This is a genomic window from Parabacteroides sp. AF18-52 (assembly GCF_003479145.1).
Classification (GTDB): Bacteria; Bacteroidota; Bacteroidia; order Bacteroidales; family Tannerellaceae; genus Parabacteroides; species Parabacteroides faecis.
This window is the reverse complement of the sequence record NZ_QUGR01000010.1, coordinates 57,672-115,342: the sequence shown is the minus strand read 5'-3', so window position 1 is coordinate 115,342 and position 57,671 is coordinate 57,672. Positions and strand designations below refer to the sequence as shown.

The window sequence follows — 57,671 nt, the reverse complement described above, 5'->3', positions numbered from 1 at the left end:
GCAACCGGTCAGTAAACTTACGCGTGCTTCTTCTATTCTTGATCAGTGTTGCAAAACTATCCATTTTTATCTTACTTTTGTACTATTAATTAATCATCTTCATCCAATAGGGAAGATATTTCTGAACAGGACAAAGATAAAGATTTTTTACACGCTGAATATACGCTTCCTTCATTTTTCGCGTTAGTAAAGCTATAACATTATTTATTATGAAGATTCGTGCGATAGCTGCACTGCTATTTATATTGGTTTCAATCAGTGCTTTTGGACAAAAGCATGTCAAAATAACGGGATATGTACGGGATGCCGACGGTAGTCCGCTCGAACTGGTACTCGTCCAGATAAAAAATACCCTGAACGGGGCTATGACAAATGAAAAGGGTTACTACTCGATCACAACCTCTCCGGGTGATTCCGTTGCGGTCATATTCTCATGCCTGGGTTACAATAAAGCGGAACGCATCCTGCCCAGCCTGCAACAGGATATGCGCCTGAATGTACAGATGAACTATACCAGTATCGACCTGGGGGAAGTTGTTGCCGTAGGTACCCGTTACCAGACCAGCACCCTTCAAACCATGAATGCAGACCGTGTCAAGCTACTCCCCGACCCTGCCGGAGGTAGTATCGAAAGTCTGGTGGTTACCTTCGCCGGGGTATCGTCCAGTAATGAATTAAGCTCTCAATATTCAGTTCGCGGCGGTAGTTACGATGAAAATATAGTTTATGTAAACGGCCTGGAAGTGTTCCGTCCGTTGCTGATCCGCTCCGGGCAACAAGAAGGTTTGAGTTTTATCAATCCGGACCTGACCGAAGCCGTAAACTTTGCCGCCGGAGGATTCGAGGCACGATACGGCGATAAAATGAGTTCCGTTCTCGACATTACCTATAAAAAGCCCAAGTTGTTCGAGGGCTCGGCATCCGCCAGTTTACTGGGAGCCAATGCTTATGTCGGGAGTGCAGTCGGAAAATTCACACAGATCACCGGTATTCGCTATAAGACCGGACGCTCACTACTGAAAACGATGGATACGGATGCGGAATACCAGCCGGACTTCGTCGACCTGCAATCGTATATGACTTATCAGCTGGCTCCGAAATGGGAAGTGAACTTCCTCGGAAACCTGGCATCCAACACATTCAAATTTACGCCTAATAAGCGGGAGACCAATTTCGGTACGGTGGAAAACGCCCAACGCTTTGAAGTATATTTCCCCAACAGCCGCGAACGGGATAAATTCCAGACTTTATTCGGGGCACTGACCCTGAAACATAACCCGAACGAGAAAACAGAACTGGGTCTCCAGGCTTCCGCTTTTTCCAGCAAAGAGATAGAAACGTATGACATCACCGGCGAATACTGGCTGGGCAATGCAACAACAGAAAACAATAGCGGACAAGAAGCTCTTGAGGTAGCCCGTTATCACGAACATGCCCGCAACCGCCTGAGTTCTACTATTATGAATGTAGGCCATTACGGTAGCAGCAAGATCAGGAACAACACGATCCAATGGGGAGCGACCGTGCAGATGGAAAAAATAAACGACCGTATCAGCGAATGGGAAAAACGTGACTCGGCCGGATATTCGCTGCCTCAAACGGGAGATGGCGTCAATGTGATCTCCAACCTTTATTCGAACAATGATTTATCCAGTACACGTGTATCGGGATACATCCAGGATGTTTTCAAATTCCGTACCAAACAAGGAATGTTTACCCTTATCGGAGGTATCCGCGGAAGTTATTGGAGCTATAATAAAGAATTCATTTTCAGTCCGCGTGTATCCCTGGGATTCATTCCAAATTTCGACCAGAGACTGACATTCCGCGCAGCAACGGGTATCTATTACCAATCGCCGTTCTATAAGGAACTACGAACCACCGTACAGGACGCAGCAGGCAACGATGTCATCGAACTGAACAAAGATATCAAATCGCAACGCTCCATCCATTTCATTCTGGGCGGCGACTATACCTTCAAGGCCGGTGACCGTAACTTCAAGGTCAGCACCGATCTCTATTATAAAAAACTGGATGACCTCATCCCCTATACCGTCGACAACGTAAAGATCCGTTACTACGGTGAAAACTGCGCTAAAGGACATGCAATGGGTATCGATGTCAAATTCTTCGGAGAGTTTGTTCCGGGAACCGATTCATGGATCAGCTTCTCACTGATGAAAGCCGAACAAACGATCCGCGACAAAGTGACCGTTCCGATGCCTAACAGCCAGGGCTATAACGTGTCCTTATTCTTCCAGGATTATTTTCCGGGATACAAACGTGTAAAACTGAATCTGAAGGGCGTTATCTCCGGCGGACTTCCTTTTATTGCACCTCGCACAAAATACGAAGACGTCAAAAGTACATTCCGTACCCCGGCCTACAAACGTGTCGATCTGGGCTTCTCCTATCAGTTGGCCGGAGGCACCGATGCGATCATGGACCGTGGCTTCTTCCGCCACCTGAAAAACATCTGGATCGGGCTTGATGTGTTCAACTTATTTGACATAAAAAATGTTAGTTCCTACTACTGGATCACCAACATCGACAACCAGCAGTACGCAGTACCTAACTACCTGACAGGCCGACAACTCAACGCTCGGCTGATAGTCGATTTTTAGTCTGAAACCAACATTATTCAGGTTCTTTTGAACATATCATTTTCCTGTGGATAATAATTAATGAAATATTTCTTGATTCTTTAAAAAGAATGTACCTTTGCCATCAGAACAAAAAGCATTTATCAATTAATAAATTATTATTGACATGGAAATTACACATATTGAACATCTGGGCATTGCAGTGAAAAGTATCGAAGCTTGTCTGCCGTATTACGAAGAAATTTTAGGCATGAAATGCTATAACATCGAAGAAGTAGCTGACCAGAAAGTGAAAACTGCTTTCTTTAAAGTAGGCCAGACCAAAATTGAATTACTTGAACCGACCAGCGAAGACAGTACTATTGCTAAATTTATCGAAAAGAAAGGCGAAGGTATCCATCACATCGCATTTGCTGTACCTGACGTACAGGCAGCATTGAATGAAGTCGAAGAAAAAGGCGTTAAGCTGATCGACAAAGCTCCCCGTGGTGGTGCAGAAGGCTTGAACATCGCATTCCTTCACCCGAAATCAACTTGCAGCGTATTGACAGAACTTTGCATGCCGGGCAATAAATAATTCAGTTGACAGTTGACAAGTGACAGTTAACAGGTTGAATAACCTGAAAAAACTGTCAACTGTCAACTGTCACTTGTCAACTAAATTAGTTCATTTCTAACAACAAATCAGAAATACAATGAGTAACCAACTTGAAAAAGTAAAAGAGCTTATCGCTCTTCGCGAACAAGCCCGTTTAGGTGGTGGAGAAAAAAGAATCGAATCTCAGCACAAGAAAGGCAAGTACACAGCACGCGAACGTATCGCCATGTTGCTTGATGAAGGTAGTTTCGAAGAGTTTGATATGTTCGTTCAGCACCGTTGTACTAACTTCGGTATTGAAAAAACAAAATTCCTGGGTGATGGTATCGTAACCGGATATGGTACGATCGACGGACGTCTGGTCTACATCTTCGCACAGGACTTCACCGTATTCGGCGGAGCTTTGTCAGAATCACTGGCCATGAAGATTTGTAAAGTTATGGATCAGGCCATGAAGATGGGTGCCCCTGTCATCGGCTTGAACGACTCAGGTGGAGCACGTATCCAGGAAGGTGTTAATGCCCTGGCAGGATATGCAGAAATCTTCCAGCGTAATATCCTCGCATCCGGTGTTGTTCCCCAGATCTCAGGTATCTTCGGCCCGTGTGCAGGTGGTGCTGTTTATTCTCCGGCACTGACCGACTTTAACATCATGACACGCGGTACCAGCTACATGTTCCTGACTGGTCCGAAAGTAGTAAAAACCGTTACCGGTGAAGACGTAACCCAGGAAGAACTGGGTGGCGCAAGCGTTCACACAACAAAATCAGGTGTTGCCCACTTTGCAGTCGACACTGAAGAAGACGGTCTGCAACTGATCCGCAAATTGCTCAGTTTCCTTCCGCAGAACAACCTGGAAGAAACTCCGCTGATCGAATGTACAGACCCGATCGACCGTTTGGATGACGTATTGAACGACATCATTCCTGACAATGCAAACCAGTCATACGACATGTACGAAGTGATCGGAACAATCGTCGACAATAGCGAGTTCCTGGAAGTACATGCCGATTATGCTAAAAATATCATCGTTGGTTTCGCCCGTTTCAACGGCCAGTCTGTTGGTATCGTAGCTAACCAGCCGAAAGTAATGGCAGGCTGCCTCGACAGCAACGCTTCACGTAAAGCAGGCCGTTTCGTTCGTTTCTGCGACGCATTCAACATTCCTCTGGTAACATTGGTAGACGTTCCAGGATTCCTTCCGGGAACAGGCCAGGAATACAATGGTGTAATCCTTCACGGTGCCAAATTGCTTTACGCTTACGGCGAAGCCACTGTGCCTAAAATCACAGTCACCCTGCGTAAATCTTACGGTGGAGCTTACTGTGTGATGAGTTCTAAACACCTTCGTGGCGATATGAACTACGCATGGCCTACTGCTGAAATCGCTGTTATGGGACCGAGCGGAGCTGTAGAAGTAATCTTCGCTAAAGAAGTAGCTGCATCGGAAGATCCTGCAAAAGCAACCGCAGAAAAAGAAGCAGAATACAAGAAAGCATTTGCAAATCCATACAATGCCGCTCAGTACGGTTATATCGACGATGTGATCGAACCGCGTAACACTCGTTTCCGTATTATTCGTGCATTACAACAATTGCAGACTAAGAAGTTAAGCAATCCTGCTAAGAAACATGACAATCTGCCTCTATAATTCTTAAAACAGGAAATGAATATGATTAACAAAAAAATTGGAGTATTGCTGCTGTTCGTTCTGCTCGTTTCATTCGGAGCAAAAGCGCAGCGTGCAACCTCCATGCGAATAAATGAAGTGCTGGTCATCAACGACGACAACTTCGTTGACGACTATGGCAAACGCCACCCCTGGCTGGAGTTATTCAATACCTCTGCCGGTTCGGTAAACATAGCCGGTTGCTTCCTGACTGATGACAAGAACAACCCTAAAAAATATCCAATCCCCAAAGGGGATGTAAAAACGCTCATACAACCCCATCAGCATACATTGTTCTGGGTAGATGGAGAACCTGATCGTGGTACTTTCCATGTGAATTTCACTTTCGATCCGACAAAAGAAAACTACATTGCACTTTATGATGCCGATGGTAAAACTCTGATTGATGAAGTAACGATTCCTGCTTCACAAAAGCCGGATATCAGCTACGGTAGAATAATTGATGGTCAGGACAAATGGGCACAGTTAACAAAAGTGACTCCCGACACAAACAACCTGACGTTAGATTCTAACGAAAAGATTGAAAACTTCAAACGAAATGACTCGCTCGGTATCGGTATGACTATCACCGCAATGGTGGTTGTATTCCTGGGGTTGCTTCTTCTTTATCTCATCTTCAAACAGGTAGGTAAAGCAGCTATCGCTGCCAGCAAACGTAATGCACAGAAAGCCGGAGTACCAGCCAGTGCCAGTGCACCTGACGAGGTATCAGGAGAAGTCTTTGCAGCTATCGCTACGGCTCTGTATGAAATGAGCGATGACAACCATGACATCGAACATACAGTACTTACGATCCGCAAGGTTCGCCGTGCATATTCTCCATGGAGTTCAAAGATCTATAGCTTACGTGAAACTCCCAGAAAGTGATTATCTCTAAAAACAAACAAGAATGAAAAGTTTTAAATATACCATCAACGGTAACGTATATAAAGTACATATCAATTCAGTGGTTGACGACATCGCTGAAGTAGAAGTAAACGGTACTCCCTATAATGTAAAGATGGAGAAACCAGCAAAGAAACAAATGGTTACTCTGAAACGTCCGGCACAGGCTCCGACAACTCCTTCAGGCGAATCGGTTATTACACGTCCGGCCGCATCTACCACACAGGGAGCTGTTAAAACTCCGCTGCCCGGTGTTATCTTACAGATCAAATGCAATGTAGGCGACACAGTAAAAAGAGGACAAACACTTCTTATCCTTGAGGCCATGAAGATGGAAAATAACATCAACGCAGACCGCGACGGTAAAGTTATTGAAATTAAAGTAAATAAAGGAGATTCTGTACTGGAAGGTGCCGATCTCGTCGTAATCGGATAAGAGTATGCAAGAGAGTTTTATGTCATTCCTGGGTGAGAACCTACAGCTGTTCCTCACCTACACAGGGGTATATAATGCAACTCCCGGTCATATCGTCATGATATTGGTAGGTTTGCTCTTTATATTCCTTGCGATTAAATATGAATTTGAACCCATGCTGCTGATCCCTATCGGATTCGGTATTCTGATCGGTAATATTCCTTTTAAAGATGCAGGATTACAGGTAGGTATCTACGAACAAGGGTCTGTGCTCAACATCCTCTATCAGGGGGTGACCTCCGGATGGTATCCGCCATTGATCTTCCTCGGTATCGGGGCCATGACCGACTTCTCTGCTTTGATATCCAATCCTAAGTTGATGTTGATCGGTGCTGCTGCCCAGTTCGGTATCTTTGGTGCTTACATCATCGCTCTTCAGATGGGATTCGAACCGAACCAGGCTGGTGCTATCGGTATTATCGGTGGTGCCGACGGCCCTACGGCTATCTTCCTGTCTTCTAAACTAGCTCCGAACCTGATGGGTGCCATTGCGGTGTCGGCCTACTCCTATATGGCGTTGGTGCCTATTATCCAGCCGCCGTTCATGAGACTGCTCACGACAAAGAAAGAACGTCTGATCCGTATGAAACCGCCGAGAGCCGTTTCTTCCACAGAAAAGATCATCTTCCCGATCGTTGGTCTGTTACTGACTTGCTTCCTGGTTCCTTCCGGTCTGCCTTTGCTGGGTATGTTGTTCTTCGGAAACCTGTTGAAAGAAAGTGGCGTGACACGTCGTCTGGCAGAGACTGCCCGCGGTCCGCTGATCGATACAATCACGATCCTGTTAGGTATTACGGTAGGTGCTTCTACACAGGCAACTCAGTTCCTGACTCTGAACTCTGTTAAGATTTTCGGTCTGGGTGCTTTGTCATTCGTAATCGCGACCTGTGCCGGTGTATTGTTCGTGAAGTTCTTCAACCTGTTCCTGAAACAAGGTAACAAGATCAATCCGCTTATCGGTAACGCCGGTGTATCCGCCGTTCCTGACTCTGCACGTATCTCTCAGATCGTAGGTTTGGAATACGACCCGACCAACTATCTGTTGATGCACGCTATGGGTCCGAACGTAGCAGGTGTAATCGGTTCTGCTGTAGCAGCCGGTATCCTGTTAGGATTCTTGGGATAAGATTTAATCCGGGTATTCAATAAATACCTATAAACAAATAAAGGATGGCATGTGAAATGGATATTAAACTCCATTTTGCATGCCATCTCTGTGTTAATAGCAGTTCACTTACATACTTTATTCAACTACCATCGGGCTTACTACCGGATCTGCCACTTCTTCCACTGTCGTTCCGACGAATAACCATATCATCAGAAGAACAATTGCTACAACTATCCCGATGATCAACCATACATTTTTCTTTTTCATACTTTTGCAAGTCTAATTCTTAATATATGACCATTAAACAACAGAAATCCGGATTTGGTTTAAAAATCATTATCTCTTCTTTTATTGTCTGTGTAGTTTTGGATATATGCAAAATATACTGTCATACTATCATATTCGCGAATAACCAACTGATTACAAAACACTTAATGCCATGATAGTTAAAACAAATAACTATCATGGCATCTATCATACTATCATACACAATTCGCACAAACAACTAACAATCAAGAGCATAGTTCTTCCACATAATAGCAATTCCCCCGTGTCGTCCGCTTATTAGGTACGCTATTTCGCTTCAAAAGCTTACCAAAATTGAGTATCATCTTCTTTGTGATAACAAAACCGGGCTGTTTCTCTGCAATTATATCCAATATCTCCGACGCCAGTAAAGGCTTTATCCCTTCCGTATCGTCCGGGATACTGAAATAACGTAAGAATAACTGTTCTTCTGCCGGTAATTGCTGGAAACGCCGGTTGTTCTCAACAATTGCCGCCTCCTCCTCATGTGTAAACCAGAAACGCTCCCCACGGCGCAACATCTCTTTCGCTTCGGCATAAAGCTGTTCATAATCGACCGGCTGGATATAGTCGATCAATCCTTCTACCTCCACACAGACAAAACGACGGCTTCCGGTCGGATCGGTCAACAAATCGAAATTATTACTGGTAGCAATAAAGGTGGCATAACGCCGCAAGCTACGCATCGTACTCTGGTAAGGCAGCCGCGCATTGACCGCAGCCTTTTGCAATACATGCTTCAGGAAACTCTGGTGTGACGGTTTTACCGAATCGAATTCGTCGATATTGATCAACGCATACCGGTGCAAAGCCAGTTCCGCCTCTTTCTTGTTGCCGAAATCGATGCTGTCGGTATAAAAAGGACGGAGCGGCGGAGGTAACAAATGCAGGCAATAGGTCGACTTGCCACACCCCTGGTCACCGACTAACAACGGCGTCGTACTGTTCCCATGATCCTTATCCAGTTGCATCCAATGGGCAACCATACTCAGGAACCAACGGTAAAAACAATCGCTCCACGACGGATTACTATTAGGAACCCTGTCGGCCATCGCACGGATATGCGGTTTCCCATCCCAAGCCGGGAGATTCGCCAGATACGACCCGATCGGATGGAATAGAGGGATCTGGTCGGAATTCACATACCGGTCTATATCTTTATCCCATACATTCAATCCTTCCTTCTGTGCTTCCAGACAAATACTGTTACGGACTTTCAGTGTATAAGGACGATACACAAACTGTATGACTGAACGGTCGAGATATTCCACTCCCCCGCTCATCTCATTCATACGGAAGAAATAACGCCTCGACATAAATTCATCCAGTTGCATTACCATCGAAAGACATTCCGGCAAAGGCAACTTATTTCCCATCGCCTTTTTCAACAAATAAACGGAACGGAATACCTGTCGTACCAACAACGCATGCGGCTCCAAAGCCTCATAACGCAAGGTCCATCCCACCGCTTCTTCCTCCGGGATACCCAGACGGCAACAATTTTGCGCCATCTCGGTAAACAAGGCATGCAGATCGTTGCTGTTACTCCCAGCAAACTTACGGACCGCCTCTACCAGCACGACACTAAACAACGTGGCTATCTGCGTATTACGTTCTACTCCGGGTAGCAGACGTTCGACCGGATCGGCCGGCATATCCTGAATCACACGCAGTTCGCTCTCACCCGGCATTTGCAACGGCTGTTCCAACCGGATAGGTACTGCCGCAGGGTTATAGTACAGTCCGGTATCATAACTGACACGCGTCCCCCGCATCAGCAAGGGTTCTTTCAAGGTGATCATACTGCTCAACTGCGGCTGAAAATGTCTGACCGCCAATTGATAGGCCGCCGCATGGAACATTCCGGCTTTTTCCTTGTTATGCGGCAGCTTACCGTCGGGCAATGTGAACGGTACGACAATCTTCACTGACTTACCGCTCAGTCCGATAAAAGCCAGCAAAGTCTGAGGCATGGCGGCAGCTTCCTCACGTATCGAAGCCGCCTCTTCAGGAGACGACAAACCGTTTATCTCCAACAAGACACATCCGTTATAATTTTTCATCCGTACCTTCCCATCTTTCCTCAGGAACGTTGCGCCCCAAACGATAACAGGTAATTTCCGTACCCCTTCATTGGCACGCCCCGGCAAGAAAAAATGCAGGCTATTACGCACATTAGCGACTTGTACACCCATATTCTCAGAGCGTAACATCTCCACCACAGGCTCCAGGCTACGTATCTGTAACATAAGCTGGTCTTTCTTATAACGATATTGGCTTACTTTCATTCGAACGGGTATCTTTCAAATTTAAAAAACTTCATTTCCTTACGTAGCCGCGTGCCCATCCTGAAACAAACTCGCTTCGCTTTTACCTGATGGGGAGTACAATCCTTCGCTTTCTCATAACCTTCACTCCCTGCCGAGAGATACAGATCGCCCATATCTTTCAGTTCGACTGAATAACCATCTTTCAAACGTTCAAGAATAATGTCACTCATCTCGCAGACGGCAGCAAGCACATCTCCCCGCGTCAATGAACAACGGTCGGCAATCTCTTCTGCCAACTGCTCGGTAGTGACCCGCCCCGTCGTAACGGGAACTCCATAAAACAGCTTCTTTTCTATCGGACCTGTCTTATCCGATTTCGTGCGAACAACATAGAAATGTGCCATAAACAGGTATTTTAGTTTAATAATAATACTGGAAAACTTCATCAGGACGGGCATTTCACCCCATTTTACACCCGGATCTGAACGATGCTGACACCCGGGTCTCAGGGGTATCGACACCCGGGTGTCAGCAACTTCTTATACTTACAAATATAAGAAAAATATTATATATAAGCAATGTTTTTCAATAGTTTATCTAATTTTATTCAGTCTATTTACAGCACTTTAAACTACGGTTTTATGTTCCGGGATATAATTATCATGTATGATAGTTCATGATAGTTGAATGATAGTTCTTTTCCACAACTATCACAATATAACAAACTAATAGTCTGCTATTTATATTAGAAAATGATAGTATGATAGTTATTTTTAAAATAATGTACGTAGTTAGAGAAAGAAAGACACGAACTTAGCAGGCACTTACAATTCATCGAAGTGCCTGAATGATTTCCTGAAAATGGGATGTGGTTAACCGGGGAGTTTATCCTAATACCTTATTTTTAGCGATCGTCGCCTGGAACTCTTTCAGATAGAACGGTTCGAAATAAGCGACATCTTCAAATTGACCTTCTGCGAAAGCTTTTTCCGACAGAGGGATCATATTGACTGCCAGCGGGTGGATATCATCCATAAATACGGCGTTCGGAGATGCGATCACCTCACGGCATTTGGCAGCGCCATTACCGAAAAAGCAAACCTTACCTTTTTCCAGATAAGAAGCATACGTATCGGCATCCACAATATCGGCCGAAGTAGTACGGACCTCTTTCAGGTCAGCATCATAAATAGCGGCATACACTTCCATGCGGCGGGCATCCAGCATGGCACAATAGAAAGCATCTTTTTCAGCATGCTGCTGTTTCAAAGCGGCAACTGTCAAAACTTCAAGGGTAGGAATACCGATCAGAGGGATACCGTATCCGAAGCATAATCCTTTGGCTACCGAAACACCGATACGCAATCCGGTATATGAACCTGGACCGCTACTCACGGCAACAGCCTCCAGCTTCAAACCTTTATCTTTCACTACCGCAATGGCTTCTTCCACGTAAACGCCCAACAATGCTGCATGTGAAGGACCTTCAAACGAACTTTTCTCAAAAAGCACCTCACCGTTGGCAGACAAAGCTACGGAACATACAGAGGTAGATGTTTCAATATTTAAAATGCAAGACATAATAGTTGACAGTTGACAGTTGACAAGTGACAGATATTTTTCAAAACTACTTTATCAGTTATCAACCGAATTAATTGGTCGCAAAAGTACAAAAACGTCGCTGTAACAACACGAAAAAAACGAACTTTTTCTCTATCCTGACGAAGAATTGTCAACTGTCAACCGTCAACTGTCAACTGAATACCCTATCTTTGCACAAATTTTTAGCACAATGATACAATCAATGACTGGATTCGGTAAGGTTACTGCCGAACTTCCTTCAAAAAAGGTAACCGTAGAAATAAAAGCGCTTAACAGCAAACAACTGGATTTATCGACCCGTATTCCGTCCATTTATAAGGATAAAGAGATGCAGATTCGTAGTCAATTGCTTCAGTCGCTTGAACGGGGTAAAGTCGATTTCAGCATTTATATTGAATACATTGGAAAAGATACTCCTACTCAGATCAACCTGACAGCTTTCGAAAGCTATTACAGTCAGATCAAGGATATTGCTGAAAAATTGAACATAGGATTGCCCGCAGACTGGTTTCAAACTTTGCTGAAAATGCCGGATGTGATCAAATCGGAAATCGTAGAGGTAGACGAAAGTGAATGGGAAGTAGTTTTCAATGCAGTAAAAGAGGCCATCAAGCATCTTTGCGACTTCCGTATCCAGGAAGGCGCCATGCTTCAGAAACTGTTTGAAGAAAAGATCGGCAACATAGCCCGCCTGCTCACCGAAGTAGAAGAATACGAAGGTGAACGCATCGAAAAGATCAAAACACGTATCATGGATAACCTCGAAAAGGTGGCCAATCAGGATTACGATAAGAATCGTTTCGAACAGGAAATGATCTATTACATCGAGAAACTGGATGTAAACGAAGAAAAGAACCGTCTCGACAATCACCTGAAATATTTCATCAGCACGATGAAGGACGGACACGGCCAGGGTAAGAAACTCGGTTTCATCGCCCAGGAAATGGGACGCGAAATCAATACGCTCGGCTCGAAAAGTAACCATGCGGAAATGCAAAAGATCGTCGTTCAGATGAAAGACGAACTGGAACAGATCAAAGAACAGGTATTAAACGTTTTATAATATGGCTGGTAAACTCATTATATTCTCTGCTCCGTCAGGCTCAGGTAAATCAACCATTATCAACTATCTGCTGAAGCAGAACCTGAACCTGCATTTTTCCATCTCGGCAACAAGCCGTGCGCCGCGTGGAACAGAAAAGAACGGTGTGGAATATTACTTCCTGACTCCCGACGAATTTCGTGCCCATATCGCAGCTGGTGATTTTCTGGAATATGAGGAAGTGTATACCGACAAGTACTACGGGACACTGAAAAGTGAAGTAGAACGTATCCTGAATGAAGGTAATAATGTGATATTCGACGTCGATGTGGTAGGCGGCTGTAACATCAAGAAGTTTTATGGCGACCGTGCTTTGTCGGTTTTCATTCAGCCCCCCAGCATAAATCATCTGCGTAAACGTCTGGAAGGCCGCGGAACAGATGCACCGGAAGTGATCGACAACCGTATTGCAAAAGCGGAGTTTGAATTGGGGTTCATTCCTCATTTCGATGTTTGTATTATGAACGACGATCTCGAAACAGCACAAACGGAAACGTTCGAAGTAATTAAAAATTTCCTTGCTAAATAAATGAACAATAACGGACAATTACCACGTAAGTGGGGATATATCTTTGGCATAACCGCTCTTGCAGCATTGGGAACCTGCATCGCCGGACTTATTTATAAAGAATATATCATAGCCTTCGCCACCGGACTTGTATTCGGTGTGCAAGTCTTTAATTTTATCAAGTGGAAAAGACAGCGATAAAGGAAATAAAAAAACTGAATACCGGAATCTTCTCCGGTTCGTTCAACCCGGTTCACATCGGCCATCTGGCTTTGGCTAACTGGCTGTGTGAATTTGCCGGCTTGGATGAAGTCTGGTTCGTCATCACTCCCCACAATCCGCTGAAAGACCGTAGCAACCTGATGGACGACCGGCTTCGATATGAATTGGTTGAGGCTTCCATTGCCGGATATCCTAAATTCAAGGCTAGTGATTTCGAGTTTTCTCTCCCCCAGCCTACTTACACCATCGACACGCTACGTGCACTTGAAAAAACATATCCCGACCGTCAGTTCCATTTCATCATGGGTGCCGATAACTGGGCTTTCATAAAACGGTGGAAAGAGTCTGACCAGCTGATCTCTAACTATCCAATCCTTGTCTATCCGCGTAAAGGATACGAGATACAGATCCCGTCCGATATTCCCTCCATCCGCAAAGTGGATGCTCCTTTAATGGAGATCTCCTCTACGTTCATCCGCGAATCATTGAAAGCCGGGAAGGATGTGCGTTTCTTTCTGCCGGAAGCGATACGAAACCATAAGTGCTTTTCTAATATATAATTAAGCAAACTACCACCCACATTTAGCCGATAAGTGAGAAAAGTTTTGTACTTTTGCGCCGTATTATACAAAATAATAGCGTAATGAATCTATTAGAACTGAGTGAACAGGAAATCATAAGACGCAATAGCATGGAGCAATTGCGCCAAATGGGGATAGAACCTTATCCCGCTGCCGAGTACGTAACAAACGCATATTCCAATGAAATAAAGGCATCCTTTAAAGACGATGCAGAACCTCGTCCCGTAAGTATTGCCGGACGTATCATGAGCCGCCGTATCATGGGAAAGGCTTCTTTCATGGAGTTGCAGGATTCTGAAGGCAGAATACAGGTTTATATCTCCCGCGATGATATTTGTCCGGACGAAAACAAAGATTTATATAACGTCGTTTTCAAAAAGTTGCTCGACATCGGAGATATTGTCGGAATCAAAGGCTTTGTATTCCGTACACAGATGGGTGAAATCTCCGTACATGCACAAGAGATAACAGTCTTGTCCAAATCACTCAGACCTCTGCCGGTCGTTAAGTACAAAGACGGTGTGGCTTATGACGGATTCAACGATCCTGAACTACGTTACCGTCAGCGTTATGTCGACCTGATCGTAAACGATGGCGTAAAAGATATTTTCCTGAAACGAGCAAAAGTGATCAAAACGATGCGCGCCGTACTCGACGAAGCCGGATATACGGAAGTAGAAACTCCGATCCTGCAATCTATCGCCGGTGGAGCAAGTGCACGTCCGTTTATCACGCATCATAACTCATTAGATATCGACCTCTATCTGCGTATCGCTACCGAACTGTATCTGAAAAGACTGATCGTCGGCGGTTTCGAAGGTGTTTATGAAATAGGCAAGAACTTCCGTAACGAAGGTATGGACCGGACACATAATCCGGAGTTTACCTGCGTGGAACTGTATGTCCAGTATAAGGATTATAACTGGATGATGAGCTTCACGGAACAATTGCTGGAAAAAATCTGTATGGCAGTCAACGGTACATGCGAAACTGTAGTCGACGGCAAGACCATCAGCTTTAAAGCACCTTTCCGCCGTTTGCCTATTCTGGAAGCAATCCAGGAAAAGACAGGCTATGACCTGAACGGCAAAAGCGAAGATGAAATCCGTTCAATTTGTAAAGAGTTGAAGATGGAGATCGACGATACGATGGGTAAAGGTAAGCTGATCGATGAAATCTTCGGAGAATTCTGCGAAGGCACATTCATCCAGCCGACTTTCATTATCGACTATCCGGTCGAAATGAGTCCGCTTACCAAAATGCACCGCAGCAAACCGGGATTGACCGAACGTTTCGAATTGATGGTGAACGGTAAAGAATTGGCGAATGCTTATAGCGAGCTGAACGACCCGATCGACCAGGAAGAACGCTTCAAAGACCAATTGCAATTAAGTGAAAAAGGCGATGATGAAGCGATGTTCATCGACCAGGACTTTTTACGTGCATTGCAATTCGGTATGCCGCCTACATCCGGTATCGGTATCGGTATCGACCGCTTGGTTATGTTAATGACAGGCCAGACAACGATCCAGGAAGTTTTATTCTTCCCACAGATGCGTCCGGAAAAAACAGTTAAGAAAGACGCTGCTGATAAATATGTAGCATTAGGAATCGATGAAGCTTGGGTTCCGGCATTACAAAAAGCCGGATACGTAACTGTTGACACTCTGAAAGAGTTAAATCCTAACAAGTTACGTCAGGAGCTTTGTGAAATGAACAAGAAGTATAAGCTGGAACTGCAAAATCCTGCGGCTGAAGAAGTTGAAGCCTGGATTGCTAATGCGGCCAAATAAAAGGGAATGCCATGAAATTACCCGGTAAAATTGCAATAATGGGAGGTGGTAGCTGGGCTACCGCCTTAGCCAAGATTGTTCTTTCTACACAGGATAGTATTAACTGGTATATGCGTCGGCAGGACCAGGTTGACGACTTTATAAAAACCGGACATAACCCCAGTTATTTGTCGGCTGTAAAGTTCGATACAGATAAAATAAACTTTTATACAGATATAAACGAGGTTGTCAAAGATTCCGATACACTGATCTTTGCAACCCCTTCTCCTTTCCTGAAACAGCATCTGATGAAAGTCACCACTCCGTTGAATGACAAATTCATCATCTCTGCCATCAAGGGAATCGTCCCGGACGAGAATATGTTGATTGCAGATTATTTCACGGAATATTACAATGTTCCGACGGAAAATATTGCTGTAATAGGCGGTCCGTGTCATGCAGAAGAAATCGCACTCGAACGGCTTTCCTACATCACATTGGCCTGCTCCAATATAGAGAATGCCCGGGCTGTCGCACACGTATTTCAGAATCCGTACTTAAACAACTATTGCTGCAAAGATGTTAGAGGAATAGAATATGCTTCTGTTCTAAAGAACGTATATGCAATCGTTGCCGGTATTTGTCACGGGATGAAATATGGCGATAATTTCCTGGCTGTATTTATTTGCAATGCGATCGAAGAAATGCGCAATTTCCTGAATTCCGTGCACAGCCTGGAACGCGACGTGACCGATTCTGTTTATCTGGGAGACCTGTTGGTAACAGCTTATTCCCGTTTCAGCCGTAACCGTACATTCGGCACCATGATCGGAAAGGGATATTCAGTGAAGATCGCCCAACTGGAAATGGAAATGATCGCCGAAGGATATTACGGAACCAAGTGTATTCATGAAATAAATGAAAAATATAAGGTAAACATGCCGATCCTGGATGCCTTATACGATATTTTATATGAAAGAAAATCGCCGACTACCGTCATACGGCAGTTGACAGAAACATTTAAATAGGTATGAAAAACATCAGTATTAACATCGACAAAGCACTGGGCACTGTTACAAAAGAACAGATCTATGCACAGGAAGCTAAGGCAAACGAATGTATTGCCACTTTACATAATGGGAACGGAGCCGGTAACGACTTTTTAGGCTGGTTAAACCTCCCCTCTTCTATCACGGATGCAGAATTGACAGACATCGAGAACACAGCCAATGTGCTTCGTTCAAAATGTGAAGTTGTTGTTGCTATCGGTATCGGCGGAAGTTACCTCGGAACAAAGGCGGTTGTTGAAGCATTGAACAATAGCTTCGATTGGTTGCAATCTGATCGTAAGAACCCGGTTATCCTGTATGCCGGACAAAATATTGGTGAAGATTACCTGTATGAACTGTGTGAGATCCTGAAGGGAAAACAGTTCGGTCTGATCAACATCTCCAAATCTGGTACGACAACAGAACCTGCTCTTGCATTCCGCATGTTGAAAAAACAACTGGAAGATGCTGTCGGTAAAGAAGAAGCTAAACATCGTATCGTTGCTATTACTGATGCTAAAAGAGGTGCTCTGCGTACTTTAGCAGATCAGGAAGGTTATAAGACATTCATTATCCCTGATAATGTGGGCGGACGTTTCTCTGTACTGACTCCGGTCGGTTTGTTGCCTATCGCCGTCGCTGGTATCAGTATCCGTGACTTAGTTGCCGGTGCTGTATCTATGGAAAAAGCGACTGGAATGAACGTTCCTTTCAATGAAAATATTTCTGCAATCTACGCTGCTACACGTAACGAATTATATAAGAGTGGCAAGAAGATCGAAATCCTGGCAAACTTCCATCCGAAATTGCATTACATCGCTGAATGGTGGAAACAGTTATACGGCGAAAGCGAAGGTAAAGACGGTAAAGGTATTTTCCCTGCTTCTGTCGACCTGACAACCGACCTGCACTCTATGGGGCAATGGATACAGGATGGCGAACGTACGATCTTCGAAACTGTTATCTCTGTTGAAACTCCTTCTCATAAGGTAGAAGTTCCGACTGACGAAGCAAATCTGGACGGATTGAACTTCCTTGCCGGAAAACGAGTGGACGAAGTAAATAAAATGGCAGAACTGGGTACTCAACTGGCACATGTCGACGGTGGTGTTCCTAACATCAAGATCACTATGCCGGAAGTAAATGCGTATTATATCGGCCAGTTGTTCTATTTCTTCGAAAAAGGTTGTGGCATCAGCGGTTATATACTGGGAGTCAACCCATTCGACCAGCCGGGCGTTGAAGCTTACAAAAAGAACATGTTCGCGTTGCTGAACAAGCCGGGATATGAAAAAGATAGCGAAGAGATCCGCAAAAAACTGTAATAGATAGTTATAAGTTAAATAAAAGGTGAAAGTCGGAGTTACGATACTTCCTACTTTCACCTTATTATCTTAACATTTAAAAACTCAGCCTATTAGCGGACAGTTCACTAAATATCTTTTTTATTTTATACCACTCAGTGCTTCTTTTGTAAATTGGGAATCTTTGACCGGATAATTGGACACAAATTGAAGTATTTCAGTCTTTACAAGAAATCCATTATCTAATTCTGTTTGCGTCATGGATGGTAGCATATAATCTCCAAATTGGCGATAAGCAATGACTTTCTCCATCGCAAGACTCTTCTCTACTTTCGTGCTTAGTATCCCTATCTTCCTAAATTCACCTACACTACTTTTGGCTACTATTAATCCTGTATTCTTGTCAATACAGCTTTTGACATTATTACTAAACACCAACTCAAAACAGGACTTTCCATCTACTACCAAATCACCGTATAATGTACAAGTATAACCTTTACAAGTGAAATCCTTTATTATATCTATTCCTCCTATTATTTCTTTGATTCTATAATTATCAAGCGGTTTAGCTTTTTTCTTCCCTTCTTTAAGCCAACCAATACCATTACTTACAACAGAAGAAGATGATACTTCCAAGTTTTTCAATGCTACAACTAACGTAACATCTGCTTTTGTGTAAACACTTGAAGACATAATATCCACTATACGAGTAATATGAGTGACTGATACCGTCTTACCTTTTTTGTTTATTGTTGTTGCCTTCGTTTCTATCAGGTAACTTCGAGGTGGATTCGCAGCCATCTTATCCAAACCTGTCGACTTTAAGTGCCATTGTATAACCTGTTCGGCTGTAGTGAAATTCTCCGGATTATCGAATACAAGTTCGGCCTCATTTGCCAACTCTGCTTCTTGCTCTTTTTCTATCGCCTCTTTCATTTCCTGAGTCAACTCCGGCATTTGAGCAGTCATTCCTAGTTTTAATTTTTTGATCGCATCCTCTGGGTAAATAGTTGCAACAGAATAGTCATTATTAACCTCTATTATTTCCAAGTCGGCAATAATACTTCCTTCTTTTTTTATTTTCTTTTTGGTGACCGGATGGATTATATATCCGGCGTCTGAATATACAGAAAGAACATCGCCTACTACAACTTTAGGAGAAGTAACATCCAAATAGACTTTATTATCTTCAATGCTGATAATATACCCTTGAATAACTTGTTGAGCTTTTGCCATTACAATAAAAATGGCTAAGAGCATCAGAATAATTGTTTTTCTCATCCTTTTTATAACATTAAAATATTAATCGAATCCCTAACCCATTTCCACTTGTTGTAAAATCCAGATGCCAGTCAGCAGTTTTCTCCTGAGATCTATTATAGTCTTTCACTATATTCTTTATTGATCGATTGGATGAAATACAACATAAAGTTAAACCTGTTATCCCTACTAAAACGCATCCTCCAATAACACAACCGACCGTTGTCCCTTCAGTATCTGACAATCCAGCCACAGCACCCGCTACAGCTCCACCTGCAATACCTACAGTTAAAATTCCAAATCCCCAGGCTTTTGTTTTTTTAGCACTTTTATATCTAAAAAATAGATCCTGACGATCTGTAAAAAGCATCTGTATGCCATCTTTGTCCAAAGCCTCTGTTCCCAGATACAGCTTAGAACCACGAGATGCCAGATTTTGACCATAATTACCAAAACCACCAGCACTACCAACGACCTTTTTATCTATATCTCCACTAAAAAACTGATCCAGATTACGCCCAATTATCAAAAAGGCTTTCTGGATAGCCTTCCCTGTTATTGTTTGTTTGAATCCATCTGCCCCTCCATTGATTTCGGCTCCTCCTAATGCACCATATTCTAGAGCCAATTGAGCTTTACCTTGTGCTTTTCCAGTCCCACTTGTCATAAAAAGGACTTCTCCTGTTTGTAAATCCACTACACGTGTACTTATGTTTACAGCAGCTTTCAAGTTACCCATTTGCATATTTGAGGCATATTGGGCACCAACATTCTTACCAGTTGCCATCCCTATAGCTCCCATAACAGAAGCCAAAGGTATTCCCGTACGAATATTCACAACATCAGGCTTTTGCATCGTAACCTGGATTATATAACGTGCTCCTACAATCTTCCCCCTTTGAATTGCAGTCGAAGGATCAATTGCATTACCCGCAAGATCCACTTCGTCCAATTGCGCATTCAAAACACTACGATCCAATAATCGAACTTTATTATTCATTAATAATTGCTCCATTAAGACATCAGCAACATAACCTCCAAAATGACCAGAATTGACAACATCATTTATTTCTGCCGGTGCAATAACAACAGCTATCCTATCATCATTTTCCATACTCGTATTACTATTCGCAGGATTTTTTTTGTAGGCCGACATATCTGAGTTTGAAGAAACAGATAATGTAACAGGGGAACTATTATCGATTTTCTTTGTTGCCTTTTCTATTAGCTGTACTACCTGACCTGCTTTTATTTTATTAAGAGAAGACGGATCATGTGCTAGAGCTATTGAATAATCAGCATATATACTACTGATCACCATTTTACAAATTAGTTCATCTGCTTTTTTGACTCTTTGCTTAGTAACAGGATGAGTCATATAACCTCCGGCTACATAAACGCCTAATTCATCACCTACACTTATTACCGGAGAAGTCAGGTCTACATAAATCTTTTCTCCTTCAATATTAATAATATATCCTTTGTTTTTTTGGGCACAGATGAAAGTGCAATTAAACAATAAGACTAACAATAAATAAAAATATACTCTTTTCATATCTTTCTGAATTATAATAAATTTGACTACTAAAGGAAGAACTACTATCTCATAAAATAATATCAAAAGTCAGATTTGGTCGGGATACTCAGAGAATTTATATCAGGGCCATTCTATACAGTCATCATATACCAATTTATTCTATTTCCAAACAGAATAAAGAATAGAGTTCTGTTAAAGCTTGAGTTTCTATACCCTTGTAAGCACTCCCCAATTCTGATGGGATAAACTTACCGTTACTCTTAGCAAAAAACATACAAAGACATTTAACTTTCCTGTTTGCTAAATAAATTACATTTAATGTGAAATCATCTTCTCTTTCGATCAATTTGTTAGGTATGAGTTTTCCTGTGATATTGCACATTTTCAGTTCTTCTGATGCCATATTACTAAATTTTGAATGAGTTCGATTAGAACTCATTCTTTTTTTGCAGCCTTTAGTAATCTTGATATACAAAAAAATCAATTTAGGTCTCCCCCTTGGAATAAAAATCATCGTTTGACAGTTATTTTTAAGTCAAACAGGGTATTTATTTAGATTTATTCATTAGTTTTACGGCAACATTAACAGAGTTCTAATCGAACTCTGTTCAAAATTAAAAGCCGTTAATATACGCCTTTCGCGATATATCAACGGCTATTTTATAGTACGACTTAACTAGCCTACCAAATCCGATACTATTAAACGGAAATAAATTAAATTTATCAAATACTATATTTTTTACATTCTATACCGTATTCCAGCCATTGCAGTCCCCATATGACCGAAACCGACTTCGACAAATCCGGCTATCTGCCGTCCCAGTTCAATACCGATCGGGGAAACCTGATACATAAAGAATGCTTTCACCTTTGTTTCTTCATCCGGACGATTCTCTTCGTTGATAAAAGAGGCTTTGGCCGTAGCAATAGCGACACCTGCATTCAAACGTGAATATAACGTGACAAAGTTGTAGTTATACCAATTATACTTAAAAGAAGGACAGATGGAGTGGAAAGAACTTACGAAGTCTCCGACAATCTTTTCATTCGCAATAATACGCTTGTCGCTATTTGTATAAGAATATACCAATCCAATCCCCCAATCCTCATCCGGATAAAAGATATAGCTGATATTCAGTGCTCCGAACTTGCCTTTATCATCATACAAATTGACCGATTCAGTCGATGGGTCGAAATAATTCTCATAATGATGTAACAAGTCGACTACCGGCAGACCACCGTAACTCAAAGAAACTTCATGCTGCAGATCCGTCCAGTCCTGAGCTTTGCTCTGAAAACAGAAAGCAAACAGCATCATCGATAACAATAGTAAACTCTTCTTCATACTCATCAGTTTTTAATCGTTATTACCGCACCCTGTTTTTACGGGTTGTTCACATCAAAGATAGGAAATAAGAATAAGAAATTTCGTAACTTTGCAAAGATATATATAAGAATATGAACAGAATGATACAAGAAGCTATCAACCGTTATCTGCTAAGAACTAAGCAGAATTGCCTCTCTCCCAAAGCTGTACTTTTCGATATGGATGGTGTCTTATACGACTCTATGCGTTTTCATGCCCGCGCCTGGCATGAAACAGCCATGAACCATCACCTGCAGGCTGTAGAAGAAGACTTTTACATGTATGAAGGACGTACCGGAGACAGCACTATCAACGAACTATACCAACGTACTTTCCAGCGCAATGCGACCGAGAAAGAAAAGAAAGAAATATACGAAGAGAAAGCAACATTTTTCAACCGGTACAATGACGGGAAAGCGATGACCGGGGCAGCAGATGTCCTAGCTGCAGTTAAAAACTCGGGCTTACAGACGTTAGTCGTTACCGGTTCCGGACAACATAGTCTTATCAATAAGCTGGAACATACTTATCCGGGATATTTCACACGCGAGAAGATGGTAACGGCCTTTGATGTAAAATACGGAAAGCCTCATCCCGAACCTTACCTGATGGGGTTGCAGAAAGCCGGAGTAAGGGCTAATGAGGCATTTGTCGTAGAGAATGCCCCGATGGGGGTAGAAGCCGGTGTCGCTGCCGGTATTTTTACGATTGCAGTCAATACAGGACCGCTGCCGGATAAAGTATTGCTGGATGCGGGGGCAAACCTGTTGTATCCGGATATGACAAGTCTGGCAAAGGATTGGAATAATATTATGGAATGTATTAAGAAATCGGGCAATTAGCACAGACAATTATTTTCAAAACAAAAAAGCGATGTTCACCGGATAATCACCGATAAACATCGCTTTCATAACGAATGAATATTCGTAAATTATTTATTTCACAAAATCCGCATTGTTCAGGAAGTCGAAACTTTCCTGGCAACTAGCTACCGGATCGTTATTGGTATATTGTTCAACTTCAACATACCAGTCTTTTACGTTATTAGCATACATCTGGTCGAAAATCGGTTTGAAATCGATCTTGCCGCTGGCACCAATTTCCTTGTCATCCTTGATATGGATAGTCTTGAACTGGCTGGGGCGAGCTTTCAGATAAGCAACAGGGTCGGCACCGCCTTCTTTCACCCAATAAACGTCCATCTGGAAGAATACATGATTCGGACTTACGTTATCCAACAGGAAGTCGTAGATCAACTGATCGCCAATTTTACGGAATTCGAAGTTATGGTTGTGATACCCGAAAGCAATACTGGCAGCTGCAGTCTTATAACCAACCGTATTGAAATAATCGCAATACATCTTCAGGTCATCCAATGTCGTTTCATCATTTACCGGCATCCAAGGCTGAACCATATATTTTACGCCAAGTTCGTTATGAGCATCGATCGCCTGATCCCACCAGCTCATTACTTCTGCTTCCTTTTCTTTGGTAAAAGCTTGTCCCAGATGGGCACTTGTACACTTCATACCAAGATCATTACACATTTTCTTGAATTCGGCCGGGGCCATACCATAAATCTTACCATTGTCATAACCGGCTGTTTCCAGATTTGTATATCCTATTTTGGAAGCTGTTTCCAAAACCTTCTGAATACCTTCGTCTTTTACAAGGTCTCTTAAAGAATACAACTGTAAACCGATATGTTTCTTCGATTTTTCGGCACAAGAAGATAATAACTGAGGTGCAACTAAACCTCCTGCAAGCAACAATGAAGCTTGCTTCAAAAAGTTACGTCTGTTCTGCATAGTACTAAAAATTAAGTTTGATTGAGAATTTGTACAAAAGTAAGACTATATTTGATGGATTCTAACATTATTTCGTTAAAATCCATCAAAAAGACCACTTTTGATTATCTATGCATCATTCGTTGCATCTTCATGTATCGATATTGTTTTATTATCAGTTTCCGGCTGCGCATGATCTGATACCTGTAAATCATACAGGAAGTAATAAAATAGACTCCGGCCTGCACCCAAAGCGTACGGTATTCGTGAGCTACTTCATTCAATGTAGCTCCTGCCGTATTGATACGGATAAACCCTTGTATCCCAGGCGTGGAAGGGAACAAATAGCCTATTGCTTTCCAGAACGGAGGAATCGCTTCCTTGGGCCAGGACACACCGGAAATAAACAACAGGATCACCGAGGTAAATACAAATACCAGCATCGGCGATTCGCGGCTTGTCATGAAACCGGATAATGTCATAGACAAAAAGATAGAAGCAAACAAATAAGGCAAAACAAACAACATGACAGTCCACGGTTCCCCTACCTGCGGCAATGAGAATAATTTCGGGACCACAGCCAATGCCCAGATACAAACGACCACATATAATAATATATAGGTAAGCGATTTTCCGAATACGATACGTAATGTCCCGTTAAAATGACGGCTGATAGGGACCAGGCTGTGAAAACGATTTTTCTCCCGCGCCGTTCCTCCCAACATACCAATTCCCAGAATCAGTGTCTGCTGGATAACCAGAATCAGGATAGCCGGTACAAGGAAACTGGCAAACCCGTTCTGCGAATTAAATAAAGCGACCGATTCATACGGAATAGGGTTGATCGTAATCTTCTCCTGTTCTATCGTCGACGACGGGTTGTTCTGTGCCCGTAACTCCTTTCCTATCTCAAGTGAGACTTCGGTGGTAGCCAACAGGAACGCTTTATAAAACAGCAAAGCACTCATATCGCAATAAAGCGAAACGGTCGCCTGCTTTCCTTTATGTGTATTTTTACTGAACTCACTGGGAAAATACAATATCCCGTATGCCTTCTTCTCATCCAGCATCCGCTTTGCTTCTTCCATATCCGCACATACGGCAACCACCTTCACATCGGCCGTCGCATCCACCTTACGGATATATTCGCGGCTCAGATACGAGTCCGACTGGTCCACCACTACCATCTTGGCATCATGCACCACTTCGTTATTGTAAATAAAGGCATACAGTAACGGATAGACGAACGGAACCAGGAAGAAAAAGATCATTACTCCCGAGTCTTTGAAGACGTTCTTCAGCTCGTCTTTCCAGATAAAAAAGGTATCCTGAATGCCTTCTTTGATTATATATCGTAAACGATGTTCTCTTTTCATTACTTTCAGTTTTACGGAATATACTTAAAGTACAGCAATGCATTTTTGAGATGTTTTCCGATCAGGAACGGCAAGATCAGAAAACCGATCAACCAGGCATACTCAGTCCATGAATAAAACAGGTCTCTCCCATTCAATGCCTGATCCACATAGATCAGAAAATAATGACGAAGGGGAAATAAGGTACTCAAAGCCTGCAATGTCGGGTCCATACCCAGAACCGGAAAGGAAAAGCCGACAATTGAAAAAGCGATCATACCGAACAAACTGGCAAAACTCAGTCCCAGACGTAAAGTCGGCAATGCCCCGATCATAAATACACCTACAGCCTGCGAGGCAATGACCAGCAGGAACAAAGCAACGATCATCGGCATCCATCCGCTATTCAACGGGAACGCATTAAAACCATATAGAGCGGAACAGCACAATAAAGCTATTACCGTGAAAATAACCGTTTGCGGCAAAAGTTTCCCCAACAGACTTAATGTAAACGAGTTGCCTCCGGTCTGTAACCATTGACGGGCTGTCGAGTATTTCAGTTCCGTTCCGATACTGAAAACCGTCACCAGAAAGATCATCAGCTGGAGCACACCCGGCAAAATCGTATTATTCAGGTAAACGGAATAGTTCAGCCAGGGATTACCGAGCGCATGTGTATCTACAACCACAGGTTGAAGTTGCCCCATGATCTGGTCGGTCGTATATCCTTTCGCCAGTCCGGTCTGCAAACCGACCGAAGCACCTGCCAGAACGGACATTGTCTTCATATCCCTGAAAAGCAGGGAAGCAGCGATCAGATAAGTTCCGTTCGTATAAAAAGACAACGTCGGTTGTTTTCCTGTAGTCGCTTCCACGGCAAATTCTTTCGGTATATAGAAAATTCCATATACATTTCCTTTTTGCATTTCCCGGCGTGCATCATCGAATGTCGCAGTCTTATAAACAACCTCTGTCTGCTCAAAAGCATCCAGCTGCCGGATCAGGTTACGGGAAGTGGCAGAACCATCCATGTCGACCACTGCGATCGGCAAATTGGTTGGCAGCCCCTCCTGCATCAGTGACAGGAAGAAGACGACACAGAGAACCGGAGCGATCAGCATACAGAAGAAATAGATCGGCTTCGATGTCAGCCGGTGTATCTCCCGCTTCGCTACATTCCAGATACTATGTAAACTCTGCTTCAGGGTCATAATATTTCGTTTCCTTTTTTCTTCATTACAACAGACATGCCGGGACGCAGATCAGCGATTTTCTCCTGCGGACGTGCACGCACCTCGAAAGTCTTAGAGTCGAACTGTCCGGTTGTCTTTGTCGCTTTCCAGGCAGCATACGATCCCATATCTTTCATATAATATACTTTCAGTTTTACAGGCTTATTGTCGAGTGCCGGTATAAAAGCATTCAGTTCCGATCCGATCTTGATATCTTTCAACAGGTCTTCACGCACACTGAATGACACCCACATATCGTTCAGGTCTGTTATATTCATGATCGGCGCACCGGTTCCGACCAACTCTCCCACTTGTGGGAAACGTTCGGATACTTCACCGTCGATCGGTGAAACCAAAGCCGACTCTTTCAGATAAGACTCCACTTCGGCTACAGCACCGCCAGCCTGCTGAACCAGGGCGGCAGCCGCTGCTTTGTCTTCCGAACGGGCACCGTCCATTGCCATATCATACTGTGACTTTGCCGCTTTCTCCGTGGCTACCATCGCCTTATAATTCGCTTCCGCCTCATCTCTTTTCTGGGCAGACATAACGCCTTTTTCATACAGATTCTGAACACGGGTATACGATTTCTTTGCTATTTCAAGACCGGCCTGTGCTTTCTGCCACATTTCATAAGCTCCGGCTATTTCCTGTGCACGAGCTCCTTTGATTGCTTTGGCATTCTGCGCTTCAGCCGCTTTCTGAGCAGCTTCCGCCTGTTGCAATTTTGCCAGCACCTCCGGCGTATTCAGATAAACCAGTGTGTCACCGGCTTTTACTTTATCTCCTTCGTCAAAACGATATGATTCGATCCGTCCGGGAACTTTCCCGGAAATACGGACCTGATTGGCTTCAGCCTGCCCCATAATAATATCATCAGGAGGAGTAAGCAAAAAGAAACCGGTCAATGCGACTAATCCGATCACGACCAATACCGTGATAAATGCCAACATCATGTTGCTGATCGAAAACTTTTTATTCTCGTTCATCTTTGTATATTTTTATTGTTATTACTTCTGTTTATCTACCGAGAGATTACCCATTGCTTTCGACAGGTAAACTTCCGTTAATTTCACCTCTATCTGAGCATCGATCAGACTGGAGCGTGCCGAAACCCAGGCGGTCTGCGCTTCCATCAGATTCAGTGCCGGAATAACACCTTCTTCAAAGCCCAGATTGGCATGACGAAGGTTCTCTTCCGCATTTTCCATGTTACGGGAAGAAGCCGTCAGTTTCTTATTGGCTTCATTCACCTTATAGACGGATTGGTTCACTTGCAATTCAACCTTCTCACGCGCTTCCATTAGTTGTAACATCTGGATACGTGTTTCGGCACGAGCGGCATTCCGTTTGTAACTACCTTCCCACCAACCGGACAGGGGTACTTTTACCATTACACCGACATTGAACATTCCGGCAAATTCATTTTTAAAGCCGTTGAATGCATTCGGGTTCGTTACCAGATAGTTTGCCGACAGAGCGACATTGGGCAACATATCCGCTAAAACGATGCGTTCTTTTTTCTGATAGATCTTTGTTGCCAGTTCCAGGCTTTTCAGTTCATCGCGATTGGCAAAAGCTTCATTCACATTCGCAACGGCATCATTGGAATGTACAGGGAAGTTCTCTATATTTTCATCCGCCAGTGCCAATGGCTCGTCGAGAGGCAATCCGCAAATTTGGGCCAGCAACATACGTGACAAGGCGAGTCCGTTATCCACTTTTGTCTGTGCCATTTCCGCCTCATTCAGCTTCACCTTCACAGAAAGGCCATCCGCCTGTGTGGCAACACCTTCTGTAATCATGGCAGTCACATCGCTATCCATTTTACGAAGCAGTCCGACATAGGCATCCGCCAACTTCTTCTTATTGACCAAAGAGATCACTTGCCAGTACGTTTCATCGGTTTTATAAATGACTTCCTGCAATTGGAGATCGTTCATCGACTCTGCCAACTCACGCGCATATTTGGTAATTTGATTATAGGATACGATCTTCCCTCCCATGAAAACGGGTTGAACCAGCGAAACACCTCCTACCCAGATATTCTGTACATCCAGATGCTGCATCTCATCTACTCCTCCCATCAATTGTCCGAAAACAGGAAGTTGGGCAATCGGCCCCAAGGCAGAACCGAGTTTGGCACTTAAAGCATCCATGTCCAGCAGATTGATATCTTTCTGATTCCACATATAACCTCCCATCGCGGAAAGTTGCGGGAAATATTTGGTAAAAGCTGCCTTCTTTTCTTCATTCGCCGCCTTTACCTTTTCGCCGGACATTTGCAATTCCTTATTATTCTGAATAGCTAAGTTTCGACATTCTTCCAATGTCAATGTCTGTTGGGAATTAGCATAACCAGACCAGACCAACAATCCTACTAATACGATAATCCGTTTCATCTTTTTATTGTTTTTTCATCCGGAGATTTTATTTTAACCACTAAAACAATTTATCACCCTTATTCATAATAAAAAACAACTGGTTATCTCCTATTGTTTATATTCGATAAACCTATAATCTTCGTACACAAACAAAAGTACGACTTTCCGATGCAAAAGTACTGGTTTACTTTAAATATAAAATTGAATTAATTCAATTAAAGATGCGCTTTTTCAGCTTGCAGTACCATGCATTACTGATCCCCATATACTGAGCAATATACTTGTCGGGGACACGTTGCATGATCCACATGTAGTGATTATAAAGATATTTGATGAATTCTTCAGCCGTACAGGACTGACGGATGGCGAACATGGAGTAAAGTTTTGATATAATAGTCAGCATCGCATTCTGGTAGTACGATGCAAATAACGGATAACGCAGGGATAAGTCTTCGATATGGGTACGTGACAACCGTAACAGTTCACCGGATTCCAGCGCTTTGATCTCGAACTCGGAAGGCGCCTGAGTAAAATACCCGATAGCAGACAGGAAAGGATACAGATAGTCAGATGAAAAGCCGGTTACGCATTCATCCCCCTTTTCACTTACATATAAATTAATGAATAGTCCTTTATTGATAAAATAGGCATCCTGGCATATTTCGCCGGTGCGGAGCAGATAGTCTCCTTTATCGACAGCAATCACTTTTGTGATATTACTGAGTTCGCCTACAAAAACCTCATCACGGGCCAGAGATTCCGGAAGATCCGCTAAAAGTTTTGCTAAATGGCAATCTGTCTCCATCGTTAATCTTCCAACGTAAAGCTTTTCTTTCCGATATGGTTACCATCAATAAATATATCGACCCGGTAAGTTCCCGGAGACAGGAACTCTTCAATATCCCAGTACATCGTAACCGGATATTCTTCTCCATCGTATTCGATCAGCTTCTTCATGGAATAGTTGATATCTTTTCCTTCAAAAGGAAAAACATCGGCACGGCTCTTTACCAGCACGTCGTCGTCCGGCTTCAGGATACGTACATAAACAGTCTTCTCTCCAACGGGAGCAGTAATATTTTTCGCAATACGGAAGTCCACAACGAAACGTTCCATCCGTTTGATCTTCTTCGCCAGCTTTCCACGCGAATTGACCGGAGTAACCGTTATACCTGTAGCATCCAGGCGGCTTGCCAACGTAACGCGTTCGGATAGCTTCTCTTTCTCTTTCTTCAAGGTAGCAGCCTGTGAAGTGGCACGCTGATATTTTTGAACGGCTTCTTTTTTCTCTACCTGCAATTGTTCATTCGCTCTGTTCAAAGAGTCGATCTGCACAACATAATTACGCATGATCTTACGAAGCGTTTCCAGTTCTTTCTTCAAACGGGCTATTTCCTTGGTATTTGTCGCTTTTACCGTGCGAAGCTCTTCCATCAAACGCTGAACTTTCGCCTGCTCCGTAGATAACAGACTCATCAATGAGTCATTACCGACTTTGAATTGGTAACCCTCATATTGCATAGAGAGTTCATTGAACTCGTCTTCAAGCGTTTGCTTATCCAGATCATAAGCCTCGACCAAGTCAGTCATCTGCTGCTTTTGCTGATAAATATAGTAAGCGGCACCAGCGATAATCAATATCAAAATGACCACTGCCATGATCAATAATGAGAGCTTATTTATTTCTTTTGCTTCTTTCTTTTCTGTATCCATACGGTTCCTTCTAAAAATGAACGTACAAAGGTAATGTTTAATCAGATGTATTAAAACATATCCTGACCGTTTATACATTTTTTAAGAACTTAACCATTCTTTCAACAAATATGAAACGGTTTTAGCTCCGTCCGGAAGAACAATTCATTCTATTGGGTTTTCCTGTGCTATTTATAGCAGCAGATTATTTCCCCATGCGGGTGGGGATTATTACCCATCTAAGTGGGGAAAAATCCCCACCCGCATGGAAATTCTGCTTCACAGCAATAAAACTTTTGTGAAATCATAAAAAATATATTGAAATTCCCCTATCGATTCCCTATATATACAGCAAGCGCTGTACAGATTTTCTAAATAAAATTACTATCTTTGCCGCACTCAATTAAATAATAACACTGCATGCACGAGAAACTTATTATTCTTGATTTCGGCTCGCAAACAACGCAATTGATTGGCCGCAGGGTCAGAGAATTAAACATGTATTGCGAGATCATTCCCTACAACAAATTCCCGCATGATGCTACAGATGTGAAAGGTGTGATCCTTTCAGGAAGTCCTTACTCCGTTTACGACGAAAATGCTTTTAAGGCTGACTTGAGTGAAATTCGTGGCAAGTATCCGGTTTTAGGTATTTGTTATGGGGCTCAGTTTCTGGCTTACACATCCGGAGGCAATGTAGAACCGGCCAACTCCCGCGAGTATGGACGTGCGAATCTATCGTATATCAACAATGAAGATCCTCTGCTGAAAGGCATCGATACGGGTTCCCAGATATGGATGTCACATGGAGATACAATTACCGTATTACCTGATCACTTTAAGGTTATAGCCAGCACGGACGATGTGAAGGCTGCAGCTTATCATGTGGAAGGCGAACAGACATGGGGAGTACAATTCCATCCGGAAGTATTCCACTCTACAGACGGAACCAAATTACTGGATAATTTCCTGAATATCTGCGGATGTGCCAAAGACTGGACTCCAGCCTCTTTCATCGAATCGACTGTTGCTGAACTGAAAGAGCAGTTGGGTGACGACAAAGTAATCCTTGCCTTATCGGGCGGTGTGGATTCTTCCGTTACAGCCGTATTGCTGAACAAGGCAATCGGTAAAAACCTCACTTGTATCTTCGTCGATCACGGCTTGTTGCGCAAGAACGAGTTTGAGAACGTGATGAAAGATTACGAGCATTTGGGATTGAATGTGATCGGGGTAAATGCAAAAGAGAAATTCTATAAAGCGCTGGCCGGAGTGACCGAGCCGGAACAGAAACGTAAAATCATCGGTAAAGGTTTTATCGATGTATTCGACGAAGAAGCCCATAAACTGAAAGATATCAAATGGCTGGGACAAGGCACGATCTATCCGGACGTAATCGAGTCTTTATCCATTACTGGTACCGTGATCAAGAGCCATCACAACGTGGGTGGCCTGCCGGATACCATGAAACTGAAGCTGGTGGAACCGCTTCGTCTCCTTTTCAAAGATGAAGTCCGCCGCGTCGGTATCGAGATGGGTATGCAGCCGCACCTGATCAAACGCCATCCGTTCCCCGGTCCGGGTTTGGGTATCCGTATTTTAGGCGATATAACACCAGAAAAAGTACGTATCCTGCAGGATGCCGACGATATTTATATGTCACTGATGCGCGAATGGGGTCTTTACGACAAGATCTGGCAGGCCGGAGTAATCCTGCTCCCGATCCAGTCGGTCGGAGTAATGGGTGACGAACGTACCTATGAAAATACCGTTGCTTTGCGTGCCGTAACATCAACCGATGCCATGACAGCCGACTGGGCACAACTACCTTACGATTTTCTGGCTAAAGTATCCAACGAAATCATCAATAAGGTAAAAGGTGTAAACCGCGTTGTGTATGACATCAGTTCCAAACCACCAGCAACAATCGAGTGGGAATAAAATCAACAGAAGGATAATCTAATCAACTTAATAATTTTAGGAGGAATACGATGAAACAAGATATGATCGTTATTTTAGACCTGGGAAGTCATGAAAATACGGTATTGGCAAGAGCTATCCGTGCATTGGGAGTTTATAGTGAAATTTATCCTCACGACATCACTGTCGGGGAATTGAAAGCTCTCCCGAACGTAAAAGGTATCATCATCAACGGTGGTCCTAACCATGTGATCGACGGCGTTGCTATCGATGTAGACCCTGCTATTTATTCTATGGGCATTCCTGTCATGGCTGCCGGTCACGACAAAGCTTTATGCGAAGTTAAATTGGATGAATTTACCAATGATATAGAAGCGATCAAGAAAGCTGTCAAATCTTTTGTTTTCGATACTTGCAAAGCGGAAGCCAACTGGAATATGACAAACTTTGTCAATGACCAGATTGAACTTGTCAGACGTCAGGTTGGTGATAAAAAAGTATTATTGGCCTTATCGGGCGGAGTTGACAGTTCGGTTGTTGCCGCACTGCTTCTGAAAGCTATCGGGGATAAACTCGTTTGCGTACATGTAAACCACGGTTTGATGCGTAAAGGTGAATCGGAAGATGTAGTTGAAGTATTCAGAAACCAGTTGAACGCCAACCTGATATACAAAGACGTGACCGATCGTTTTCTGGATAAACTGGCAGGTGTTGCCGATCCTGAAGAAAAGCGTAAGATTATCGGCGGCGAATTTATCCGCGTATTCGAAGAAGAAGCACGCAAACTGGACGGCATAGATTATCTGGCTCAGGGTACTATTTATCCGGATATCGTGGAAAGCGGAACAAAGACAGCCAAGATGGTGAAGTCTCACCATAATGTAGGTGGTCTGCCTGAAGATTTACAATTCGAACTGGTTGAACCGCTGCGTCAGTTATTCAAAGACGAAGTTCGTGCTTGCGGTCTGGAACTGGGCTTGCCGTACGAAATGGTTTTCCGTCAGCCGTTCCCTGGTCCTGGCTTAGGTGTACGTTGTTTAGGGGCTATCACTCGTGATAGACTGGAAGCTGTTCGTGAAGCCGATGCGATTTTGCGTGAAGAGTTCCAGCTTGCCGGTTTAGACAAGAAAGTATGGCAGTATTTTACTGTTGTACCTGATTTCAAATCAGTAGGCGTACGTGATAATGCCCGTTCCTTCGACTGGCCTGTTATCATCCGTGCTGTCAACACCGTAGATGCTATGACTGCAACAATCGAACCGGTTGACTGGCCTATCCTGATGAAGATCACGGACCGTATCCTGAAAGAGGTGAAAAACGTAAACCGCGTTTGCTACGATATGTCCCCGAAACCGAATGCTACTATCGAGTGGGAATAATCGATACAAACATCTTATAACAATAAAGCCCGGTCTTGAAATCTGAACCGGGCTTTATTATATTTCAGAATAGAACATCCCTTATTGACAACCGGACTCTCCCTGCTTTATCTCTTTTATTACCCGACAAGGATTACCGACAGCCAGTACATTCGACGGAATATCTTTCGTCACTACACTTCCGGCACCGATGACAGCATTATCGCCGATAGTCACTCCCGGTAAGACAGAGACTCCCGCACCGATCCACACATTATGACCGATCGTTACCGGACGGGCATATTCAAGTCCCCGGTTCCGCTGTTCCACATCCAATGGATGCCCAGCCGTATAAATACCAACATTCGGGGCAATAAAGGCATTATCGCCGATACAGACTTTTGCCCCGTCCAGAATAACCAGGTTCACATTCGCATAGAAATTCTCTCCTACTTCGATATTATATCCGTAGTCGCAGGCAAAAGGGGGCTCAATAATCAGACTATCACCTGTTTTACCCAATAAGAGCTTTAACAACTCTGCCTTTTCTGTTTGTTGTGAAGGGCGCAGGCGATTGTAATCGTAAAGTAACTCTTTCGCCTTTTCACGGTCAGCCAATATCTCTGTATCATAATTGGCATCATACAATAACCCCTGACGGCATTTTTCCTTTTCAGTCATTATTTACATCTTTATGTTTTCCGCAAATATAGGAGATTTATTTCAGCTTACGAGGACTTTCTCTTTTCCGCCAGAAATTTTCAATTTGTTCCAGTGAAACACCTTTTGTTTCCGGAACATAGAAATACCCCCAAATCAACGCAAGAAAAGCAACTCCTCCATAGAACCAAAAAGCACCTGCCGGATTCCCCAGATTTTCACCATCCATTATTATTTCTTTTCCGGGTATTGTCAATGCTTTTACAATTTTAAAGAAAGTAAATGAAACGATGCTGTTGAAAAGCCAAACAGACAGCGAGCCGAGAGAAGCTCCTAACCCGCGTAATTTTAAAGGGAATATTTCTGAAATAATAAGCCAGCCTAAAGGACCTATACTGATCGCAAAAAAAGCGACATAACAGAATATAAGCAAAATAGCCACCCATTTTACCGAATCGCCCAACTGATTTACAAAAACAAAGCATAACCCCAGGATTAAAAGAGATACGACAATCCCTGACAATCCGATAAAATAAAGCTTTCTTCTTCCCAAGCGATCTACAAAATAAACAGATACAACCGTGAAAATAACATTGACCACCCCAACTCCCACAGAAGCCCAAATTGCCGCAACAGTCCCGTCAAAACCTGCCATCAAAAAGATCTTAGGACTATAATAGATCACTGTATTGATCCCGACAAACTGCTGAAAGAACATAATCCCTATACAGATGATCAGAGGGGTTCTCAACCAGGGTTGCAAAAGTTCTTTCCATCCGGATTTTTCCGTTTCGCTTCTTTTTATTTCCTCTTGCATCTGTTGAAAAGAATCCTTTGCCTGTTTTTCTCCTTCTATTCTTTTCAAAATACGGATACTTTCGCTATGCCTTCCCTTCGACATCAGCCAACGGGGAGTCTCAGGCATAAAGATCATACCCACAAGCAATATACAGGCTGGAATAACTCCCACATAGAACATTGGTCTCCAACAAGACATATCACCTTCATCTGCAAAATATAAATCTGATAAATAAGAAACCAAAACCCCAATTGTAACCATCAACTGAAACATTGAAACAAGCATTCCCCTCACTTTGGCTGGCGAAATTTCTGCAATATACAAAGGGACGGCAAAAGAAGAAACCCCAATCGCTATTCCCAGAAAAAGACGAGCCAGAACCAAATTCCAGGCATCAACCGCAACTCCGGACCAAATTGCCCCTACAGCAAAGATTACGGCAGAGGCTAAAATTACTTTTTTACGTCCTAAACGGTCTGTCAACCTACCACAAAACAAAGCACCTAAGATTGCCCCCAGCAAACCTGCCGACGTAATCAGTTCTATCATATTATTGTCTATTCCAAAATCCTTCTGAAAAAATGGAATGGCTCCCGAAATCACACCCGTATCAAAGCCGAAAAGTAAACCTCCGGTCGCCGCAATCATCGCTATGATATAAATCAACATCTTATTATGCTCTGTTTTCATGGTATTCAAATTATATATAAAATCCCTTTATGGAATAAATCGTCTCCAATATTCCTCTTTTATTTGTGGAGAAGGAACAAATAAAAAAGTCTCCGGGTCTTCTTCAAATGTACAATAAATAGATTTATCTTTTTTTATCCCTAATTCCAAATAATCGGCAGGAGACTTACATATCAGTTCCGACGGTTGATAGGCTGGATTCTCCAACCATTGAATCTCATTCAATTCATCAAAAACCGGATACCAGGCTATTCCGTTATGTTTTCTTACCCCCTCATAAACGAAACCATATTCCCGATCGCACCAGGCACCAAAAGTAAGCGGTTTATCCGGATTGGCACTGATAGTCGCATGTGCCCAATAAGGAGGAACAATAACTACATCACCCGGATTGGCATAAACTGCAAAACAACGCCCCGGATTATCTTCTGCATATTCCTGCATATAAATAATTGCTTCACCGGACCATATCTCATACACCTCAGGAGTAGACCAGTTACTGAAAGAAGAAACTTTATGGATATGTCCCTGACTCCGGATAGGCTCTATCCCCAGCTTTCCGGTAGCATAGGTTACGACACCGTACAGCAAATGCATCGAATTCAATAGTTCTTTATGTTTTATTTTACCTACATCCATTGCAATAGAATAGACTATATCAGGCCCGGCACAGTCGGGGTCCATCAAACTTTTTGAAATGTCTTTCAACTTTCGTCTCTCTACCTGAGGGCCAAAAATACTCGGACCGTAGGAAAAGCCCATAGGCTCTTCGATCAAACCGATATCGAGTCCCGGATCAAATACATTAATAACCGGAGAAACACCCGGTTTATCTTCATGCAGATAAGATTTCATTCTTCCTTCTTTGATTGGTAAAACTATATTCCGCCGCCAGTACAGCTGCATTATCCCCCAGTTCCGATGCCACAATTTTCACATTCTCCGTAGGGCACCATGCCAGTCGTCCGACCCGTTCGCAGATATAAGGTAATATAACCTCTTTACTCTTCATTACGCCCCCTCCCAGCACAACCACCTGAGGATCATATGCATGTATATAAGTAACAATAGCAGCACTCCATACGTCCAGACATTCGTTCCTTACGATCAAAGCATCGATGTCGCCGCAAGAGGCCAAATTAAAAATTTCTTCAAAATCATAGCTATCCGCTTTTTCCCGAAAAGCAGCGGATAGTTTTGGGTTTTCTTTTATAATAGAAGACAGGAAAAATGACGAAGAAAGTGCTTCCACACACCCCACATTTCCACAGCTACATTTACGTCCCTTATAGTCGATCACGAAATGACCGCCTAACGAACCTGCCTGATAATGTTCACCGTACAAAACACGACCGTCCAAAACGACTCCGGTTCCTATTCCGGTTCCTATTGTCATCATTACCACATTGTCCAATCCCCGTGCCGCTCCACAAACCCATTCACCAACAGTTGCCATCCGGGTATCATTGTCCATATAAAAAGGAACCCCCCAGTTCAACTCACACCATAGCCGGAGATTCAATTCACAGGCGTCATTGTATTTCTCATTGGTGGCAAGCACCTGGCAATGTTTCACATCGACAATCCCGGGAAAAGCCAGACTAATCCCCACCAGATCGGAAGTCCGGATTTTACTGTCATGTAACAAAGCATTAACCGCTTCTTTTATTTTAGGTAAATTACTTCGAAGCCCCTTTTCCGAATAAGCAGGCAGAATTATAAAATTCAAAACTTGACCGGACTGAATCAATCCGATCTTTATAAAGGTTCCTCCTAAATCTATTCCAACAGTATATTTAATCATATCCTTTAAACTAAAGTAGGTACTCCGTTTACATCTATCAAACGCTGTGCAAACCCGGCAGCAGAGATTGTTGCATAATCATGCCCGGCATCAGAAGGCCAACAAGCAGAAAACACTAACTTCTGATATCCTGTATTAGCCACCCGATGAGCTACTTTTCCGGGTATGTAATGCAAACTACCGGGGAATATCCGTTCAGCCCATACCTCTCTCTGTTCATTCATCAAAATCAGCATACCTTCACCTTCCACTCCCCAATAAAATTCTGCCCGATCGCTATTTGAGTGAAAATGGCCCTTTGTCATAAAAAATTCAGAGCCGACCTTCCCCGGATAAAGGGTAGTAATCCCCATAAACAGACCACCGGGTGTATTCTCTAAAACCGGGAGATAACTACTGACCTGATAAATGACCTGATCTTTATCCATTCCATCAAATGCCTGTCTGTCTCCAAATATCCCATCCAATTCACCCAGTACACGAGTCGATTTTATCACATCTTCCCCAGTAAGGCAATTGTTAGTAAAAAAGACTTCGGGTATAAAAATTCTATTTGTTCTCATAATCCTTATTTTTTACATTGATTTTTATCTTTATCTGATCCATTCATCAGCCGATAAATAAAATGCTTTGTCGGCTTGCCCCTCGGGAATTTCCATATAGATACGTTTCTCTTCGCCTGGTAATAAATTGAAATAACCGTCAGAAACATATACTGGTAATAAAGACTTTCCGGATTCCTTCTCCCGAACATTCACTTTAATTCCCGTTGCTATCTGTTTCGAATTATTCCTGATATCTGCCTGAACCACGACTTTTCCTTCTTCCGTCTTACGAACAGTCTGTTTGATACGAAGCTGTGATTTTCCTCCTTTTTGCAAAACTGAAAAATCAGACGGCGAAACAGGGTTGATCCAATAGTCATTTTCAGAAAGCATCTTTCCTCTCCGGTCGAATAACTGAAGACGAACAAGGGATACATCTTTTATTTCCGGAGGGAACGCGACTTCCATACAATCGGTCAACTTGTTCGCTGCTAAGTTTACTAACCTATTTCTTTCATATAACTTATTTCCTTTCAGATCATATATTCTGAAAAAAGCCTTTGTTCCCGGGAGTTCTTTAAGTGTGGTATTGATTACCTGTAATTTTCTGTTTACTGAATTCCACTGGATATGTACCGGTTCACATGCTTTCTTAACTCCATAAAAAGAACCATGCGTTTCATAATCGTATGAATAAGTCTGCCAAATCACACTAGGCCATGCCGGATGACTCATCCACAGCAATAAACCACTGGCATAATTCCACATTTTCTGATTCCAGGTCTCAAACATGTTACGATACAGGTTATAATTAATAAATTGAGCACGTGAACAAAATTCATCTGCATCGCGGGACGGCTCTGCTCCTAACCGATCTATATCGCGGATATAATTCTTCCAATCAAAACTTTCATAATGCAAATCATGATAATACCAGACATCGCCAATAGGCCATAAATCTTCTGCCGGTATAAATTTGCGAAGAGTTTCCGCTGTCGGCACGGAGGGCGCTCCCAGTTCTGTACTGAAGCCATCGGCTTTCTTGGTCAGATATTCCAATTGATTATCGATATAATGCCAGGGGCCACTTGAACAAAGGTTTAAATCCCTTGAATTACCATGATAGTGGCGGGTCCCGTCCATCGTACTTATTATTCTCTGAAAACCATCTTCCAAGATTTCCGGGGCATATCCTTCATTTCGCGGACACCATACGGCAATGGACGGATGATTACGGAAACGAAGAACAATATCCTGTGCATTGGCTAGGAATAATTCATCATCGAGAGGTTCCAGGTTATAATCCTGGGTTGAGATGGAAAAGTCATTCCATACAAGCAAACCATATTCATCACAGAGAGTATAAAATAATTCTTCTGTAGATTCCCCTGTCCAGTTCCGTACCATTGTAAAATTCGCTTCTTTATGCAAACGGAAATAAGGTTCCAGGCGTTCACGAGTCACTCGTTTCATTCCATCATCCATACCCCAATTTCCACCCCGGCAAAAAATAGGTTTTCCATTGACACAAATAGTCAGAAAAGGATTTTCCGGTTGTGTTGTTTCTTCCCGGAGATATTTTATAGCACCATCTGTTAATGAAGGAATAACGACTTGGGGGAAGCGGGTATTTTCAACTGTCACACGTTTTTTATAGTCAAACAAAGGTTTTCCGGTTTCTTCTATATCCGTGGGACTATATTGAAAACGAATATTCTTTTTTTCGGCAGACTGTGCCATTAACTCATAGGAAAACTCCCGAATGCCAAAACGGATTTCTTTTTTTTGTTGTACCTGATCATCCTGAGTCACAGTCATAGTCAATGTATATAAAGGCTGTGCACCGTAACCGTTCGGCCACCATAAAGCAGGATTATGGATACAGAGTTGTTCGAATTGTTCCGGCGTAAAACAGATTTCTTTCTGTTCAGACGGTTTCAATACGACTTTCTGAGAAAAGGTAATATGGTCAATTTTTCCATTCACTGAAACAGTTTTTACCTCCTCTGTCGTATTAACCAACCGTGTTTTTATTTTAATATCGGCATAAGTAGTATCAGGTAATGGTAAATCTGTTATGACCTGAGGGTCTTCCATCCAGACATCTCCCCCCCGCATCAGTTTCACATCCTGCCATATACCTATATTTCTATCCCGGATACCCGGTATCCAATCCCACCCTTCCGATGAAATAAAAGTAGGGCCGTCCAGGCAAAGAGCACCTCCGTTTCCTCCGAACCATTCCTTAGTTTCTTCAAAGGGGATTCCCGGATTATCGGGAGGAAAAATATGAACAGCCAATGTGTTTATTCCCTGCCTGTTCAGTAAACTCCCCACTGAGAAAAGACCTCTCTTAAAAGCGCCGTTCATAGTCCCCAGCCGGTAGCCATTTAACCAGACTTCAGCTTTATAATTAATGCCATTCAACAAAAGCCGGCAGTTCGTTTCCTCCATCTCCTGCGGCGTTTCAAAAGATATCCGGTACCACCAATCCATACGGCAAAGCGTATCTGGTATAAGTAAATTATTCAAGCCATAATAAGGATCCGGATATACGGACTGTTCTACTAATGTCGTAAGAACCGTTCCCGGTACCACAGCATTATACCATTCGGAAGAATTGGTGCCGGTATCCCACAAAGACATACCTTTTCCTGCTAACTTGTATCCTTCAATCATTTCCCAGCCACCGGAAAACAGGTAATTACCTTCTTCATCTTTTTGTAATTGTCCGGGTATAGCCTGATAAGCTTTCCTTTCCAATATATTTTTCCCGGCTTTTGAACGAGGGAGCTCATTTGGCTGTTGCCTGACGCTTCTGCCAAAATTCAATTTACTTTGTCCTGTGACCAACTCTCCCATCATCAAGAAAAAGAGTAGGCTTAACCAATATACCTTTGTCATATCTTTATTCTACTTTTTCAACAATTTATCTTCCATCACCTCCTTAAAAAGAAGATATGCTTCAGGAGTTATGTGAATATGGTCCTGGGTAAAATATTTCATGACAGGACGATCCTTCTCATCGACAAATTTGTCCCAGACACTTACATAATCCATATAATCATACAATGCAGCATATTCCTCCATCAAATGATTGGCTCTTTTATATTTTTCAAAAGATTTTACCCGGGCCGGACAAGGTTTGATCGATACAAGTAAGATACGGCACTCCGGATAATGGTAATGAATGAGACGGCACATACAAATCACATCTTCCATAAACTGTTCCGGAGTTGTTTCCGTCTCATTCAAATCATTATCTCCCTCATAAATAACTATTTGCCGAGGGTTAAAAGGTTTGACAACTTCATCGAAATAATAGATCTGATCACACATCATGGAACCTCCAAATGCTCGATTCACCACTACAGAATTAGGGAAATATTTCTCTGTATCTCCCCATCTCGTGAACGTAGAGCTACCTATAAATAAAACACAACCTTGTTTGATTCCTTCTTTTTCGTTTTTATCTCTTAACTCCTGAATCTTTTCCTCCCATTGCTGCGCCCGTTCATATTGCGCCGAAACACAAATGCAATGACAGAGTAAAACACAAAGCAGAACTATCTTTTTCATGCCAACTAACCTTTCTTTACTGCACATTCAACACCTCACAAATACCGGAGATATGCCGGAAATCGATGAGCGTTACTCATTCTTATTCCCGACATGCTCCTTTCTCCCTATTTTTTGACTTTAAAACACCAGAACCAGGCTTCCCAACCATTAGACAATACATGAGCCAATACCATTTTGTCTTCTGTCAACTTCAGGATATCGAATTCATGAATAGTCTTTCCTCCTTCATTCGGAGAAATGCCTTTCAAAATTGTTCCATTCACAATAGTCAACGTACCGATAGACCAAGGCGTCCCGTCTGCCATTACTTTTTGCTTGGTCATATCAAAATTAAAACTACCACTTTCCACGACTTTTCCAGTCTGGCTTATTTTTGTGAAATTCGCCGCACCGTTCAAATCGAAATGCATGACACCGTCTTTCCCTACTTCCGGATCTTGCTGGTCCATATCTCCAGCTTTGATCGTTGCCCAGGCCGGAGCTGTATTACCAGGATAACCGCCATTGCCCCAAACAACATCATCCGGGCTGGTATAATCCCACATCCATGATTTACCTTCTTTGTCCGTACCGGCAAAAATCGCCCATTCATCTTCTATCGGATAAAGAATATTGTCGATAGTCACTTTACGTACTGTCGAAACTGTTCCACCAGCACAAATTCCCGTAAAAACAATCTCTTTTTCTCCTAAAAACGGGACCAGAACCGTATCCTGCTGACGAACAGAAATGCCTGAACCATAATTCCAATGTGATCCGACCATCGGAGTTTTATTTATCATTACAATCTTATTTCCACCTTCCGTCAGCGGATAAACATCCAAATTCAATTCGCTCTCTGCGACAATACTACCTTGTTTATGCTCCTCTTCTATTGGATTACAAGACAATTGAAACATTGCCAGTAATGAAAAAAGAGCGATCATTATCTTTTTCATATAATTCCATTTAACTGTTTGATTAATACAATGCATCGTTACCCCAGCCCGGAGTTTGTTCAAGTACTCCTGCCGATAAATCTATCTGCGTTTTAGGAATAGGCATAAAACCACCTGTTTCCTGAATACGTTGTGTCAAATTACCCATACTCATTACATCATCCACACCGTTGTTCTTCACCTTTACCCCATTCTGCTTTTCCAGGGATTCACCAGCGATTCCCCAACGCAGCAAGTCGTAATAACGGGAGCCTTCAAAGGCTAATTCCCAACGGCGTTCATTCTGCAATGCTTTATCAGTATAGCCCGTCAAAGGAGTCAAACCTGCACGTTCGCGCACTCTGTTCAGATAGCTGACATCTTTCTTTAATTCAGCCATCATCAACAAAACATCTGCAAAACGGATAATCACCTGGTCCTGGGTATTATCGATCTGGAAGTCAGGAGTACGTCCGTATAATATACAGCTGTAATTGACACATGCCGTTGTCCCGTCCGACTTAGCCTGGTGTGCATTTATTGCGATATATTTTTTCTGCCAGTAACCGGTTTCCTGAATCTGCATACTGGCTCCCCATGTATAGCTTTTTATATTTTCATCCGGGTTATTTACATCCAGAATAGATGCAGCGCGTCTGAAATCATTCGGTTCACTTATTTCCCAATCACTTACCAGATTTGTACTGACCGGTCCGGCTCCCCATCCCTGCCCGAAAGGAAATATATTCTCGTAATTCGGTTGTTCCCGAATAGAGAAATAAAGTACCGGCTGATTCCCATAATAGATACTGGTCGAATGATTCCCCATTGAAGAATATTTAATAGAAAAGATTGTTTCATTATTCTGGTCGTCCCCCACCCAGCTCAAGTTGTTATCGGTAGCAAACTTATAATCAGGAGCTGTTGCCGAGTTTGCATAAGGCCACAAATTACCAAAATTGGAAACCAAACCATGACCACTATTATTGATACAGTCATCCAACCAACTGATCACTTCCTGCTTCGATACAGAACCACCATCCAGTAAAGGAAGTGTCTCCTGTTTATAGTATCCTGTATAAAATAAATAAACACGTGCCATTAACGATTCGGCAGCCCATTTTGTAGCGTGCCCCAGCTGACTGTCTTTTACCTCATATTTCTTATCCGGCAAAGTCTGAATTGCATATTTCAGATCTTCGGCCATTTGTGCATATAAATCTTTTGCTTCAGCCCGTGGATTATTCACAGCCTCTGTTGTTAAGATCAAAGGAACTGTTCCAAACATACGGCATAACTCAAAATAAAAGTAAGCGCGCAAAAATCTGGCTTCCGCCGCGATCTGCTCCTTTAGTTCCGGTTTTTCCCATGTTTTTACAACATCAAGAGTTTCCAGTAACATATTGGAACGGAAAATTCCCTGATACATCTTTTTCCAGAAATCCGGAAACATGTCATCATTTATCTTTTTCAGTTGATCCATCGCAGCCCAACTTCTGTCTACCGCAGCTCCACCTCCCAGGCGATCATCCGAAAGTAACTCAGACACCAGGAAAGTACACTGGTTGACATTAACTGACGGTAATATAGAATAGACTCCGGTCAACGCATCCAATGCATCCTGCGAAGTTTCAGGGAAACTCGACGTATCTTTTTTCACCAAGTTTTCTGAGTCCAGAAAACTGTCGCAACCTGTCAAAAGGAATACGAGTAATGAAAGAAATGCTATTTTTTTCATATTTTCAAATCGATTAGAATTTTAAATTAACACCTACCATATATGTTCTCGGACTCGGATAGAAACCTACATCGATTCCGGAAACCCAACTTTTGTCTGCACCATATCCAATTTCCGGGTCCATGCCTGAATATTTGGTGAAAGTTGCCAGGTTTTGAGCTGTTACATACAATCTGGCCTGTCCTAACGGCATACGGGGGAATAATTTTTTAAAATCATATCCCAAGGTCACATTCTGGATACGGAAATAATCCCCGTCTTCAATAAATATATCCGAAATATACAACCAGTTTGCGTTTGTTCCCGATGCTACACGAGGCAGACGATTGGATGTTCCCTCACCATGCCAACGATCCAGAATATCAATAGTATAATTTTCTTTCGGTTGGTCAGTAAACGACCGGTACGACTTGGCGATCTGATTTCCAAATACGGCATTCGTCGTTATTCCCAGATCAAATCCTTTATACCCTAAATTTAAAGTCAATCCCATAGTCACATCGGGATGAGGATTTCCGATCATACATTTATCCTTGTCATCAATTACTCCGTCATTATTCGTATCGGCAAAGATCAAGTCACCGGGAGCTGTACCGGATAATTTGGCTCCGGAATATTCCGCTATCTGTTTTTCACTCTGGAAAACTCCTAAAGTTTTATATCCATAAAAATAACCGATAGGATAGCCTTCCTGTGCCCGATACATTTCAGTAGTGCCTTCACTCAAAATGTTAGGACTTCCGTGAATAATTCCTTCTGAATTAGCAATACGGGTTACTTCATTTTTATTATGCGACAAATTCAGGTTTACTCCATAAGTAAAATCTCCGGCATGATCATTCCAGTTCAAAGCAAGTTCCACCCCCTTATTCCGGACATCTCCGCCATTGATATAAGGAGCGCTCGTACCGTAAGAATCCAAAACCGGTGCCTGTACCAGCCAATCTTTAGTAGTCTTTATATAATAATCGAATGAGAATCCCAAGCGACCACCCAGGAAACGGGCATCCAAACCTAAATCCAATTGTTCGGAAGTTTCCCAGGTTACATTTTTATTCGGCAAAATATCCGGATAAGCACCGGAAGAAATAGTTTGTTTATCCGGTCCGAAGAAATAGTTGGACTTCAGGAAAGATATCGTAGCCAAATACTGGAACGGATCGATATCCTGATTACCATTTTGCCCCCAACTGGCACGGATTTTAAGGAAATCCAGATAATTTTTCGTCGATTCCATAAAGGCTTCATTACTCATCACCCAACCGGCAGATACAGAAGGGAAATATCCCCAACGGTGTCCTTTTGCAAAATTGGATGAACCATCTGCACGCATGACCAATGTCAGCAAATAAGTTTCTTTATAATCATAATTTATACGACCGAAAAAAGAAGCGATCCCTCTTTTCTGTAAAATCTTATTTTTCATATAGGGAGAACCTCCTACAGTCGTTTTATCAGCATAGACGACTGTTGTATTATCCAAATATGCATGATCGAAATCATCGAATATTGAATTAACATTGCTGGCTGATAAATTATCTCCCAAGCCACTTCTCTCCATGGACTGGCCAATCAATGCACTGAAACTATGATCATTATTTATCTTGAAATCATAACTTATCGTATTTTCCCAAAGCCAGCCGGAATTGATAAACATACGCTGAGTTACTTCATTCTCTTTATTATACACATTTGAAGCCAATTCATAAACAGGTTCAAAACTACGATAAGAATTAGCTTCCATCGTCAAACCGAAACTACTCTTGATCTTCAAATTTTTGATGGGCTGTAAGGTCACATAAGCATTTGCTTTAATATTATGTTTCTTCGTCAAATTCTGACCATGTGCATATTCCATCAGGGCAATCGGGTTTTCGCCGGTAGGATCCCAATTCAATGCATAATGATAATCTCCGTTTTCATCATACATCGGAAGAAACGGATTTGCCTTCAAAGCCCCGTTTATATCGTTCTGATACTGGTTACCGATAGAGATTCCCGATTTCTCACTATAAGAATATGTCAGATTCTCTCCAAACTTAATAATATCCAAATCCTGATTTTTCAATAAAGTATGTTCAGTATTCAAACGGAATGTGTAACGATCGTATTTAGGTTGTACGGGTTTTCCTAAAATACCTTCCTGCGAAGTGTATGATATACCGATAGAATAGACAGACTGCTCACTTCCTCCTGTTATATTCAATGCATGATTTTGAATCGGTGCATTTTTATTCCTCATAGCATCCAACCAGTTTGTCCCTTTATTTGTCCCATTGGCATAACTTTCCCAATTCGGTACCATCGAACTAAAATCATAAGCGGGCAAACCATCCATTAAACGACCTTCATTCTGTATCATCGCATATTCCTGGGCATTCAATGTCGAAGCCATTTTATATACATTCTGCACACCAAAATACCCATCATACGAAATCGAGGCTTTTCCGGCACGCCCTTGTTTAGTTGTCACCAATACTACTCCATTTGCAGCGCGCGAACCGTAAATCGCTGCAGATGCAGCATCTTTCAATACATCGATAGATTCGATGTCTGCAGGATTCAGATTATTAATATCCGCACCGGTTACCCCATCAATAATATACAAGGGGCCGGAAGAACCTGTTGTTCCCAAACCACGTATCGTCACGTTGAAACCCTCACCAGGCATACCTGACGATTGCGTTATATTCACCCCGGGTGTCTGACTTTGCAAAGCTCCCAAGGCACTTACCGTATTCAATTTCTGAATATCATCGCCTTTAACCTGTACAGTTGCGCCCGTTACCAGTTTCTTCTTCTGAATACCATAGCCGATTACTACTACTTCCTCCAGAGCTTGTGAATCTTCTTTTAAAACAACATGATACATGGCAACATCAGGCTTGACTGTTACCAATTGTTCCTGATAGCCGATATACGAGATTTGTAAAATACTGCCGTCCGGTACCGTCAGAGTGAATCTTCCGTCCAAATCTGTGACCGAACCATTTGTCGTCCCCTTCTGAACCACATTTACACCAATCAGAGGTTCATTTCCGACCTCTGATACCACGATTCCGGAAATGTTTTTTCCCGTTTGAGCTTCTGCCAGCAGATTTCCTAAAAGCAGGAAAACGGAAATGAAAACCAGATAAAAATTTCTATTTTTCTTTCCCATAAAAGAATTGATTTAATTGATTAATCACTATTTTTTTAATGTAACTTCCCTGGCGGGAACGAAAATGCTCCTGCCTATATATATTTTAACATAAAAATTTTGATTACTGAAACCTAAAGCCGCCTCAATAACTTCGCGGCAACTTCATTGTTCATGATAATAGATTCATCCAGTATAGCCGATTTGATTATTGTTGTCAAATTCTGATGCCATTTTACATCACGCCACATGCCGACAAACTGAGGTCCACAAAAATTACTGGTCGCTATCCCTGCCCACATGCCTGTCTGAGCTGCAGTTACCGTACCCAGTGCACAAAGTTCCTTCACCCAATCCCAATTCAGTAAAGGCCAGTCTTTGTAATCCACAATCCCCCAACATTCTGTCGTAATAAGGGGACGGCCCGTTCTCTTTGCTATTTTTCCAGTTAGCTCTATTTTATCCGTCAATAACTTTTGCCAGTAGGAAGGTTTTTCCTTATAAAGCTTTTCTGCTACTTTGACTACTTTTTTATACGCTTCAGGAGAATATTGTCCATCTTTATAATCAACGAGTTTATAGAACTCGCTATTATTCTGATGTACCATCCATATATGATGCTCATACAAATCCAAAAAAGAAGTGTCTATTTCTTCATATTTTAAAACATCTCCGTTATCGAAAGAGAAAAGGAAAGGCATATCCGGATATTCTTTCCTCATCCGGGTCAAGGCATGTTTCATCCATTGGAGAGACTCTTCTTTATGCCATTGTCCCCACACAACATGCGGATACCGGGAAGAGAAAAAAGGTGCCCACAAATTACCCGGCCATTCATTACACAAATCCACATATAATACCGTATCCAACAAGCCGTCTGTCTCTATGGTCCTGAGAGTCGAGATCCAGCAATCAGCCATTTTATCGGCGGTCGTTATTTTCATCCGGATGTCATCTACATCCTGACGATACCAGGATGAAAGTCCGACTTTAATATCACGCTCCTTACATTTTTCAAGAAACTTATTCAAGTTGGGCTGAACCTGAACTTCGTTCAGATCCGGACTACCCCAAACCTGTTGATTCCAAACTTCGTTCAACATCCATTTTTTGGTCGGATCTTCTGCTATCAAATGTGGGTAAGCATCGATACGTATAGCATTATAACCCCGTTCCAGCAATTCATCCAATACTTTATCCCAATCTTCGTAACCGGCACCAGGCCAGCGGCGTTCCAACCAGGAAAAGTCCCACATGGTAATGGCACGAGGCGATACTTTATTTTTACTTGTTTCAGAGACTCCTGCTATTCTGTCATAAGAAGAAGCTCTTAATGTTTCAAAAGAAGCAAGACCACCTAAAGTAGCCATAGTAGTATGTTTTATAAAATTCCTTCTGTCCATATTCATTACTAAAAACGGGATAATTTGTATTTTTCACTCAAAACTGTTCATTCAAAAAACTGTTGCATCCATAGGCTTTCTTATTAGAATTATAACTGTTAACTACATTTCGATATATCTATATTGCAAAGATATAATCAGTTAGCTCTATTTCTTTTCTTGATTCTTGCGTATAATTCTGGTATTTTACCATAATTTCTGCATCAGATAACTTTTTGGTTCTTCACTCCGAATTTTTTCTGATATTCAGATGGCGACATTTGAGTGGAACGTTTAAACTGTTCTATAAAGTTCGACAGATTATTAAAACCGGATTCCATACTTAATGTGGAGATTTTCATACGTCCCTCTATCAAAAGCTTTTTAGCATGACCTATACGTATGTCATTCAAATACTGGACAAACGTCTTCTTGGTCCGTCCTCTGAAATAACGGCAAAAGGCATTAGGTGTCAAACCGACCAAAGATGCGACCTCTTCCAGTTTGATGGGTTTCGTAAAGTTCTTCATCATATACTGGTAAACTTTATCAAATCTTTCAAAATCCGATGAATTGACAGATTCTGTAAACCCCACACTGGCAAGTAATTCATATTCGTCCGTTGTAGCCATCATTTCCAGCAATGAGATGAAATTAATGATACGGGTAGCCCCTGTATCACTCACCGATCGTTGAATAAAAGAACCTATGGCATCCCTAGACTTACCCATAAATTTTATTCCCCGCCTGGAACGCTCTATCAACTGACGTATATTTTGCATTTCCGGCAAGCGGATCAGGTTTTCTTCAAAAATATCTTTCAGGAAAAAGAGACACAAGCAGGATGCTTTCAATCCTGCCCCCTGTTTGAAGAATTCATCGTCATTCCTCCATTCATGCGGCAGTTTAGGACCGACCATACAAACATCACCTTCCTGGTATCTGTCAATATGATCTCCTACAAAACGTGTACCGGTACCTTCCAGTATATACATAATTTCTATTTCCGGATGATAGTGCCACGGAACAATGAAATGCGGCAGATCCTCTTTATAGAAGTTTATGTAACTATTACTTGTAAATGGTAATTCCTGATAAAGTGGTATCATAATATTAAATTATTAAAGAAAAAGGTTGTCAAATAGTATACTCATGTCACTTGCACAAATATACGATCAAGCATATTTTGTTATTTCTACGATATTCACATAAAATCATAGTATTTTACCATTCGTGCAAAAAACGGCTATCAATGTTTAGCTATCAGCTACTATTTATCCCCTCCTTTTCCGTTAGAATACTAAAGAATGATCCAAAGAAAAATAAAAAAAGGATATGAACCAAAAGAATCCTTTCGGTTAACATATCCTTTTTTCTGTCTCTATATGCTGTTACTGATTCAATACATGTATCGTATGACAAGCTACCAACGCGGCAGTTTCCGTCCGCAAACGGCTCTCTCCTAATGAGATCGGTTCAAATCCTTGCTGTAAAGCCAATTCTATCTCTTCAGGACTGAAATCACCTTCCGGCCCAATCAGAACCAAAGCATTCTCTCCCGGATGATAAAGTTGTTTCAGCAATTTTTTCTCAGCTTCTTCACAATGGGCAATAAATTTACGACCTTCAAACGGTTGTTTTACAAAGGTCTTAAAATCAATCATACCGGTCAATTCCGGTAAGGTCGCTTTTTGTGACTGCTTCATCGCACTGACCAATATTTTCTCCAAACGGGTCGGTTTAATTTCGCGCCGTTCCGAGAAACGACAGTTCAGGCAAGTGATCGCATCAATACCTATCTCGGTAGCCTTTTCCGTAAACCATTCCATCCGATCCATATTTTTTGTAGGTGCGACGGCAATATGAAGATGAAAATTCCACAAAGCAGGTTGTTCCCAACTTTCCAGAATAGAAACTTCACAATGTTTATGATGGGCACGACTGATGGCCGCTTTATAAAAAAAGCCTTTACCGTCTGTCAACAGAATCTCGTCTCCTTCACTCAAACGAAGCACACGAATACAATGACCGGCTTCTTCTTCCGGTAATTCAGGATTCACCGCTATATCCGGCGTATAAAATATCTGCATCTCAAATTATCAATTTTCAACTTTCAATGATCAATTACCCGAGTATCATGCCAATAATCGTAGCGGAAAGAACTGATACCAAAGCTCCGGCAATCATGGCAGGAAAGCCGAAACGAGTAATCATCTCCTTTTTTTCCGGAGCCAGCACTCCCATTCCACCTAATAAAATCCCGATAGACGAGATATTGGCAAAACCACATAATATATAAGTAGACATCAAAATCGATTTCTGGTACATAAACATACCGGCATCTTTCCATTCCTGCAACTGAAAATAAGCGACAAATTCATTCAGGATAGTCTTCTGCCCCAGCAAAGAGCCTACCAACATAATATCCGGTGACGGAATACCGATCAACCACATGAACGGCGCAAGAATTATTCCCAGAATAAACTGGAACGTCAATCCATGAGCCTTCCCGTCAGTCACCGAGACAATCCATTCATTCAATCCGGTATAGCGCCCCAACAAACCTTCCAGCAAGTAATTGGCTAATGCGACCAACGCAATGAAGACCAGCAACATGGCTGCTATATTAACCATCAACCGAATCCCTGTTGACGTTCCGGAAGCCAACGCATCCAATGCCGTCGGATGAGAACTACCCTTTTCCAGACTCGCAGCCTGATCAACTACAACTTCTGTCTGAGGACAAAGCATCTTCGCCAAAACGATCGATCCGGGAGCAGCCATCAACGATGCTGAGATGAGATGCTTGGCAAACAAAACCCGTGCAACCGGATCTCCTCCCGAAAGCATTCCTATATAAGTAGCCATTACTGTTCCGGCAATCGTTCCCATTCCCGATACCATAACCAGAAATATTTCAGACCGATTCATTGCCGGCAAATAATTCTTTATAAGTACGGGAGATTCTGTCATTCCCATAAATATATTACCGGAAGTCACCAGTCCTTCCGCTCCGGAAATATTCATAAACTTCCGTAATACCCAGGAAAAAGCTCCTACTACACGCTGAATAATACCCCAATGATAAAAGAGTGACACCAACGCAGAAAAAAATATAACAACCGGTAATGAATGGATCAAGAAAATAAAGCCATTACTTTTAGTGGCATACGGTCCCAATAAAAAACCTACACCTGCCTGCGTAAAATCCATCAGTTTGATAAAAGCTCTTCCTATCCATTCCAAAGCGGTTCCCACAAAAGGAATATAAAGAACTGCCAAAGCAAATATGATCTGCATGACCAGACCTCCTCCGATCAACTTCCAATCGATCCGTTTCCGATCCTGACTCAAAGCGTAAGCCACAGCCAGAACCGTTACAATCCCTAATATTCCACGTAAAAGGGATTCAAAGCTGATCCCGCTCTGTTGATCTATCATTTGGCGTTCCCCTCTTCTTCTTCACGTCGACGTATCTCATCTTTATACATCTTGGCGTATTCGTAATTCTCATCGGCAATCGCTTCTTCCAGCCGTTCACTCAATTCTTCTTCATCCAAAAGAGAAAGCCATTTCTTTAACTCCGCCTCATCTTCTATATCTTCAGGCTCTTTATCCAGCAAAGAATATTCATCATCGTCCTTATCTTCCAACAATGTAGCTTCCTCCAAAACCACACCGCATTCAGAAACAATTTGTTCTGTTGTATAGATATCACATTTCACACGAAGAGCGATCGCTATCGCATCCGATGTGCGGGAGTCAAGACGTATCTGGGTAATACCATCGTCAAACAATAGTTCCGAATAAAAAACCCCGTCTTCGAATTTATAAATGAAAACCTCTCGCAACTGAATAGCAAAAGCCTGTGCAAAAGTCACAAATAAATCGTGCGTAAGAGGTCTGGGAGGCGTAATATGTTCCAACGCAATAGCAATAGACTGCGCCTCTGAGGTCCCTACTATAATAGGTATACGACGGGCTCCATTTTCTTCCGCCAGTATCAAAGCATAAGCCCCAGACTGGATCTGACTATTCGTTAGCCCCTGAACCCGTAATTTTATTTTTGCATCCACACCACATAAATTTTATAGTCACTATACAAAAGTAATATTATTTCGGAATTAAAAGGGAGAAAGGCTGAAAATGATTCAGTAAGGTATATAAAAAAGAAAAGGTTGTCTCCCGACAACCAATCTTCATTGCTAACCTTAAATCTAATACCATGAAAAACACAGTGCAAATATATGCACTTTTATGTTATCCAACATACTTTTTCGGCATAAAAGAAGATTGTTTTAGCAATATTTCAGTAAAGACTCCACCCGTTTAAGAGACGATAACATAATATACGTACTACTTTGTATAATTGTCTGCTTTCTCTTTCATTCGCTGAACCCGTTTCTCCGTTTCCGGATGGCTGGAAAAGAGCTGACGAAACTTGGACGACTTAGGTGCATCTGCACTCAACTCCAACAATTTAGCCAATGAATCATGCATGCTGTGAGGATCATATCCATTAGCTACACTAAACTCAAAACCGTAATCATCCGCTTCATTTTCCTGCTTCTGCGAATACTGTGCACCAGCCAAAGCCGTAGCCAGGTCGCCTAACTGAGAATCAGACAACTTAGCAACAACATCGCTGGTTGCCCCTGCCGCATTTTTGGCTGCCGAAGTCAGATAAGCGTTCTTCATAGCATCTTTAGAATCGGAATGAAGTACATGACCGATCTCATGCCCGATAACAGCCATCACTTCATTGTCATCCATTATCTTCATCAATCCGCCACAAACACGTACACTTCCGTCACCACAGGCAAAAGCGTTGACGTCGATTACATTATACACTTTGAAATTCAGAACCAAGCCATCCACTTTTATATCTTTGGTCAGACGTTCCAGACGTGCTCCCATTTCCGTATCAGGTCCGGCCACTTCATTATGCGTATCCATCCACTCGATATATTCGCGACTCATATTGGCAATATCGGTATCACTAAGTGTGATCGCTTTTGCCACATCGGTCGCGGCACCGACAACTTTCTTAGTATTAATGGTTTTTCCTCCGATCTTGAACTGGGCAGATGCAGTCAGACTAATCCCTGCCAAAAAGGCTAATGATAATAACGTTGTTCTCATACTTCAATTTGTTTATTTACATACTTAGTTTGTTTGCATTTGTAAAAATTCCATCAACTGGTTAAGTGTGACATCTTTCAATATAACTTTTTTGTTTTTATCCAGCAGATAAAGCGTAGGAATCGCTTTCAAATCATATATTTCATCATTTTTAAGGCTCACTGTGTTATCGTAAGAATTTATCCATTCTGCCGGAACATCCGGTATGTGCTTTCGCCATGCTTCCAGATCTTCGTCCGGATAAACAGCCAGGATCTTCAGTTTTTTGTTTGTCTGCAAACCCGAGATCAGCGGTGAAGACAACAACTGTCCTGTAATTTCTTTACAAGCGTGACAATCCGGATTATAAAAGAATAATAACAGGTAGTCTGCCTTTACATTATATAATGTACCCGTCTTTCCGTCGGCAAGCGTATAAGTAAAATCCGTAGCAGGTTCTCCTACTCTGTTTTTCAATGCCAGTTCCAATAAATGGGCCGGACGTATCTTATTCACTTCATCAAAAACCGGAGCAGCCAGAATCGATTCCAAAACCGGTATATATAACGACTCATCACGCATCGGAGAATTAGGATCATACAAGTACTTCTCATATAAACCGGCCATATGAGCAAAGAAAGTACTATCAGCAGTCGCCTTATGCATCATTCCTTTGATAGACGAAGACGCTACTTCCGGAGATACATATTTCATCAGGTCGATATAGTTTGTAAGTGCCTGTTCCGTTATATCCGGTAGATGGATATAAGCCGTATCGGTAAAATCAAATTTATCCCAATAATGCTGTACCAGATATTTCGCCCGTTCACCCGGATCGGTGATCATACTTGGGACAGCTACCATTTCAAAGCTTTTCGGTGTTGTATCCTTTTTTCCTGTTTTTACAGTTTGCTGACCATGACATGAGCTAAAAATCAACGCAAATACCAGCAGACAAAGTATTCTGACTATCATATCTTTATGTTTTTGTACTGCAAATATAACAGTTACGCGCCATAAATATTCACGAGGGCGCCATAAATATTTATGACGCCCTCGAAAACAGAATACTATACCAAACGAATTATATCAGGTATTGCAAAGTTCTTTATCTGATACGACCGGAGCCATCCAGGAAGTTCAGATAGGCTTTTTGACCGACCGATACACTTACAGCCTCCTGATCACCTCCGTTCTTCCGATACTCAATCTTATTGTTCATGACCATAAATTCGGTTCGCCACCAGTCTGTCGACGGTAATTTGACACAAAGGCGCAAATTTCCGTTTGCAACAAAAGCAGGTGAAACAAACTCACCTTCACCGGAAGGTACCGTAAACTTACGAGCATCATCGAAGGTATCCCAACCTCCTGAAACATCACCTGTTACGTAGATATCCGGAGAGAGAAATTCCAATATATAATTCAGATTTTTACCTTCCAATGCCGTAGTAACCACCACAATATACCAACCTGCATTCTTTACGCCGATATTCATTCCGCCACTACCGTCATCCACGCCGGACACTCCGGCTAAAGAGGCCGATTCAGCAGGGACAAGACCTTCCGAATAAGCGACCTGATTACCGTCCCACGTAGGCTGTGCATTGAACTTCATTACATTATTGCCTCCGAAATACTGAACAGACCAAAACTTACCCGGAGTATCCGTTACCGGAATCATTTCAACCCATTTACCCCAACTGCTACCGGATGCAAAGTCACCGACTAAAAACATCTGCCCCGGTAAAGATACGGGAGGCTCTACGTTATATCCCAGAACCTGCGGTAACTCAATAACATTGGACGAGATCTGCCCCATCCCGTTATTGGATAAAGCCGCATTCAGACGGACATACACCGCCATAGGTGTTTCCGGAAGTTCTGTATTTTCGTTGGCTGCTTTCCATAAATCCAGTAAAGCCATTGCAAACTCAACTGCATCTACTTTCAATTCCGGACGGGGATAAGTTGTAGACAAAGTTACATAGTTAGCAGTTGTACCGGTTGCCTCATCGGCTTCTTTGAAGGTATTTTCCAAAGATAGTTGTACTCTATAAGTTGTTCCGGCTGCATAGCCATAGTCAGGCTGTACACATGTCAGGTCGACAGACGAAATATTCTGCAGGTCATATATACCGGATACTTGTTCCGGTGTATTCAGATTGAACCCGGTCGGCTCCTGAAAAACAGGATTATCGTCTCTGTCGTTGCTGCATCCGGTCCATAACAGGGAACCAGCTAAAAGCAGCATGAATATATTCAGTTTCTTCATTTTCTTTCAGATTAATCGTTATTATTTCAAAGATTCGTAGCCGGTGTTCTGTTTCAGGTTCGGATTAGCCGTCAGATCACGGTCGCTGATAGGATACACATTAAAACGGCTGTCCAGATTGGCAACACCTTCAAGTGTACCGCCCTTATAAGCCCAGGCGTAATCTCTGGTAAATTTACCGAAACGCACCAGGTCTGAACGGCGTTGTCCTTCCCAATATAATTCACGGGCACGTTCATCGAGGATAAAGTCGAGAGACAGATCGGATAGAGAAATGTTTCCACTCTGGTCGCCATAAGCACGTTCACGCAATCTGTTCACATATTCAACAGCCTGTTCTTTACTGGTTCCGGCAGCATTACGGACTGCACATTCGGCATAGATCAGATAAATATCGGCCAGACGGAACAAAGGGAAGTCTGTGTTCGGATCAGGAGTCGGTGTTACAGCAGCGCCATCCCATCCCAGATTAGTGAATTTATAGCAGAGATAACCGGAATCCCAGTCCTGCATCTTTGATTCAGGTGTTCGTTTTCCGGCACCATCGTAAAAAGCATACCGTTTATCTTTCTTGATCCGGCTTCCATGACTATCGGTTCCGGCATCCGGGCTTTCGTCAAAGAATTCGATCATTTGCCGTGTCGGTTTCAGGCAAGTCCAGGAAGAAGACATACCAAACCACGTCTGGTCGAGGTCGCCACCGAAAGCACCGGCAGTCAAGACAATCGTGCTTCCATAACTTTTTGCATTGACATTGTCAAAAGGTATGGCATAGATGATCTCATTTTTATGGATACCGGTCAGATGGTTCTCACCACAGAAAAGGTTCGCATAATTATCCTCCAGGCCAAAACCGGCATCGATCACTTTCTTGGCATAAGTAGCCGCTTTATCGTACATCGGTGTACCTGTATACACTTCGGCGTTCAGATACATCTTGGCTAACAAGGTATTGATTACCGGTTTGGTGATGCGGCCATACGTTGCCATAGAAGGTGTTTCATCGAGATCACCGTTCTCAGACAGGTCGACAAGTTCATTCACCACCTTTTC

The 57,671-nt window shown here is 42.5% G+C and carries 51 protein-coding genes (2 of these 51 cut by a window edge); 16 read left to right on the top strand and 35 right to left on the bottom strand.

The features are described 5' to 3' along the window. Nucleotides 1–64 carry the start of a nitroreductase family protein gene (locus DWX23_RS16635; RefSeq protein ID WP_122375310.1) on the bottom strand. It extends 491 nt beyond the left edge of the window, so 64 of the gene's 555 nt are visible here — the first part of the coding sequence; its start codon is at nt 62–64; its stop codon lies beyond the left edge, outside the window. 145 nt (nt 65–209) lie between these two features. Here DWX23_RS16635 and DWX23_RS16630 point away from each other — a divergent pair, with 145 nt between their 5' ends. From DWX23_RS16630 to DWX23_RS16605, 6 genes are all read left to right on the top strand, one after another. Then, nucleotides 210–2,624 (top strand): TonB-dependent receptor, encoded by a 2,415-nt coding sequence (locus DWX23_RS16630; protein ID WP_122375309.1) that lies wholly within the window; start codon nt 210–212, stop codon nt 2,622–2,624. Nucleotides 2,625–2,769: 145 nt separating this feature from the next. Beyond that, nucleotides 2,770–3,180 (top strand): methylmalonyl-CoA epimerase, encoded by a 411-nt coding sequence (gene mce, locus DWX23_RS16625; RefSeq protein WP_122352106.1) that lies wholly within the window; start codon nt 2,770–2,772, stop codon nt 3,178–3,180. A 118-nt stretch (nt 3,181–3,298) separates the two neighbouring features. Continuing rightward, nucleotides 3,299–4,852 carry an acyl-CoA carboxylase subunit beta gene (locus DWX23_RS16620; protein WP_122375308.1) on the top strand — a complete coding sequence of 518 codons (1,554 nt, stop codon included), beginning with the start codon at nt 3,299–3,301 and terminating at the stop codon, nt 4,850–4,852. Nucleotides 4,853–4,873: 21 nt separating this feature from the next. Further along, complete coding sequence (locus DWX23_RS16615; protein ID WP_122375364.1) at nt 4,874–5,758, top strand: OadG family transporter subunit; 885 nt, start codon at nt 4,874–4,876, stop codon at nt 5,756–5,758. A gap of 22 nt (nt 5,759–5,780) precedes the next feature. Beyond that, the gene (locus DWX23_RS16610; protein ID WP_122375307.1) at nt 5,781–6,212 is read left to right on the top strand and encodes a biotin/lipoyl-containing protein; all 432 of its coding nucleotides are present in this window, start codon (nt 5,781–5,783) and stop codon (nt 6,210–6,212) included. A 4-nt stretch (nt 6,213–6,216) separates the two neighbouring features. Further along, the gene (locus tag DWX23_RS16605) at nt 6,217–7,377 is read left to right on the top strand and encodes a sodium ion-translocating decarboxylase subunit beta (RefSeq protein WP_122375306.1); all 1,161 of its coding nucleotides are present in this window, start codon (nt 6,217–6,219) and stop codon (nt 7,375–7,377) included. A 117-nt stretch (nt 7,378–7,494) separates the two neighbouring features. On the opposite strand, the gene DWX23_RS25270 is transcribed toward DWX23_RS16605, so the two are convergent. From DWX23_RS25270 to tsaB, 4 genes are all read right to left on the bottom strand, one after another. Continuing rightward, the gene (locus DWX23_RS25270; RefSeq protein WP_255419599.1) at nt 7,495–7,626 is read right to left on the bottom strand and encodes a hypothetical protein; all 132 of its coding nucleotides are present in this window, start codon (nt 7,624–7,626) and stop codon (nt 7,495–7,497) included. A gap of 245 nt (nt 7,627–7,871) precedes the next feature. Then, on the bottom strand, nt 7,872–9,953 hold the full coding sequence (locus tag DWX23_RS16600; RefSeq protein ID WP_122375305.1) for a BT4734/BF3469 family protein: 2,082 nt from the start codon (nt 9,951–9,953) through the stop codon (nt 7,872–7,874). Further along, nucleotides 9,950–10,339 (bottom strand): HU family DNA-binding protein, encoded by a 390-nt coding sequence (locus DWX23_RS16595; protein ID WP_122375363.1) that lies wholly within the window; start codon nt 10,337–10,339, stop codon nt 9,950–9,952. Before DWX23_RS16595 ends, DWX23_RS16600 begins: the two co-directional genes overlap by 4 nt. 481 nt (nt 10,340–10,820) lie before the next feature. After that, nucleotides 10,821–11,516 (bottom strand): tRNA (adenosine(37)-N6)-threonylcarbamoyltransferase complex dimerization subunit type 1 TsaB, encoded by a 696-nt coding sequence (tsaB, locus tag DWX23_RS16590; protein ID WP_122375304.1) that lies wholly within the window; start codon nt 11,514–11,516, stop codon nt 10,821–10,823. Nucleotides 11,517–11,727: 211 nt separating this feature from the next. Here tsaB and DWX23_RS16585 point away from each other — a divergent pair, with 211 nt between their 5' ends. The 7 genes from DWX23_RS16585 (at nt 11,728) to DWX23_RS16555 (ending at nt 18,096) form a co-directional block, all read left to right on the top strand. After that, a complete protein-coding gene (locus DWX23_RS16585) occupies nt 11,728–12,600 on the top strand; it encodes a YicC/YloC family endoribonuclease (protein WP_122352100.1) in 873 nt (290 codons plus the stop codon). A gap of 1 nt (nt 12,601) precedes the next feature. Next, a complete protein-coding gene (gene gmk, locus DWX23_RS16580; RefSeq protein ID WP_122375303.1) occupies nt 12,602–13,168 on the top strand; it encodes a guanylate kinase in 567 nt (188 codons plus the stop codon). Further along, nucleotides 13,169–13,348: a hypothetical protein gene (locus tag DWX23_RS16575; protein ID WP_122375302.1), complete on the top strand. Its 180-nt coding sequence runs from the start codon at nt 13,169–13,171 to the stop codon at nt 13,346–13,348. After that, complete coding sequence (gene nadD, locus DWX23_RS16570; protein ID WP_122352097.1) at nt 13,330–13,929, top strand: nicotinate (nicotinamide) nucleotide adenylyltransferase; 600 nt, start codon at nt 13,330–13,332, stop codon at nt 13,927–13,929. Before DWX23_RS16575 ends, nadD begins: the two co-directional genes overlap by 19 nt. 83 nt (nt 13,930–14,012) lie before the next feature. Next, nucleotides 14,013–15,743: a lysine--tRNA ligase gene (gene lysS, locus DWX23_RS16565; RefSeq protein WP_122375301.1), complete on the top strand. Its 1,731-nt coding sequence runs from the start codon at nt 14,013–14,015 to the stop codon at nt 15,741–15,743. 11 nt (nt 15,744–15,754) lie between these two features. Beyond that, nucleotides 15,755–16,750 carry an NAD(P)H-dependent glycerol-3-phosphate dehydrogenase gene (locus tag DWX23_RS16560; protein WP_122352095.1) on the top strand — a complete coding sequence of 332 codons (996 nt, stop codon included), beginning with the start codon at nt 15,755–15,757 and terminating at the stop codon, nt 16,748–16,750. A 2-nt stretch (nt 16,751–16,752) separates the two neighbouring features. Continuing rightward, nucleotides 16,753–18,096 (top strand): glucose-6-phosphate isomerase, encoded by a 1,344-nt coding sequence (locus tag DWX23_RS16555; RefSeq protein WP_122375300.1) that lies wholly within the window; start codon nt 16,753–16,755, stop codon nt 18,094–18,096. Nucleotides 18,097–18,216: 120 nt separating this feature from the next. Here the strand turns inward: DWX23_RS16555 and DWX23_RS16550 are convergent, their stop codons facing one another. The 4 genes from DWX23_RS16550 to DWX23_RS16535 all read right to left on the bottom strand — a co-directional run bounded on the left by DWX23_RS16550 (nt 18,217) and on the right by DWX23_RS16535 (nt 22,217). Further along, the gene (locus DWX23_RS16550) at nt 18,217–19,356 is read right to left on the bottom strand and encodes a hypothetical protein (RefSeq protein WP_147382549.1); all 1,140 of its coding nucleotides are present in this window, start codon (nt 19,354–19,356) and stop codon (nt 18,217–18,219) included. Nucleotides 19,357–19,369: 13 nt separating this feature from the next. Further along, on the bottom strand, nt 19,370–20,890 hold the full coding sequence (locus DWX23_RS16545) for a CsgG/HfaB family protein (RefSeq protein ID WP_147382548.1): 1,521 nt from the start codon (nt 20,888–20,890) through the stop codon (nt 19,370–19,372). 136 nt (nt 20,891–21,026) lie between these two features. Then, nucleotides 21,027–21,275 carry a hypothetical protein gene (locus DWX23_RS16540; RefSeq protein WP_147382547.1) on the bottom strand — a complete coding sequence of 83 codons (249 nt, stop codon included), beginning with the start codon at nt 21,273–21,275 and terminating at the stop codon, nt 21,027–21,029. Between the two features lie 336 nt (nt 21,276–21,611). Beyond that, on the bottom strand, nt 21,612–22,217 hold the full coding sequence (locus tag DWX23_RS16535) for a hypothetical protein (RefSeq protein WP_147382546.1): 606 nt from the start codon (nt 22,215–22,217) through the stop codon (nt 21,612–21,614). Between the two features lie 122 nt (nt 22,218–22,339). Between DWX23_RS16535 and DWX23_RS16530 the strand changes: the two genes are divergently transcribed. Then, on the top strand, nt 22,340–23,080 hold the full coding sequence (locus tag DWX23_RS16530) for an HAD-IA family hydrolase (protein ID WP_122375296.1): 741 nt from the start codon (nt 22,340–22,342) through the stop codon (nt 23,078–23,080). Nucleotides 23,081–23,173: 93 nt separating this feature from the next. On the opposite strand, the gene DWX23_RS16525 is transcribed toward DWX23_RS16530, so the two are convergent. The 7 genes from DWX23_RS16525 to DWX23_RS16495 all read right to left on the bottom strand — a co-directional run bounded on the left by DWX23_RS16525 (nt 23,174) and on the right by DWX23_RS16495 (nt 30,709). Then, nucleotides 23,174–24,046, bottom strand: a complete 873-nt coding sequence (locus tag DWX23_RS16525; RefSeq protein ID WP_122352082.1) for a sugar phosphate isomerase/epimerase — start codon at nt 24,044–24,046, stop codon at nt 23,174–23,176. Between the two features lie 104 nt (nt 24,047–24,150). Further along, nucleotides 24,151–25,401, bottom strand: coding sequence for an ABC transporter permease (locus DWX23_RS16520; protein WP_122375295.1), 1,251 nt, complete (start codon nt 25,399–25,401; stop codon nt 24,151–24,153). 11 nt (nt 25,402–25,412) lie between these two features. Beyond that, complete coding sequence (locus tag DWX23_RS16515) at nt 25,413–26,591, bottom strand: ABC transporter permease (RefSeq protein WP_122375294.1); 1,179 nt, start codon at nt 26,589–26,591, stop codon at nt 25,413–25,415. After that, nucleotides 26,588–27,601 carry an HlyD family secretion protein gene (locus DWX23_RS16510; protein ID WP_122375293.1) on the bottom strand — a complete coding sequence of 338 codons (1,014 nt, stop codon included), beginning with the start codon at nt 27,599–27,601 and terminating at the stop codon, nt 26,588–26,590. Before DWX23_RS16510 ends, DWX23_RS16515 begins: the two co-directional genes overlap by 4 nt. A 21-nt stretch (nt 27,602–27,622) precedes the next feature. Continuing rightward, entirely contained in the window at nt 27,623–29,014 is a 1,392-nt protein-coding gene (locus DWX23_RS16505; RefSeq protein WP_122375292.1) for a TolC family protein, read from the bottom strand. A gap of 193 nt (nt 29,015–29,207) precedes the next feature. Beyond that, complete coding sequence (locus tag DWX23_RS16500) at nt 29,208–29,801, bottom strand: Crp/Fnr family transcriptional regulator (protein WP_122352077.1); 594 nt, start codon at nt 29,799–29,801, stop codon at nt 29,208–29,210. Between the two features lie 2 nt (nt 29,802–29,803). Then, nucleotides 29,804–30,709, bottom strand: coding sequence for a hypothetical protein (locus tag DWX23_RS16495; protein ID WP_122352350.1), 906 nt, complete (start codon nt 30,707–30,709; stop codon nt 29,804–29,806). 399 nt (nt 30,710–31,108) lie between these two features. On the opposite strand from DWX23_RS16495, the gene guaA (DWX23_RS16490) reads away from it, so the two are divergent. Further along, a complete protein-coding gene (gene guaA, locus DWX23_RS16490) occupies nt 31,109–32,629 on the top strand; it encodes a glutamine-hydrolyzing GMP synthase (RefSeq protein WP_122352076.1) in 1,521 nt (506 codons plus the stop codon). A gap of 50 nt (nt 32,630–32,679) precedes the next feature. Further along, nucleotides 32,680–33,987 (top strand): glutamine-hydrolyzing GMP synthase, encoded by a 1,308-nt coding sequence (gene guaA, locus DWX23_RS16485; protein WP_122375291.1) that lies wholly within the window; start codon nt 32,680–32,682, stop codon nt 33,985–33,987. An 81-nt stretch (nt 33,988–34,068) separates the two neighbouring features. Here the strand turns inward: guaA (DWX23_RS16485) and DWX23_RS16480 are convergent, their stop codons facing one another. The 19 genes from DWX23_RS16480 to DWX23_RS16385 form a co-directional block, all read right to left on the bottom strand. Continuing rightward, entirely contained in the window at nt 34,069–34,647 is a 579-nt protein-coding gene (locus tag DWX23_RS16480) for a sugar O-acetyltransferase (RefSeq protein WP_122375290.1), read from the bottom strand. A gap of 37 nt (nt 34,648–34,684) precedes the next feature. Further along, a complete protein-coding gene (locus tag DWX23_RS16475) occupies nt 34,685–36,115 on the bottom strand; it encodes a sugar porter family MFS transporter (protein ID WP_122375289.1) in 1,431 nt (476 codons plus the stop codon). Nucleotides 36,116–36,142: 27 nt separating this feature from the next. Continuing rightward, nucleotides 36,143–36,970, bottom strand: coding sequence for a glucose-6-phosphate isomerase family protein (locus tag DWX23_RS16470; protein WP_122375288.1), 828 nt, complete (start codon nt 36,968–36,970; stop codon nt 36,143–36,145). Beyond that, complete coding sequence (locus DWX23_RS16465) at nt 36,951–37,919, bottom strand: ROK family protein (protein WP_122375287.1); 969 nt, start codon at nt 37,917–37,919, stop codon at nt 36,951–36,953. The genes DWX23_RS16470 and DWX23_RS16465 overlap by 20 nt, the downstream gene beginning before the upstream one ends. 5 nt (nt 37,920–37,924) lie before the next feature. Continuing rightward, nucleotides 37,925–38,482 carry a glucose-6-phosphate isomerase family protein gene (locus tag DWX23_RS16460; RefSeq protein ID WP_122375286.1) on the bottom strand — a complete coding sequence of 186 codons (558 nt, stop codon included), beginning with the start codon at nt 38,480–38,482 and terminating at the stop codon, nt 37,925–37,927. Nucleotides 38,483–38,512: 30 nt separating this feature from the next. Continuing rightward, nucleotides 38,513–41,368, bottom strand: a complete 2,856-nt coding sequence (locus DWX23_RS16455; protein WP_122375285.1) for a glycoside hydrolase family 2 TIM barrel-domain containing protein — start codon at nt 41,366–41,368, stop codon at nt 38,513–38,515. Nucleotides 41,369–41,377: 9 nt separating this feature from the next. Continuing rightward, nucleotides 41,378–42,043, bottom strand: coding sequence for a GDSL-type esterase/lipase family protein (locus DWX23_RS16450; RefSeq protein ID WP_158607088.1), 666 nt, complete (start codon nt 42,041–42,043; stop codon nt 41,378–41,380). 107 nt (nt 42,044–42,150) lie between these two features. Then, nucleotides 42,151–42,984 (bottom strand): hypothetical protein, encoded by an 834-nt coding sequence (locus tag DWX23_RS16445; RefSeq protein ID WP_122375362.1) that lies wholly within the window; start codon nt 42,982–42,984, stop codon nt 42,151–42,153. 22 nt (nt 42,985–43,006) lie between these two features. Next, nucleotides 43,007–44,701: a RagB/SusD family nutrient uptake outer membrane protein gene (locus DWX23_RS16440; RefSeq protein ID WP_122375283.1), complete on the bottom strand. Its 1,695-nt coding sequence runs from the start codon at nt 44,699–44,701 to the stop codon at nt 43,007–43,009. A gap of 13 nt (nt 44,702–44,714) precedes the next feature. After that, nucleotides 44,715–47,861: a TonB-dependent receptor gene (locus DWX23_RS16435; RefSeq protein WP_122375282.1), complete on the bottom strand. Its 3,147-nt coding sequence runs from the start codon at nt 47,859–47,861 to the stop codon at nt 44,715–44,717. A 113-nt stretch (nt 47,862–47,974) separates the two neighbouring features. Beyond that, the gene (locus tag DWX23_RS16430; protein ID WP_233587637.1) at nt 47,975–49,210 is read right to left on the bottom strand and encodes a cellulase-like family protein; all 1,236 of its coding nucleotides are present in this window, start codon (nt 49,208–49,210) and stop codon (nt 47,975–47,977) included. A gap of 236 nt (nt 49,211–49,446) precedes the next feature. After that, nucleotides 49,447–50,331: an AraC family transcriptional regulator gene (locus tag DWX23_RS16425; protein WP_122352065.1), complete on the bottom strand. Its 885-nt coding sequence runs from the start codon at nt 50,329–50,331 to the stop codon at nt 49,447–49,449. Nucleotides 50,332–50,613: 282 nt separating this feature from the next. Then, entirely contained in the window at nt 50,614–51,312 is a 699-nt protein-coding gene (locus tag DWX23_RS16420; RefSeq protein ID WP_122375281.1) for a 16S rRNA (uracil(1498)-N(3))-methyltransferase, read from the bottom strand. Between the two features lie 34 nt (nt 51,313–51,346). Then, nucleotides 51,347–52,663, bottom strand: coding sequence for a NupC/NupG family nucleoside CNT transporter (locus DWX23_RS16415; RefSeq protein WP_122375280.1), 1,317 nt, complete (start codon nt 52,661–52,663; stop codon nt 51,347–51,349). Further along, the gene (locus tag DWX23_RS16410; RefSeq protein WP_122375279.1) at nt 52,660–53,298 is read right to left on the bottom strand and encodes a bifunctional nuclease family protein; all 639 of its coding nucleotides are present in this window, start codon (nt 53,296–53,298) and stop codon (nt 52,660–52,662) included. The genes DWX23_RS16415 and DWX23_RS16410 overlap by 4 nt, the downstream gene beginning before the upstream one ends. A gap of 280 nt (nt 53,299–53,578) precedes the next feature. Next, nucleotides 53,579–54,364: a M48 family metallopeptidase gene (locus DWX23_RS16400; protein WP_122375278.1), complete on the bottom strand. Its 786-nt coding sequence runs from the start codon at nt 54,362–54,364 to the stop codon at nt 53,579–53,581. A 24-nt stretch (nt 54,365–54,388) separates the two neighbouring features. Then, nucleotides 54,389–55,318 carry a DUF5106 domain-containing protein gene (locus DWX23_RS16395; protein ID WP_122375277.1) on the bottom strand — a complete coding sequence of 310 codons (930 nt, stop codon included), beginning with the start codon at nt 55,316–55,318 and terminating at the stop codon, nt 54,389–54,391. 133 nt (nt 55,319–55,451) lie between these two features. After that, the gene (locus DWX23_RS16390; protein ID WP_122375276.1) at nt 55,452–56,618 is read right to left on the bottom strand and encodes a SusF/SusE family outer membrane protein; all 1,167 of its coding nucleotides are present in this window, start codon (nt 56,616–56,618) and stop codon (nt 55,452–55,454) included. Nucleotides 56,619–56,639: 21 nt separating this feature from the next. Continuing rightward, nucleotides 56,640–57,671, bottom strand: partial view of a RagB/SusD family nutrient uptake outer membrane protein gene (locus DWX23_RS16385; RefSeq protein ID WP_122352057.1) — the 3' portion only. The gene runs 600 nt beyond the window's last position; the window shows 1,032 of its 1,632 coding nt (coding positions 601–1,632); its start codon lies beyond the right edge, outside the window; it ends in the stop codon at nt 56,640–56,642.

Excerpts from the sequence above, each read along its gene's own strand:
- DWX23_RS16395 (WP_122375277.1), bottom strand. The coding sequence starts at position 55,318 with ATGATAGTCAGAATACTTTGTCTGCTGGTATTTGCGTTGATTTTTAGC.
- DWX23_RS16600 (WP_122375305.1), bottom strand. The coding sequence starts at position 9,953 with ATGAAAGTAAGCCAATATCGTTATAAGAAAGACCAGCTTATGTTACAG.
- DWX23_RS16575 (WP_122375302.1), top strand. The coding sequence starts at position 13,169 with ATGAACAATAACGGACAATTACCACGTAAGTGGGGATATATCTTTGGC.
- DWX23_RS16595 (WP_122375363.1), bottom strand. The coding sequence starts at position 10,339 with ATGGCACATTTCTATGTTGTTCGCACGAAATCGGATAAGACAGGTCCG.
- DWX23_RS16455 (WP_122375285.1), bottom strand. The coding sequence starts at position 41,368 with ATGACAAAGGTATATTGGTTAAGCCTACTCTTTTTCTTGATGATGGGA.
- DWX23_RS16415 (WP_122375280.1), bottom strand. The coding sequence starts at position 52,663 with ATGATAGATCAACAGAGCGGGATCAGCTTTGAATCCCTTTTACGTGGA.
- DWX23_RS16535 (WP_147382546.1), bottom strand. The coding sequence starts at position 22,217 with ATGAAGAAGAGTTTACTATTGTTATCGATGATGCTGTTTGCTTTCTGT.
- DWX23_RS16445 (WP_122375362.1), bottom strand. The coding sequence starts at position 42,984 with ATGAAAAAGATAATGATCGCTCTTTTTTCATTACTGGCAATGTTTCAA.
- DWX23_RS16555 (WP_122375300.1), top strand. The coding sequence starts at position 16,753 with ATGAAAAACATCAGTATTAACATCGACAAAGCACTGGGCACTGTTACA.
- DWX23_RS16530 (WP_122375296.1), top strand. The coding sequence starts at position 22,340 with ATGATACAAGAAGCTATCAACCGTTATCTGCTAAGAACTAAGCAGAAT.
- DWX23_RS16495 (WP_122352350.1), bottom strand. The coding sequence starts at position 30,709 with ATGGATACAGAAAAGAAAGAAGCAAAAGAAATAAATAAGCTCTCATTA.
- DWX23_RS16610 (WP_122375307.1), top strand. The coding sequence starts at position 5,781 with ATGAAAAGTTTTAAATATACCATCAACGGTAACGTATATAAAGTACAT.
- DWX23_RS16470 (WP_122375288.1), bottom strand. The coding sequence starts at position 36,970 with ATGAAATCTTATCTGCATGAAGATAAACCGGGTGTTTCTCCGGTTATT.
- DWX23_RS16515 (WP_122375294.1), bottom strand. The coding sequence starts at position 26,591 with ATGACCCTGAAGCAGAGTTTACATAGTATCTGGAATGTAGCGAAGCGG.
- guaA (WP_122352076.1), top strand. The coding sequence starts at position 31,109 with ATGCACGAGAAACTTATTATTCTTGATTTCGGCTCGCAAACAACGCAA.
- DWX23_RS16510 (WP_122375293.1), bottom strand. The coding sequence starts at position 27,601 with ATGAACGAGAATAAAAAGTTTTCGATCAGCAACATGATGTTGGCATTT.
- DWX23_RS16440 (WP_122375283.1), bottom strand. The coding sequence starts at position 44,701 with ATGAAAAAAATAGCATTTCTTTCATTACTCGTATTCCTTTTGACAGGT.
- DWX23_RS16620 (WP_122375308.1), top strand. The coding sequence starts at position 3,299 with ATGAGTAACCAACTTGAAAAAGTAAAAGAGCTTATCGCTCTTCGCGAA.
- DWX23_RS16560 (WP_122352095.1), top strand. The coding sequence starts at position 15,755 with ATGAAATTACCCGGTAAAATTGCAATAATGGGAGGTGGTAGCTGGGCT.
- DWX23_RS16425 (WP_122352065.1), bottom strand. The coding sequence starts at position 50,331 with ATGATACCACTTTATCAGGAATTACCATTTACAAGTAATAGTTACATA.
- DWX23_RS16520 (WP_122375295.1), bottom strand. The coding sequence starts at position 25,401 with ATGAAAAGAGAACATCGTTTACGATATATAATCAAAGAAGGCATTCAG.
- DWX23_RS16480 (WP_122375290.1), bottom strand. The coding sequence starts at position 34,647 with ATGACTGAAAAGGAAAAATGCCGTCAGGGGTTATTGTATGATGCCAAT.
- mce (WP_122352106.1), top strand. The coding sequence starts at position 2,770 with ATGGAAATTACACATATTGAACATCTGGGCATTGCAGTGAAAAGTATC.
- DWX23_RS16465 (WP_122375287.1), bottom strand. The coding sequence starts at position 37,919 with ATGATTAAATATACTGTTGGAATAGATTTAGGAGGAACCTTTATAAAG.
- guaA (WP_122375291.1), top strand. The coding sequence starts at position 32,680 with ATGAAACAAGATATGATCGTTATTTTAGACCTGGGAAGTCATGAAAAT.
- DWX23_RS16615 (WP_122375364.1), top strand. The coding sequence starts at position 4,874 with ATGATTAACAAAAAAATTGGAGTATTGCTGCTGTTCGTTCTGCTCGTT.
- gmk (WP_122375303.1), top strand. The coding sequence starts at position 12,602 with ATGGCTGGTAAACTCATTATATTCTCTGCTCCGTCAGGCTCAGGTAAA.
- DWX23_RS16475 (WP_122375289.1), bottom strand. The coding sequence starts at position 36,115 with ATGAAAACAGAGCATAATAAGATGTTGATTTATATCATAGCGATGATT.
- tsaB (WP_122375304.1), bottom strand. The coding sequence starts at position 11,516 with ATGTCTTGCATTTTAAATATTGAAACATCTACCTCTGTATGTTCCGTA.
- DWX23_RS16630 (WP_122375309.1), top strand. The coding sequence starts at position 210 with ATGAAGATTCGTGCGATAGCTGCACTGCTATTTATATTGGTTTCAATC.
- DWX23_RS16605 (WP_122375306.1), top strand. The coding sequence starts at position 6,217 with ATGCAAGAGAGTTTTATGTCATTCCTGGGTGAGAACCTACAGCTGTTC.
- lysS (WP_122375301.1), top strand. The coding sequence starts at position 14,013 with ATGAATCTATTAGAACTGAGTGAACAGGAAATCATAAGACGCAATAGC.
- DWX23_RS16460 (WP_122375286.1), bottom strand. The coding sequence starts at position 38,482 with ATGAGAACAAATAGAATTTTTATACCCGAAGTCTTTTTTACTAACAAT.
- DWX23_RS16450 (WP_158607088.1), bottom strand. The coding sequence starts at position 42,043 with ATGAAAAAGATAGTTCTGCTTTGTGTTTTACTCTGTCATTGCATTTGT.
- DWX23_RS16400 (WP_122375278.1), bottom strand. The coding sequence starts at position 54,364 with ATGAGAACAACGTTATTATCATTAGCCTTTTTGGCAGGGATTAGTCTG.
- DWX23_RS16540 (WP_147382547.1), bottom strand. The coding sequence starts at position 21,275 with ATGGCATCAGAAGAACTGAAAATGTGCAATATCACAGGAAAACTCATA.
- DWX23_RS16505 (WP_122375292.1), bottom strand. The coding sequence starts at position 29,014 with ATGAAACGGATTATCGTATTAGTAGGATTGTTGGTCTGGTCTGGTTAT.
- DWX23_RS16430 (WP_233587637.1), bottom strand. The coding sequence starts at position 49,210 with ATGGCTACTTTAGGTGGTCTTGCTTCTTTTGAAACATTAAGAGCTTCT.
- DWX23_RS16545 (WP_147382548.1), bottom strand. The coding sequence starts at position 20,890 with ATGAAAAGAGTATATTTTTATTTATTGTTAGTCTTATTGTTTAATTGC.
- DWX23_RS16585 (WP_122352100.1), top strand. The coding sequence starts at position 11,728 with ATGATACAATCAATGACTGGATTCGGTAAGGTTACTGCCGAACTTCCT.
- DWX23_RS25270 (WP_255419599.1), bottom strand. The coding sequence starts at position 7,626 with ATGAAAAAGAAAAATGTATGGTTGATCATCGGGATAGTTGTAGCAATT.
- DWX23_RS16420 (WP_122375281.1), bottom strand. The coding sequence starts at position 51,312 with ATGCAGATATTTTATACGCCGGATATAGCGGTGAATCCTGAATTACCG.
- DWX23_RS16525 (WP_122352082.1), bottom strand. The coding sequence starts at position 24,046 with ATGCAGAACAGACGTAACTTTTTGAAGCAAGCTTCATTGTTGCTTGCA.
- DWX23_RS16390 (WP_122375276.1), bottom strand. The coding sequence starts at position 56,618 with ATGAAGAAACTGAATATATTCATGCTGCTTTTAGCTGGTTCCCTGTTA.
- DWX23_RS16435 (WP_122375282.1), bottom strand. The coding sequence starts at position 47,861 with ATGGGAAAGAAAAATAGAAATTTTTATCTGGTTTTCATTTCCGTTTTC.
- DWX23_RS16500 (WP_122352077.1), bottom strand. The coding sequence starts at position 29,801 with ATGGAGACAGATTGCCATTTAGCAAAACTTTTAGCGGATCTTCCGGAA.
- DWX23_RS16550 (WP_147382549.1), bottom strand. The coding sequence starts at position 19,356 with ATGAGAAAAACAATTATTCTGATGCTCTTAGCCATTTTTATTGTAATG.